The organism is Mesorhizobium sp. Root695, assembly GCF_001428185.1.
GTDB lineage: Bacteria > Pseudomonadota > Alphaproteobacteria > Rhizobiales > Rhizobiaceae > Mesorhizobium.
Genome location: NZ_LMHO01000022.1, coordinates 1 through 53,969, shown reverse-complemented (window position 1 = coordinate 53,969; position 53,969 = coordinate 1). Strand labels below are relative to the sequence as shown.

Below are 53,969 nucleotides of genomic sequence, written 5' to 3'. Positions count from 1 at the left end.
AAATCCTTCGCCCTGGCGCCGGTTTCGAACACGGCGCTGGTTCCAGGCAGCGGCGCGAACGACCAGTTGTCGTCGGCGGACGGGTTGATCGTGCCCTCGCTCACGATGTAGCGAACGATGACGTCGCGATTGGTGTCCGGCGCTTCGTAGATGATCTTCGAGGCATTGATGTCGGGGAAATTGCCACCGCCACCGGCACGATAGTTGTTGGTCGCGACGACAAATGTCTGTTTGGGATCCACTGGTTTTCCGTCGAACATCAGGTCGACGATGCGGTTGGCGTCGGCATTCGCCAGCCCGCCCTTGGCATCGTATTTCGGCGGTTGCGACAGGTCGATCTTGTAGCTGACGCCGTCGATGACGTCGAAATTATAGGATGGGAAGTCGGTGTTGATGAGGTTCTGGTCGGCCTTCCCTGGCTCGATCCGGTTGAAGATGCCGGCTGACATTTCCAGCCATTCCTTGACCTGCGCACCGGTGATTTCCACCGCCCGCACCGTGTTCGGGTAGAGGTAAAGATCGGCAACATTCTTGATGGCGATGTCGCCGGCCGGCACGTCGGTATAGTAGTCGGCGCCGTTGCGCCCGCCGGCCTTGAACGGAGCGGCCGCCGACAGCAGCGGCACATCCTTCCATTGCGTGTTCTTGAGAATATTCCTGAGGTACCAGGTCTGCGCCTGGCTGACGACCTGCACCGACGGGTCGTCCGCGACCAGCGCGAAATAGGAATAGAGCGGCGCGGAGGTCTTGCCGACCGGGCGGCGCACATAGGCCAGTGTCGCCTGGTGATCCTGTGCGAGGGCAGCGATGATGCGCTTGTCGTCGGGGACAGTCGGCTTGTTCTTGTTGTCGACGCGCTCGAAGATCGGCCGCGCTTCGGAAGTGGCTGAAACGACCTTCCATTTCGACCCGTCGCGCTCCAGCATCAGGTCGATCAGCCCCATATGCGAGCCCCAGAAGCCACCCATGACGGCGGGTTTGCCCTGCAGCGAGCCTCTCTGCGTGTCGACACCTTCGAGCGACTGGAAATCCTTCTTGCCGGGGAACACCAGATGCTGGTGACCGGTGAACACCGCGTCGATTCCATCGACGCCGGCGACGAAGAACGATGCGTTCTCCATCATGTCACCCTGCTTCACGTCGATGCCGGAATGCGAGAGCGCAATGACGATGTCGGCGCCCTCCTCCTTCATCTGCGGCACCCAGGCCTTGGCCGCCTCGACAATGTCGCGCGTCTTGACGTTGCCTTCGAGGTTCTTGAGATCCCAGACCATGATCTGCGGCGGCACGAAGCCGATGATGCCGACCCTGATCGGCTGCTCGGCGCCCGAACCGTCCTTGATCTTCTTGTCGAGGATGACATAGGGCTTGAGATAGAGCTTGTCGTCGCGCGGGTTCGAGGCCAACTCGGTGCCGCGGATCAGATTGGCGCAGACGAAGGGGAAATTGGCGCCGGCCAGCACCTTGTCCAGGAATGACAGGCCGTAGTTGAACTCGTGGTTGCCCAGCGTAGAGCACTCGTAGCCGAGCAGGTTCATGCCCTTCATGATTGGATGCAGGTCGCCGTCCTTCAGGCCCTTCTCATAGGCGATGTAGTCGCCCATCGGGTTGCCCTGCAGCAGGTCGCCATTGTCGATCAGCATCGAATTGACGGCTTCCTTGCGTACCGCGTCGATCAGGGAAGCCGTGCGCGACAGGCCCATCGTGTCGTTCGCTTTGTCGGCGTAGTAGTCGTAGGGCAGCACGTTCACATGGATGTCGGTGGTTTCCATGATCCGGAGATGCGCCTGGTTACCCTGCGCGCGGGCGGAGAACGGATGCAGCATGATCAGTGCCCCTGCGGCGGCGGCGCCCGCAAGGAGATCGCGGCGGGATACGGGATGGAGCAGTTGCGACATGTTTTCTCCTTCGACGACGTAACAGGCCCTGCCCCAAAGCGAATTTCGCTCTGAAACTCATCCAAGTCCATTCGAGAAGTTGCGCGCGCCAAACATCAGTCGATCAGCAACAGATGACGCGCGGATGAACATACGCAGCCGGAGAAGATCAGCCCTTGTCGTCGTCGCCCTGGGTGATCAATCGCGCGCTGCGTTGGCCCGTCGAGTAGATCCATAGCCAGCTCAACGAAACCGCAAGCCGGTTGCGAAAGCCGATCAGGAAATAGATGTGAGCAATCCCCCACAGCCACCAGGCCGCCCAACCGGTCAGCTTGATCCAGCCGAAATCGATCACCGCGGCGCGCTTGCCGATCGTGGCGAGATCGCCGTCATGCCGGTAGCGGAACGGCCGCGAGATGGTGTCGCCGGCAAGCCGCGCCTTCAGCGTGGCGGCAACATGCCGGCCCTGCTGCTTGGCGGCCGGTGCCACGCCGGGAACGGGGCGGCCGTCCGGCCGCAGGACATGCGCGGCATCGCCGATGACGAAAATCTCGGGGCTGCCCGGCACGGTCAGGTCAGGCTCGACGAGCACCCTGCCCGCCCGGTCCGCGGCCGCGCCGAGCCATTCGGCAACGGGCGAAGCGGCAACGCCTGCCGCCCACAGAATCGTTCGGGCCGCCAGTTGCCTGTCGCCAAAAACGACGCCCTCGGCATCGCAGCGCGTGACAGCCCGTCCGAGCTCGACCGTCACACCGAGCCGCTCGAGTGCCTTGCTGGCATAGTCGGAGATTTTTGGCGCGAAATTGGCAAGGATGCGTTCGCCGGCCTCGATCAGTACCACGCGCGTTTGCCGCGTATCGATGTTGCGGAACTCGCCGCGCAGTGTGTCGTGCGCCAGCTCGACGATGGTGCCGGCCAGTTCCACGCCGGTCGGGCCACCGCCGACGATTGCAATGGTCAGCAGCGCTTGGCGTTTGGCGGGATCGGTCTCCCGCTCTGCCTGCTCGAAGGCCAAGAGAATGCGCCGCCGAATGGTGGTGGCGTCTTCCAGCGTCTTCAGGCCTGGCGCGAAAGGCTCCCACTCGTCGTGACCGAAATAGGCGTGGCGAGCGCCGGTGGCCAGCACCAGCGTGTCGTAGGCGACGGCGCTGCCGTCATCGAGCAACACGCGTTTGCCGGCGCGGTCGACGCCGGTGACGTTGGCCAGCAACGTCGTCACGTCCTTGCGCTTGCGCAGGAGATGGCGGATCGGCCAGGCAACCTCGGAGGTTGCCAGCGCCGTCGTTGCCACCTGATAGAGCAGCGGCTGGAAAAGATGATGGTTGCGCTTGTCGATCATGGTCATGCGCACTGGTGCGCCGCCAAGCGCGCGGGTGAATTCGAGGCCACCGAAACCCGCGCCGACAACGACCACATGATGGCTAGCTTCGCTCATCTCAATTCACCCTAGCGAGCAAAATTGACTGCCCCAGATGTAGGTACTTTTGTGCAATGCAGCAACAGACCGCCGGTGCCCGAGACTCGTCGTTCCATGTCGTGAATGCACATGTTGTATCGTATCGCGAGGTATAGCGTCATCGAACACGCGATGAGGTGAGGCATGGCCGACGATCATGACGATGAGGCTCCGGCGCAGTATTCTTCGCCGCCCTGTTTCATGCATGAACTCGATCCGGAATTCCGTGCGCCTCTGAGCGACTGGACCGATGTGCGACGCTGGCGCAAGGCCGAGCGCGAACGCCTGATCGCCGCGCGTCTTGCCGTCTCCGCCGACGCGCGAACGGCGATGTCACAGCGTATTGCGGAAGGCCTCGACGGGATCGTCGGCGAGATCGCCGGCCGCATGGTCAGCCTTTACTGGCCGTTTCGCGGCGAGCCGGACCTGCGGCCATGGATGGCGTCCATCAATGAACGCGGCGGCCGCACCGCCCTGCCCATCGTCATCGAGAAAGGACAGCCGCTGATCTTTCGCGCCTATGCGCCGGGCGACCGGTTGGAAAAAGGCGTCTGGAACATCCCGATCCCGGCCGAGGGCGATCCGGTGCTGCCGGACATCGTCATCTCGCCGATCGTCGGCATCGATCCCCAAAACTTCCGCCTGGGCTATGGCGGCGGCTTTTTCGACCGCACGCTGGCGGCAATGCCGTTCAAGCCGCTGGTCATCGGCGTCGGCTACGAACTGCAGCGCATCGCCACCATCTACCCGCAGCCGCACGACATCCCAATGGATCGGCTTGTGACGGAAGCCAGCTAAGCCATCTCCGGCTTCATGCCCATGGCCGTGCGGTCTACGATTTCGCGTAGTGCAAAAGACGAATTGATCTTGGTCACATGTGGCATCGCCGACAGCCATTCCTTGTGGATGCGCTCATAGTCGACGAGATCCTTCGCCGCGATCCTCAGGATGTAGTCGTACTCACCCGACATCAGATGGCAGGACAGAACGTTCGGGCAGCGCTTGATCGCCGCCTCGAAATCCGACAGCGTCTTCTCGAACTGTCCCGACAACGATATGTGCACGATCGCCGTCATCTGGTGCCCAAGTGCGGCATTGGAAAGCCGGGCATGGTAGCCGCGGATGGTTCCGGATTTCTCCAGATTGTCGAGCCGGCGTGAACAGGCCGACTGCGACAGGCCAACCCTCTCGGCCAGTGCTGCATTGGGTATCCTGCCATCCTTCTGCAAAGTCTCGAGAATGGCGATATCAATCCTATCGAGCGGCATTTTTCGTGAATCCTGCGAATATATAGCTATTTTTCGCAACGATTACCGAAACCTGCCCGTTGGCGCAAGCGCATTCGCAAACACCTGCGCAACGATTCGTGGTTCACTTCATCCATACAGGGAACGAGCCCAAAAGGGCCGGATCAGGAGAAGAAAATGCGCGTCGGCTGCCCCAAGGAAATCAAGAACCACGAATATCGCGTCGGCCTCACCCCCGGCTCGGTCCGCGAGTATGTTGCCCACGGCCACGAAGTGCTGGTCGAGACCGGCGCCGGGGCCGGCATCGGCGCAGATGACAACGCCTACCGCGCCGCCGGCGCCACCATCGCCAAGACGGCTGCCGACGTGTTTGCCAAGTCGGACATGATCGTCAAGGTCAAGGAGCCGCAGCCCAACGAATGGGCGCAGCTGCGCGAAGGCCAGATTCTGTACACCTATCTTCATCTTGCCCCGGATCCGGAGCAGACCAAGGGCCTGCTCGCGTCCGGCGTGACGGCAATCGCCTACGAGACCGTGACCGACGATCGTGGCGGCCTGCCGCTGCTGGCGCCGATGTCGGAAGTTGCCGGACGCCTGTCGATCCAGGCCGGCGCCACGGCGCTGCAGAAGGCCAATGGTGGCCGCGGCGTGCTGCTGGGCGGAGTGCCCGGCGTGCTGCCGGGCAAGGTCACCGTGCTCGGCGGCGGCGTCGTCGGCCTGCATGCTGCCAGGATGGCGGCGGGCCTTGGCGCCGACGTCACCATCATCGACCGCTCGATCCCGAGATTGCGCCAGTTGGATGATCTCTTCGCCGGCCGCGTCCACACCCGTTACTCGACTGTCGAAGCGCTGGAAGAAGAGTGCTTTTCGGCCGACATCGTCGTCGGCGCCGTGCTGATCCCGGGTGCTGCGGCGCCCAAGCTGGTTTCGCGCGAAATGCTGTCGGGCATGAAGAAAGGCTCGGTGCTGGTCGACGTCGCCATCGACCAGGGCGGCTGCTTCGAGACCTCGCATGCCACCACCCATGCCGATCCTACCTACGAGGTCGACGGCGTCATCCACTATTGCGTCGCCAACATGCCGGGCGCGGTGCCGGTCACGTCAGCCCATGCGCTCAACAACGCGACGCTTCACTATGGCCTGCAGCTTGCCGACAAGGGCCTGAAGGCGCTGGTCGACGACCACCATTTGCGCAACGGCCTCAATGTCCACAAGGGCAAGATCACCAACCGGGCTGTCGCCGAGGCGCTCGGCTACGAACTGGTCGAGCCGAAAGCGGTTCTCGCGGCCTGAATCCTCACATAGGAACATTTTCTCCCGTCGGCCCGCCGGTTTACACCGGCGGGCTTTTCTTCGAGAAATCAAGGATGTCGGTGCCTTTTTTCCAGGCAATTCAGGATCAAAAACATGTGCCGTAACGGCACTTCGCCTACCATTGTTGCATTTTTATCATACCTAAATCAGCCGACTCCCTGCTAGAGATACTGCGGGGTTGTTCATAAGGGGTTTGGGCTATGTTCATTCGCGTTTCTGCGAAATCTTTTCTTCTCGGTGCTGTTTCGGCTGTGGCTTTGATGTCTGCTGCTCACGCGGCCGACGTTGTACAGCCGGTTGAGGCCAGCGGCTTCAACTGGAGCGGCGCTTACGTCGGCATTGGCGGCGGCTTTGGCGCTAGCGTGCATAAGTTCAGCGTGCCGGGCCTGGGCTTCAATGGCCTTGGTGGAAATGGCGTATTTGGTGAATTGACCGCAGGCTACGACTACATGGTTTCGGAGCGTTTCCTGCTCGGCGGTTTCATCGACGCGAATTTGAGCAATATCGGTCCCTCGTTGAGCATTGCCGGTGGCGATGTCGATCTGACAAACTCCTATGGCTTCGATGTTGGCCTGCGCGCCGGCTACCTGCTCAATCAGAATACGCTGGGCTATGTGCTCGGTGGCTATACCTGGCAGCATTTCAAGCTTGATGGCTCGGGCGCAGCGGACGGCTTGGAATTTTCGCAGGACCGCAGTGGCTATGTTCTCGGCGTTGGCATGGAAACCGTGCTGCGTGGCAACTGGACGCTGAAGACTGAATATCGCTATGCAGACTACGGCGACAAGTCGGTCCTCGATCTTGGCGGCGCCTCTCTAAATGTCGAGCCGTCCACCCACACCTTCCATATCGCTGCCAACTATCGCTTCGGCGCGCAGAACGGTGGCGGCACTTCGTTTGCTAGCCCAGCCTACAACTGGAGCGGGTTCTATGTTGGAGGTGCGCTCGGTGCCGGCACGATGGTGCATGACCTGACGCTCCTAGGTGCCGTTGAGTTGGACGGCATCGGCGGCGAAGGCGTGTTCGGCGAGGCCAGCGTCGGTTATGATCATGATTTCGGCAGCTGGGTCGCAGGCGTTCAGTTGGACGCCCGTTATTCTGGCATCCAGTCCAAGCTTGATATTGGCGGCGGCTCAATCAAGGGCGACGCCGACTATGGCTTCGATGCCCTCGCTCGAATTGGTGCCAAGGTCAACGAATCAACCTTGGCCTATGTGCTCGGCGGTTACAGCTGGCAGCATTTTGATCTGCATGCAGAAGCACCGGGTGGCGGCAGCGCCGACATCTACGATTGGGGCTCCAGCGGCTTCTCGATCGGTGGCGGCCTGGAAACAGCCGTTTCCAGCAATATGACCGTCGGTCTCGAGTATCGCTATTCGCAGTATCAGAAGGAAGACTTCGGCTCGGGCGGGTTCCTTGAGGACACCTCGTCGTTCCAGACCGTGCGCCTCGGCGCGAAGTACAAGTTCAACTAAAAGGCCCTCCAGCCAAACAGTTGCAGTCCGTCGGCTTCGCCGGCGGGCTTTTTTCGTTGCGCGGACAATTCTTGCGAAAACGCAGGCAACAAAAAAGCGGAGCCAAAGCCCCGCTTTCCTCGATATCGAGATTTGCCGCCGGTTCATCCGCGGTCGGCAAATCCATCGACAATGGCCTTCTACTGCGATTATGCGACGGGAGTACGACAGCATCTCCCGTGGGCAATCTCAGCACCTCAAGCGCGCTCGATGCGGCATTGGTAGCAATTGTTGCGCGCCGAACGGACATGGACGTAGGCGATATCGTCGCGTTCGAACAAGGATGCGGCCCGAGCGGTGATGTCTCCGGTCGGGATGACGCCGCCACTGCCATAGACGATACGATCGTCCCTGCCATAGCCGCGCACGATATAGTCGGGGCTTTCGAGGATCTCGGGAAGTGCTTCGCTCCCGACGGCACGGTCGCATTCCTCGGCATGCAGGAAGATTGGCCCGGTTTCGGCATAGGGCTGAAGCTCCGGGAATGGCCGGTAAGCTAAAATGAGGTAAGCGTCGCCGGCGGCAATGTTCTTCAGGCAGTGCCGGCATGGCATGCCGTCACCGTCCGAAATCTTGCGCTCGGGCGTTTGGCCATAGGCATCGGCGCCGCCGCGCTGCAGCGCCCTGACATCTTCGGTCGGCAAGGCTTTGAACTGGATTGTCATGTGAAATCTCCGGTGCGTTGGCCGGAAATTATATGCCCGCACCGCCGCTTCCCACCCGATTCCTGCCAAAGTTGAGGGATCGACGACTGGCGGTCCCTCAACGACTCCTGTTAAGCCGGATAATGATAATCCTAGGAGCTCGCGAATTAGCGTATGAAATCGTCGAAGCGGCGCAGCGTCACGCGGCGATTCTGCCAGTTTTCGTTCTGCGTCTGCACGAGCAGGAACTCTTCGCCGTAGCCGACGGTATCGAGTGCATAGCCGGGCACGCCGAATTCGCGCACCAGCGTACGCTTCAGCGAGGCAGCGCGCTGTTCGGACAGAGCCCGGTTCGACTGGAAGGAGCCGACGGCATCGGTATGGCCCTCGATCAGCACGCGGGCGCCGGGGTCGCGGCGCAGGATGCGCCGCAGCGCATCGGCGATGTTCTCGATCTTGCCGTATTGCGAGTTGGAAATGGCAGCCGAGCCGAAGGCGAAGTTGATCGACTGGATATCGATCGAGCGGGCCATGCGGCGCAAATCCGGACGCCGCTTGAATTCGCGGATGGTGACGCGCTCGTTCGGCCGCAGCTTCACGCGCGGTGCCGCCTCGAGCTTCCGCTCGATCGTTGCGGCCGAAGGCGTGGTGGCCTGGGCGGCGGCAAGGCTCGGCATGGCAATGGCCGCGATCAGCGCGGCGGCAAGTGTACGGCGGGTCAGCATGTCTTGTCTCCTTCGGCCTCGGCCGCATTAATGGTGCGGGCAACATGCCAAAGGCAGTCTGAAGCGCCGATGAACGGCGAGTTCAGATTCCGGCTGGTGTCAGACTCCGGCTGATGTCACGGCCGCATGACGCTGGCCGAGCGCTCGGTGAAGGGCAGCGGATGCACGATTTCCTTCTTCTGCGCCACCGGTGCAAAACCGAGCTTCTGGTAGAGCGGCAGAGCGGCCGGATGATCGAGCGTGCAGGTCTGCACCGTCACCCGTTTGGGACCGTACGACCATGCGGCGGCGATCGCGGAGCCCAGGAACCAGCGACCGATGCCTTGCCCGGTCGCATGTTCCATCATGCCGAAATAGGCGAGTTCGACTTCTTCCGGCAGATGCGGCTTGAGATCGAAGAAGCCGGCCGGCGCGCCGTCGAGATAGAGCACCCTGATGTCGCGGTCCTCGCGGTGGATGCCGGCCGAAAGCTCGTCATCATCCAGCCGCAGCACATTGACCCAGTGCCATTTGCGCCCCACCCGGTCCATCAGATAGCGATAGAAATGCAGCGGAATGTCCTTGGTCTTCAGCAGCGCGACCTGGCGGTTATAGGGCACGGGCGGCGAATAGGCCGGCGGCACATGCATCTCGAGAAACGTCACCGTGACTTCGATGTCTTCCAGCGCACCGTTTTCCATCGTCTTCATTCCTTGCCGGTCACCACAGGCGTGTCGGAAAGCCCGCCCCACTCCGTCCATGAGCCGTCGTAAAGCCTGTTGTCGGTGTGGCCAAGCGTTTCCAGCGCAAGGGTCACCACCGCCGCGGTAACACCGGAACCACATGAGGTGATGACGGGTTTCGACAGATCGATGCCGGCCTCCTCGATCACCTCGCGCAGGCGGTCCTTCGACAACAGCTCACCATTTTCCGACAGCGCCGAATAAGGCAGATTGCGCGCGCCAGGCATATGGCCGGAGCGAACGCCAGCACGAGGCTCCGCTTCCGCACCGGTAAACCGGCCCGGTCCGCGCGCGTCAGCGATCTGGCTTTCCCTGGTGTCGACCACCCGGCGCATGTCAGCGAGGCTGGCGACGCGACCGGCGTCGAAATCGGCATGAAACACGCTTGGCGCGATCTTCGTCGGTTCGGCCGTTACCGGCCGGCCGGCGGCTTTCCAGCCATCGAAGCCGCCATCCAGAATATAGGTCTGGAACACGCCCATGACCCGGAACATCCACCATGCCCGAGGCGCAGAGAAGAAACCCGGACCGTCATAGACGACGATGGTGTCATCGGCTGAAACGCCCATGGCGCCCACATACTGTGCAAAATGCTGCGGCGACGGCAATGTATGCGGCAGCGGCGAATCGGGATCCGAAACCGCATCCTGATCCAGGAACCGGGCGCCCGGAATGTGCGCCGCCTCGTATTCGCCGCGCGCATCGCGCTTCTGCGCCGGGAGATACCAGGACGCGTCGACAATCGTCAGGCCCGGCTCGCCGAGATGCTGCTGCAGCCAGTCCGCGTCGACGGTGAAAGGACTGTCCTCGGCCATCTTGTTCTCCTGCTCGCCTTCTGGCGATCATTGTCTGTTCAGTTTGCCGGCATCGGGCCGAAGCGGATGCGGAAGCGCCGGTTCTCGCGGCCCTTCTTCTCGATCTTGCCGATGTGGATTTCACCGACTTCGCCGGTGCTTTTGACATGGGTGCCGCCGCACGGCTGGCTGTCGACGGAGGCGTTGTCGCCGATGCAGACCAGGCGGATCCTGCCGGTGCCGACCGGCGGCCGGACGTTCTTGGATTTCACCAAGCTAGGGTTGGCGGCCAGTTCCTCGTCGCTGATCAGCCTGGTGAAGATCGGATGGTCGGCCCGCACCAGGTCCATCAGGCTCGCCGTCACTTCTTCCTTGGAGAAGCTGGCATCCGGCATGTCGAAGTCGACACGGCTGTCATCCTCGGAGACCGCGGCACCCGTGATCGGGAACGGACAGACGACGGTGAGCAGATGGCAGGCGGCATGCATGCGCATCAAAAGATGCCGCCGCTCCCAGTCGATCGCCAGCCTCACCTTCTCGCCGACCTGTGGCACCGCTTGCTCGGGCGCCGGCACATGGATGATCTCGTCCTTGGTCTCGCCGGTAATGGTGGCGGCAATGGCGATGCGGCTGCCGTCGGCGCGTTCGAGATACCCGGCATCGCCCGGTTGGCCGCCCGACGTGGCGTAGAAGATCGTCCGGTCGAGGATGATGCCGCCGCGGTCGTTGACGGCAACGACTGTCGCGTCCGCCGTGCGCAGATAGGCGTCGTCACGAAACAGGGCATCCGTCCTGTACGCCATCAGGCGACTTTCTCGAACGGCACCGAAATTGTGCTGCGCTGTTCCATCCATCCAGGCACCGGCAGCTGCTTCTCGCGCAGGAATTCCGGGTTGAACAGCTTCGACTGATAGCGTGTGCCGTAGTCGCAAAGAATCGTCACGATGGTGTGGCCGGGGCCTAATTCCCTGGCCAGACGGATCGCGCCGGCAATGTTGATGCCGGTCGAGCCGCCGACGCAAAGGCCTTCTTCCTGGATCAGGTCGAAGACGATCGGCAGCGCATCCTTGTCCGGAATCTGAAATGAAAAATCCGGCGTGAATCCTTCGAGATTGGCGGTGATACGCCCCTGCCCGATGCCTTCGGTGATCGAGCTGCCTTCGGACTTCAGTTCGCCGCTGGTGTAGAATGAGTAGAGCGCGGCCCCCAGTGGATCGGCGAGCGCGATCTTCACATCCTTGCTTTTCGCCTTCAGCCCGAAGGCGACGCCGGCCAGCGTTCCGCCCGAACCGACCGCCGAGACAAAGCCGTCGACCTTGCCGCCGGTCTGGTTCCAGATTTCCTCAGCCGTGGTGCGGATATGGCCGTCACGGTTGGCGACATTGTCGAACTGGTTGGCCCAGATGGCGCCTTTCGGCTCGGACCTTGCCAGCTGCTCGGCCAGCCGCCCCGACAGTTTCACGTAATTGTTGGGGTTCTTGTAGGGCACGGCAGGCACTTCGATCAGCTCGGCGCCGAGCAGTTTGATCGTGTCCTTCTTTTCCTGGCTCTGCGTGTCGGGAATGACGATGACGGTGCGATAGCCGAGCGCCTTGGCGACCAGCGTCAACCCGATGCCTGTGTTGCCCGCCGTCCCCTCGACGATGACGCCGCCGGGCTTCAGCAGCCCGCGCTGCTCGGCGTCGCGGATGATGAACAGACCAGCGCGATCCTTGACCGACTGGCCCGGATTCATGAATTCGGCCTTGCCCAGGATCTCGCAGCCGGTTTGCTCAGAAGCTTTGTTGAGACGAATCAGAGGCGTGTTGCCGATCACGTCGATCACAGAACGGGGCATTCAAGATTCCTTGTGTAGGTGCGCCGAAACCCTAGAAACCCGAAGCTTCGGTTTCAAGGCAAGAATTTGCCTGGTCCAGTCGCATTTGCGGTACTGTTGTTGCGTTCAACGCTTTGCGACACCGACCTCTTGCGCAACTGTTCATTTCCGGCTGACGTTGAAAAGCAGCTTTTCATTCGATTTCTTCAACGCTAGAGCAAAGCACCAACAAGTCGACAGGGCGCAGCATGACACTCTATCGGGCCAACCCGAAGCACGGCGTCGCCTGGATCACGGGCGGCAGCAGCGGTATCGGCCGTTCGCTGGCCAGGGATCTTGCGTCCCAGGGCTATGCCGTGGCCGTGACAGCGCTGGACGACGATCCGATCGACACGCTTGTCGTCGAGACCGCGCAGATGCCGGGCAGCGTCACGGCCTTTCCTTGCGACGTCACCGACGAGCCACGCATGGCAAGAACCGTCGCCGCGATCGAGAAGGAACTCGGGCCCATCGTGCTCGCCGTCTTCAATGCCGGAAACTACATTTCGACGCCGGGTGAAAATCTTGTCGTCAACGACTTTCGCCGGACCTTCGAGGTCAACTATTTCGGCATCATCAATGGCCTGGTGCCGGTCATCGAACGCATGCGTGTGCGAGCGCGCGGCCATGTCGTGCTGGTCGGCTCTGTCACGTCCTATTTCGGCTGGCCGACAACGGCCGCCTATGGCGGCACCAAGGCGGCCATCAACATTCTGGCCGAGTCGCTGAAGTATGATTTCGACAAAATGAACGTGCGCATCCAGGTGTTCAATCCCGGCTTCATCGACACCCCGCTGACCGAGAAGAACATGCTGCCGATGCCGGGGCTGATGCCGGTCAGCCGCGCATCGCGGCGCATGGCGCGGGGCATCAAGTCCGGCGGCTTCGAAGTCACCTTCCCGCGCCGGACAAGCTGGCCTCTGAAACTGCTCAGCCTGTTGCCGAGGCCGCTTTGCAGAGGGTTTATCAGCCTGATGACCAGCTGGAAGGCGCGGCCGCTGCATTACGACCGCAAGCCGCCAGTCGAATAAGCATGTTCACGAAGTTGGCCGGCGCGCCTGCTTCGGGCCGCCGTTTGCCCTGTTGGTGGCCGCTGCCATAAGTTGAGCTAGTGTTGCGTGGAGTCTGCGATGGGGCGACGGATCGTGCTTGCTGTGCTGGGCCTTGTCGCCATCCTCACACTGGCCTTCGTGCTCGGCCCACGCGTTCCCGTCGACACCACGATTCGTTTCGATCCCTTGGTGATCGGCGACGACCCGCAGGCCTATGTGGCAAAGGTGGAAGCCGCTGTACCCGGAATCCGCGACGGGCTGGAGAAGGAGATCGTCTGGGCCAATCCGATGGTGCATGCGAGGACGCCGCTGTCGATCGTCTATATCCACGGCTTTTCCGCATCGAAGGGCGAGGTCCGCCCGCTGCCCGACGACGTGGCCGACCAGCTCGACGCCAACCTCTTCTACACCCGCCTTACCGGTCACGGGCAGGACGGTGCGGCGATGACGCAAGGCAGCATCGATGCCTGGATCAACGACTACGAGGAAGCGCTCGCCATCGGCCGGGCGATCGGCGACAAGGTGATCGTCATCTGCACCTCGACCGGCGGCTCGCTGGCGGTATGGGCCGCGACGCAGCCGGGCGCTTCGGACGGCGTCGCGGCGATTGCATTTATCTCGCCGAATTTCGGCGTGAAGGCGTCCGGCGCCGAGATCCTGACCATGCCATGGGGCAATCAGATCGCCAGGCTGGTCGCCGGCAAGGAACACAGCTTCGTGCCGCGCAACGCGCTGCATGAAAAATTCTGGACCACCCGCTATCCGATCGAGGCGACCTTGCCGATGCAGGCGCTGACCGAGCTTGCCTATGGCGCGCCGGTGGAGAAGGCGACCATCCCTGCCCTCTTCCTCTTCTCGGATTCCGACAGTGTGGTGCGGCCCGATCGCACCCGCGAAATTGCCGGGCGCTGGGGCGCGCCGCATGAACTCGTTCCGGTCGACGACACCGGCGACCCGGACAACCACGTCATTGCCGGCGACGCGCTGTCGCCGTCGACCACGGCCTTTCTCGCGCAAAGGATTGCCGTCTGGGTCGAGGCGGTGGTGAAGTAGGCAGACGAAAAAGGGCGACCGAAGCATCGCTTCAGCCGCCCCTTCCTTGGTCGGTCCCGGCAATCAGCCAGCCTGAGCCTGACTGATTACAACGCGGTCTGGCTTACGCAGCCCGCGCAGCCGGACGCTTGCCGCCGAAGCGGCGCTTGTTGTTGCCCTTGAAGGCCGGCTTGGCGCCTTCCGGCTTGCGCTCGCCAGCGAAAGCCGGCTTGTCGCCGAAGCGCTTCTTGCCGAAGCCGTTGCCTTTGTTCTCGCCACCGGGCCGCCTGCCGTCGCGACGACCATTACGGTCGTTGCGATCATTGGCCGGCTCGAAGCGCTCGTTCTTCTCAGCCGGATTGCGCTGCGGATCGGGGCTGCCGAGATGGTCGGCAACGATCGGCAGCTTGGTGCGGATGATGCGCTCGACCTGGCGCAGCTTGCTGTTCTCGGAAGGATCGCAAAGCGTGATCGCGATGCCGTCCATGCCGTTGCGGCCGGTGCGGCCGATGCGGTGAACGTAGCTCTCCGCTTCGTCAGGCAGATCGAAATTCACGACATGGCTGATGCCGGGCACGTCGATGCCCCGCGCCGCAATGTCGGTCGCCACCAGAATGCGCACCGAACCCTCGCGGAAATCGTTCAGCGCCTTCTGACGGGCGTTCTGCGACTTGTTGCCGTGGATGACAGCAGCCTTGAAGCCGTCGCGCTCAAGGTCCTTGGTCACCCTGTCGGCACCATGCTTGGTGCGCGAAAAGATGATGACGGACTTCATCGCCTCGTCGGCAAGCATCGTCGACAGCACCTGGCGCTTCTGCTTGGTGCGGGCAAAAACGACGCCTTGCACGATCTCGGCCGCTGCTGTGCTCTGCGGCGCAACTTCGACGCGGATCGGGTTCTTCAACAGGCCCTTGGCCAGTTCGGCGATTTCGTTGGGCATGGTCGCCGAGAACAGCACCGTCTGACGATCGGGCGCGGTCGCCTTGGCGATGCGCTTGACGTCGTTGATGAAGCCCATGTCGAGCATGCGGTCGCCTTCGTCCAGCACCAGCCATTTGGTGTCGGCAAGCACGAGGTCGCCTTCACGCACCAGATCGGTCAACCGGCCGGGCGTTGCGATCAGGATGTCGACGCCGGGAGCAACCTTCTTCACCTGGCTGAAGCGGGAGACGCCGCCGAGCACGAGCGCGGTCGAAACATGCGCGCCCTTGGCGAGGATCTTGATCGTGTCCTCGATCTGCACGGCGAGTTCGCGCGTCGGCGCCAGAATCAGCGCACGCGCCGTCTTCGGCCGGCGCTTGGTGCCGAGTGCAATGATCTTCGACAGGATCGGCAGCGCGAAGGCCGCGGTCTTGCCCGAGCCGGTCTGGGCAATGCCGAAAATGTCACGGCCTTCCATCTGCGGCGGGATCGCCTGTGCCTGGATAGGCTTCGGTTCGGTGAAGCCGGCGGCATGGGTGGCCTTGAGCAGCGCACCCGTAATACCCAGTGCCGCGAAACCGGTGAGTTCCGCAGTGTTGCTACTGGGCAAAGTGTTTTCGTTGGTCAAAATAATCTTCTTTCACGCGGCTTCTGGCCGCAAACATCGATGGCGGCAGGGCGCAACCTGCCGTCGAAAAAATTGATATGGAACGACAAGGCGGGCGGACGCTAACGTCCACTCGGCTGCGCTGTCGTGCCCGCCGGCATCATGCCACGGGGCTTTTTCGCCGCTTTGTGATGTACCGGAAAGAGGGGCCGATATACCGGAAAGAGGGAAAACAGACGCAACCAGTCTCATTCGTCGAGAAGGCCGGATTCGTTCCCGGCCCAAGCGCCTATGGGCTGCATATGGCTGAGTTCGCCCCCAATTGCAAGGGGCTTCATGCTGCAGCGCAGCAAAACCCTTGGCGCAAGCGGCGCTTGCGCTCGCTTGCCGGCACGATTACCACGAAATGCCGCTGGCTTGGGAGGTAATCGATGAAAGACGTGCTGAAGGAACTCGAGCGCCGCCGCGAGATCGCCCGCATGGGTGGCGGCCAGGCTCGCATCGACGCCCAGCACAAGAAAGGCAAGCTCACCGCGCGCGAACGCATCGAGGTGTTTCTCGACGAGGGCTCGTTCGAGGAATTCGACATGTATGTCGAGCACCGCTCGACCGATTTCGGCATGGAAAAGACCAAGATCGCCGGCGACGGCGTCGTCACCGGCTGGGGCACCGTCAACGGCCGCCCGGTCTACCTCTTTGCCAAGGACTTTACCGTTTTCGGCGGTTCGCTGTCGGAAGCGCATGCCGAGAAGGTCATCAAGGTGCAGGAGATGGCGCTGCGCAATCGAGCGCCGATCATCGGCCTCTATGATGCCGGCGGCGCACGCATCCAGGAGGGTGTCGCCGCACTCGGCGGCTATGCCGAGATTTTCCAACGCAACGTGCTCGCCTCCGGCGTCATTCCGCAGATCTCGGTGATCATGGGGCCTTGCGCCGGCGGCGACGTCTATTCGCCTGCCATGACCGACTTCATTTTCATGGTGCGCGACACCTCCTACATGTTCGTCACCGGACCGGATGTGGTGAAGACCGTGACCAACGAGACGGTGACCGCCGAGAGCCTCGGCGGTGCCTCGGTCCACACGACGAAATCCTCGATTGCCGACGGCGCCTACGACAATGACGTCGAGGCGCTGCTGCAGATGCGCCGGCTGGTCGACCTGCTGCCGGCCTCCAACACATCGGAGCTTCCCGAGATCGAATGCTACCAGTCGGTCACCAACCATGACCTGTCGCTCGATCGGCTGATTCCCGACAACGCCAACAAGCCCTACGACATCAAAGAACTGATCATGAAGGTCGCCGATGAAGGCGACTTCTTCGAAATCCAGCAGAATTTTGCCAAGAACATCGTCACCGGCTTCGGACGCGTCGAGGGCCGCACGGTCGGCTTCGTCGCCAACCAGCCGATGGTTCTGGCCGGCGTGCTCGATTCGGACGCCAGCCGCAAGGCAGCGCGCTTCGTGCGCTTTTGCGACTGTTTTTCGATCCCGATCGTCACCTTCGTCGATGTTCCGGGCTTCCTGCCCGGCACCGCGCAGGAATATGGCGGGTTGATCAAGCACGGTGCGAAACTCCTGTTCGCCTATGCCGAGGCCACCGTGCCGAAGATCACCGTCATCACCAGAAAAGCCTATGGCGGAGCCTATGACGTGATGGCCTCAAAACATCTGCGCGGCGACATGAACTATGCCTGGCCGACGGCGCAGATCGCGGTGATGGGCGCCAGGGGCGCGGTCGAGATCATCTATCGCAAGGACATCGGCGATGCGGAAAAGATCGCAGCCCATACAAAGGCTTACGAGGATCGCTTCCTGTCGCCCTTCGTCGCCGCCGAACGCGGCTATGTCGATGAGGTGATCATGCCGCACTCGACCCGCCGCCGCATCGCACGAGCGCTGCGCATGCTGCGCAACAAGGATATGCAGAACCCCTGGAAGAAGCACGACAACATTCCGCTGTGAGGCGTCGGCAGCTCACTCCTCTTCCGCCGCGCCAAATCCCGCTCCCATGGTGGCGCGGACAGGGCTGGCCCATGGCGTTGCGTGGTTGTCGATGCGCATCTGGAAGATGAAGTAGGTCGGCGAGCAGAAGCCGATGCCTTTCACTTTTGAAATGCCCGGCGTGTCCGGCGGCAGCGACTGGCACATATAGTCCTCGCGGCAGAAATGATCGGCTGAACAGGCCGGCCGGTTGCCGCGATTGACGGCGCCGCCGAGGCATTGGTCGAAATTGTTGGTGGCCACGCAGATGTCGAATTTCTTGCCGCCGACCAGCCCGCAAATCTCGTTCGGCATCGGCTTGCCGGCTTTGAAGGCGGCAAATGTACGGTCCTTGTCGTCGCAGCCGCGATAGGCGATGCCGCCAGGCACGCCGATCTTCGGCGGACGGCAGGTGTAAGCGGTGCGCGAAACGTCAGGCGCGAAGGCCGCGAACTGGCCCGATATGCTGTAGCGGTCGTTGAAAGGCTGCGCCGCATTGCTGGCGATCGAGCCGGTCAGACAAGGATGCCCGGAAAACATGTCAGCGCTATCCTTGGGGAGCAGGCATTGCGCCAGTTTGGTGCGCACGCCTGAAGCGGTGGCCAGCGGCGTGCAGACGGTGCCGCTGCCGCATTGCCAGCTCGCACCGAAGCGTGCGGCATCTTCCGGCATCAGGCACGGCATTGCCATCTCTGCCGGCGCGTACTCGACCTCGATATCCGTCCAGGCCGCCGGCGGCGCAAAGGAGAGCGGCCGGAAGCGGTTTGGCTCGTTGCCTTCGGCGGTGGCGCGAAGCCAGGCCTGGCGGCGCGGAATCTCGGCATGAAGATGCGGCGAGATGCCGACCTCGATGCGATTGAGCGGCGACGTCGTCTTGTCGTCGAGGCCGATGAAATGGAACCCGGCGGTGGAACCGGCCTGATGGCAACCCTGGCAGGCGCCATTGTCCAGCCGCTCGACCAGCGCTTCCGGCGTGCGCACCAGTTTCAGCGTGGAATAATCGAGCGCTACGAATTCCTTGAGTTGGAATAGTTGCGTAAACGGATGATTGGCCTGCCGCGCACTGCCGAAGGTCGACCATGAGATAATTTTTCTGGCCAGGAACTCGTCGGGGATTTGATAGACGCCTTCGTCGACCGCGGGCAGATTGGCGCCGACATAGGCGGCGAGCCGTGCCTTCAATGCCGCATTCTGCGAGAGCCGTGTGGTGTCGGGCGTGTTTTCCAGCGGCTTCTCGCTGATATCAGCGCCATCGATGCCGAATATCCGCATGAGATAGGCCGCCTGCCCGCCGAACTCGGTTTCCTGGCCGGAGGGAAGGCGCACCACCTGTGCGTTGAGCTCCAGCTGCTTTAAGGTCAGCCCGGTCCTCTCCAGCGGTCCACCGGTCAGCCAGCCGGCATCGACGCTCTCGTCAAGCTGTGGCGTCCAGCGTCCGGCAGTGCCGATGCAGCCGCCATCGGCATCGGGTGCCGCGCTGTAGATGGCATTGAAATTGAACGGCAGGCGTGACGCCAGCAGCTTGCCGTTCTTCCGAAAGCTGTAGGCCAGGCGGTAGATCAAGCGCACCTCGCCGCAGCTCTTGTCGCCCTGCAGCACTGCGAAGTCGCGACGGTCGAGCCGGTTGACGACACCGACCAGCCGGAAACGCGCGGCATCGGTCTTCAGCCAGCGCATGTCCATGATGCGGCCGACATTACCGTCGGTGACCTCGTAAAGCGGCCGCCCGCCGGCCTTCATGTCGGCGCGCAGCGCCGCAACATCGGAGGCTACCGTCTCGACGATGGCGTGATAGGCCGGCGCCTCGTCGTAGAGCGTCTTCAGACCATCCTCGCCGTCGACCCCGAAAACGGCGGCGAAGCCGAAACCCTTGGCATCGAGCGCGGCGAGCACCGTCGGGTTGTCGACGACGGTCACAGGGCCTTCGGCGCGCGCCGTCGACGCCATGAAGGCGCCAAAGAGAGTTGCGAGCAACAGAGCCAGAGCGCGGCTCATTGGGCGGCCGTGCGCGCGTCGAAGAGTTGGCGCAACACCGGCACCAGCGCCAGGGGCAGATCCTCGGCGATCAGACCGGGGCCGAACCGGCTGCCGGCTTCGGCATGCAACCACACCGCCGCACAGGTGCCTTCGAAGGGTGGCATGCCCTGTGCGAGCAGACCGGCAATGATGCCTGACAACACGTCACCTGACCCGGCAGTGGCCAGCCATGCCGCGCCATTGGAATTGATCGCCGCCTTGCCATCAGGCGCAGCGATCACCGTGTCGGCGCCTTTGTAGACGATGACGGCATTGGCCCGCGCTGCGGCCGCACGCGCCTTGTCCAGTTTCGACAAGGTGTTGTCGCCAGCGATATCGGGGAACAACCGGCCGAATTCACCGTCATGCGGTGTCATCACCAGAGTCGGTGCGTTGGGCTGATTGGCGGCTTGGAACAAGACGTCGGGAGCCTCGCGAAACGAAGTGATTGTGTCGGCGTCGAACACAAGGCCTTCGACCGCCGCGGAGGCGTCCTGCGGCCGGCGAGAGCCGAGAAGCGCAAGCGCGAAGGCCTGAGTTCTTTCACCAACACCAAAGCCGGGTCCAAGAACAAAAGCCGACGGCCGACGTTCGCCGACAAACGCCTTGATGTCCTCGACGTCGTCGGTCCTGCGCAGCATGATCGAGGTCAGGTGTGTCGCGTTCACCTGCATGGCATTGGCTGGCGACAGCACGGTGACCGCCCCTGCCCCGCTTCTCGCCGCGGCCATCGCCGACAGCCGCGCCGCACCGGTCGCGCTGGGGCCGCCGGAAAAGACGCCGACATTGCCACGCTTGTATTTGTGCGCGTCAACCGCCGGCACGGGAAATTCCCGCAGCCACAGGTCCGGCACATTCTCGAAGGTCGATACAGCGAGCTGGGCAATGATGCTGTCGCCGATGCCGATATCGGCGAGCACGATTTCACCGCATTGCCCGCGTCCCGGCAGCAGCAGGTGGCCAGGCTTTTTCCGTGCGAAGGTGACGGTGACCTCGGCGCGAAACGCCCTACCCAATATTTCGCCGCTGGCACCCGAGACGCCCGACGGCAGGTCGACCGCGACCACAGGCAGGCGCAGGGCTGTCACGGTATCGACGGCTTTCGCGGCATCGCCGGACAGCGGCTTGGACAGCCCTGCCCCATAGAGCGCGTCGACCACGATCGAGCCGGACCCGGCGTCGAAACCAGACAGCGGCCGGGGCTTGATCGGGCATTCCGAGGCGGCGAGCGCCGCATCGCTTTCCGACCTCGGCGCTCCGGATGCCCAGATCGTTGTGCCGACGCCGCTGACGGCCAGGATGCGGGCGACGACATAGCCATCGCCGCCATTGTTGCCGGGGCCGCACAGCACATGGACGTGCGTCGCCGGGGGATAACGCTTGAGTACCTCAGCCGCGACCGCTTCACCCGCGCGCCGCATCAGGGCGATGCCGTCGGCCGGACCGGCGGCGATCGTCAACCGATCCGCCTCGCTCATTTCGGCGGGAGAAAGAAGTTCGCTGCTCATGGATTGCCGATCCGCATGCGATCAAGCATTGTCCAATTTTCGATCCGAAGCAAACAAAGGGGAGTTGCCGCGATCTGCAGCCATATCGTCAGCATGAGGACATTGCAGGCATGAGATTGCCTGAGGGATAGGCGATATGCCTAATTTTTGTGCGGACGCTGGTTCCGGCGCTATGTAAGCTCCGGCAGCCCGTGCCGCTTCCGGTGCAGCGAATGACGCGAATTTGCATCCCGGCGCGGCGCGGCTTTGAAATCGTATGAGACCGCTTCGAATCCGTCCAATTGGCACAGTTCGTGCTAGATGGAGGCGCAAGCGGGGGCTCACAACCCGTTTTTTTGGCAGTGGAGGCCACTTTTTACATGAAAAAGATCGAAGCGATCATCAAGCCATTCAAGCTGGACGAAGTGAAGGAAGCGCTTCAGGAGGCCGGACTGCAGGGCATCACTGTCACCGAGGCAAAAGGCTTCGGTCGCCAGAAGGGCCATACCGAACTCTACCGCGGCGCCGAATATGTCGTCGATTTCCTGCCCAAGGTGAAGATCGAGGTCGTGCTTGGCGACGACGCGGTCGAAGGTGCGATCGAGGCCATCCGCAAGGCGGCCCAGACCGGCCGCATCGGCGACGGCAAAATCTTCGTTTCCAATATCGAGGAAGTCGTGCGAATCCGCACCGGCGAAACGGGCATGGACGCGGTCTGACCTGACCCGGCCATCCTCCTGAAAACGTCATCATCAAAAAACGTCATCACACAGGGATACATGACATGACGACAGCCAAAGACATCATGAAGCAGATCAAGGACAACGACGTGAAATTCGTCGACCTGCGCTTCACAGACCCGAAGGGCAAGCTGCAGCACGTGACGATGGATGTCATCGAGGTCGAGGAAGACATGTTCGCCGATGGCGTGATGTTCGACGGCTCGTCGATTGCCGGCTGGAAGGCCATCAACGAGTCCGACATGGTGCTGATGCCCGATCCTGAAACGGTCCACATGGACCCGTTCTTCGCGCAGTCGACCATGGTCATCCTGTGCGACATCCTCGATCCGGTTTCGGGTGAATCCTACAACCGCGATCCGCGCGGTACGGCCAAGAAGGCCGAGGCCTATATGAAGGCGGAAGGCATCGGCGACACCATCTTTGTCGGCCCGGAAGCCGAATTCTTCGTGTTCGACGACGTGAAGTACAAGGCCGACCCCTACAACACCGGCTTCAAGCTCGACTCGACCGAGCTGCCGTCGAACGACGACACCGACTATGAGACCGGCAATCTCGGTCACCGTCCGCGCGTCAAGGGCGGCTATTTCCCCGTGCCGCCGATCGACAGCGCGCAGGACATGCGCTCGGAAATGCTGACCGTGCTCGCCGAAATGGGCGTGCGCGTCGAAAAGCACCACCACGAGGTGGCAGCCGCCCAGCACGAACTCGGCATCAAGTTCGACGCGCTGGTGCGCAATGCCGACAAGATGCTGATCTACAAGTACGTCGTGCACCAGGTTGCCAACGCCTACGGCAAGACAGCGACCTTCATGCCAAAACCGATCTTCGGCGACAACGGCTCGGGCATGCACGTCCACATGTCGATCTGGAAGAACGGCAAGCCGACCTTCGCCGGCAATGAATATGCCGGCCTGTCGGAAAGCTGCCTGTTCTACATCGGCGGCATCATCAAGCACGCCAAGGCGATCAACGCCTTCACCAATCCGCTGACCAACTCCTACAAGCGTCTGGTGCCGGGTTACGAAGCGCCGGTGCTGCTCGCCTATTCGGCGCGCAACCGCTCGGCCTCCTGCCGCATCCCGTTCGGCTCGTCGCCGAAGGCCAAGCGCGTCGAGATCCGATTCCCCGATCCGGGCGCGAACCCCTATCTCGGCTTCGCTGCGCTGCTGATGGCCGGCCTTGACGGCATCAAGAACAAGATCCATCCCGGCCAACCGATGGACAAGGACCTCTACGACCTGCCGCCGAAGGAATTGAAGAAGATCCCGACCGTCTGCGGCTCGCTGCGCGAAGCCCTCCAGAGCCTCGACAAGGACCGAGGTTTCCTGAAGGCCGGTGGCGTGTTCGACGACGACCAGATCGACAGCTATATCGAGCTGAAGATGGCCGAGGTGATGCGCTTCGAAATGACCCCGCACCCAGTCGAGTACGACATGTACTATTCCGTCTGAGATCCATCTCAGACTAAGGTTCAATCCAATATTCAAGCCCTTGAAAGATTTCCCTCTTTCAAGGGCTTTTTGCTGCGCACCGATAGGGCGTGCCTGCTGATCGAGCCCGATTTCGCGCGCGCCGACTGGACATGAGCAGCGTATCTGCGTTGAGTTTTCGACGCTCGCGCGTATGTCTGGGTTCATGAGCGCGCGGTCCATCGGCAGGCACGACACATCGATCCGGTGACGTCAGTCCCGGGTTCAGCAAAGTCAGATGAATGGAAAGCGGATCACAATTCGATCGCGAACATGAAGCCAGGAGCGAGCGGAGCACTGTCTCAGGCTACAGTGACCGCTCGTCCGGCGCCCCCGCCAATGCCGCCGTTCAAGAAAACCCCGCCCGTTCGAACAGCATTGCGTGACGTAACCCCAAGGCCTGCGAATACGCATGCCGCGCTGCGACCTGTCAACGCCGCCAACCGGGCTGTGGATGGCCGATTTCGTTGCATGAACAGATGCTTATGGAAGGGCAGTAACCACAAACAGGGGCTGGAAAAGGCGGTTTTCCGGGCTTTTCCGAAAAGTGATAGCTGGAACCGCCTACGGCCACGGCCGGGAATCCAGCGGGATTCCGACCGCCTGAATTGCCTGACTTTTTCTGGGTATGTTCTGTCCGGGACGCGATCCGCCGGACAACGGCAAAAAAGGAACCCCGGCCTTCGCCGGACACTTGGCTATTTTCATCAGCTCACAAGCAAGAAGCCCCGGCGTTCTCTCGCCGGGGCTTCTTGTCATCTATACCGAAATGCTTATGCGGCAGCGGAAACCTGGGCGCTTGCCGGCACCGAAGCGATCGTCTTCAGGATCTGCGAGGCGATCTGGTAGGGGTCACCCTGCGAGTTCGGCCGGCGGTCTTCCAGGTAGCCCTTGTAGTCGCTCTTGATGAAGGAATGCGGCACGCGGATCGAGGCGCCGCGGTCGGCGATGCCATAGCTGAACCGGTTCCACGGTGCGGTCTCGTGCTTACCGGTCAAGCGCTTGTCGTTGTCCGGACCGTAGACGGCGATGTGATCCATCAGGTTCTTGTCGAAAGCCGCCATCAGCGCTTCGAAATAGGCCTTGCCGCCGACTTCGCGTATATAGGCGGTCGAGAAGTTGGCGTGCATACCCGAACCGTTCCAGTCGGTGTCGCCGAGCGGCTTGCAGTGGTATTCGATGTCGATGCCGTATTTCTCGGTCAGGCGCTGCATCAGGTAGCGGGCCATCCACATCTGGTCGGCGGCCTTCTTGGAGCCCTTGCCGAAAATCTGGAATTCCCACTGGCCCTTGGCCACTTCGGCATTGATGCCTTCGTGGTTGATGCCGGCGGCGAGACAGAGGTCGAGATGCTCCTCGACGATCTGGCGCGCGACCGAGCCGACATTGGAATATCCGACGCCGGTGTAGTACGGACCCTGCGGTGCGGGATAGCCGCTCTCGGGGAAGCCGAGCGGGCGGCCATCCTTGTAGAAGAAATATTCCTGCTCGAAGCCGAACCAGGCGCCCTCGTCATCGAGGATGGTGGCGCGCTTGTTGGAGGCATGCGGCGTGACACCATCTGGCATCATGACTTCGCACATGACCAGCACGCCGTTGGTGCGGGCGGGATCCGGATAAACGGCAACCGGCTTCAGCACGCAGTCGGAGCTGTGCCCCTCGGCCTGCTGGGTCGAGGAACCATCGAAGCCCCACAGCGGCAGCTGCTCGAGCGTCGGGAATTCGGCGAATTCCTTGATCTGCGTCTTGCCGCGAAGGTTGGGGACCGGGGTGTATCCATCGAGCCAAATGTACTCGAGCTTGTATTTCGTCATTCTAGCCTCTCGTTGCTTGATCACCGAACACTGAACGGCGTCGACATGCGTCTGCCATCAGCAGCCGGCCCTGCCGGATCCTTAAAACGCAATTCGTGTGCCACTCTTGGCCTGGAGGGTGCGGCAAAATTGACGCGGCATTCCATTGAAGTTGGCGCGCCGCCTAAGCAATGCGTCCGCATCAATCACAGCCGCAATACGCACAAATAATAGGCAAATACTGATCTTTTCGTAGGCATATTGCCTATCTTGGTTGCAGACCTTATCTTCAGATCAAGTTGAATCGACAAGGTTCGGCAGAAGAAAGGAGCTCGACAATGGAAATCATTTCCACGCGACCGTCGGCCAAAATTCTGATGTTCCCGGCGGCAACGCGGGCCTCTGCCTCAAATTTGAGCAGCAAGGCTAAGTTTGCGGCAGAGCTTGCCTCGCTGCGTGGTGTATGGACGGATTTCGGCGATGGCTGGTATCACGAGGCGGCCATCGAGGACGAGAAGCAGGAACGGCAAAGTTAACCCCTGCCCCCATCACCAGTCTGACACGTATTGAAAAACCCGGCGCGATCGCTCGCGCCGGGTTTTCTGTTGGTTCCTGAGTAGTCCGTTACTGCTTGGTGTTCAGATCGGTTCCCAGCGTGTCCTTGACGAAGATCATGCCGATGACCAGCGTCATCGCGGCGATGATCACCGGATACCAAAGGCCGTAGTAGATGTCGCCTTTGTAGGCACTGAGCGCAAACACGGTGGCCGGCAGCAGACCGCCGAACCAGCCATTGCCAATGTGATAGGGCAGCGACATGCCAGTGTAGCGAATGCGGGTCGGGAACATCTCGACCAGGATCGCCGCGATCGGCCCGTAGACCATGGTCACGAACAGGATCAGGATGAACAGTATGCCGATCGTCATTGGCCAGTTCACGGCCGCCGGATCGGCGAACATGGCGAACGCGCCGCCGCCCGGAATATTGTAGACGGTGACTTCAGGTGCGCCAGCCGCCTCATCGGTGGTCAGCAGCTTGTCCTTGACCGCCTGGTCGATCGGCACCGTCGCCTTCTCACCGGCGCGGATGGCGGCGGCGTCCAGCTTCAGTTCCGGGTTGGCGGCGACAAACGCGTCGAGTTTCTGGTCCGCAACCTTGATTGCCGCGCGCTTCAGCGGATAGCCGCCGTCCCGCAACGACATGTTGACGGCTTTCACGAAGGCTGCGTCCTTGGCCTTGGCCTGATCGCCAGCGGCGATAGCGTCATAGGAATCCACCGTCTCGTTGCCGATCTTGACCGATGCGGGTGTTCCGGCCGCGGCCGTCGACTCCACATCATAGGGAACCGAGTTTTTGGTCAGGAACGAAGTCGCGATGTCGCAGGATGTCGTGAACTTCGCCGTGCCGACCGGATTGAACTGGAACTTGCAGTCGCCAGGTGCAGCCGTCACCGTCGCCCGCGTGTTCTGCTGGGCCGTGGCAAGCGCCGGATTGGCAGCCCAGGTCAGTGCCTTGAACAGCGGGAAGGTGCAGACAATCGCCAGGGCAAGGCCCGCCATAATAATCGGCTTGCGGCCGATCTTGTCAGAGAGCCAGCCGAAGACGACGAAGAAGATCGAGCCGATCGCCAGCGCGATGGCGATCATGATGTTGACAGACTGCGCGTCGACCTTGAGCACGCTGGTCAGGAAGAACAGCGCATAGAACTGGCCGTTGTACCACACCACGGCCTGGCCGGCGGTGAGGCCGAGCAGCGCCAGGATGGCGATCTTGGCATTCTTCCACTGGCCAAAGGCTTCCGAAAGCGGCGCCTTGGAGCCTTTCCCTTCGTCCTTCATCTTCTGGAAGGTCGGAGATTCGGAGAGAGACAGCCGGATCCAGATTGAAACGGCGAGCAACAGGAAGGAGACGATGAAAGGAATGCGCCAACCCCAGGCGGCGTAGCTTTCCTTGCTCAGTGACGCCTGCACGATCAGGATGACGATCAGTGACAGGAAGAGGCCGAGCGTCGCCGTCGTCTGGATCCATGATGTGTAGAAGCCGCGGCGGTCATCAGGCGCATGCTCGGCGACATAGGTGGCCGCGCCACCATATTCACCACCGAGCGCCAGGCCCTGTAGCATGCGCAAGATGATCAGGATCACGGGAGCCGCGATGCCCAAGGTCGCATAGCCAGGGAGCAAGCCGACCAGGAAGGTCGACAGGCCCATGATCGTCATGGTGACGAGGAAAGTATATTTACGGCCGACAAGGTCGCCGATGCGGCCGAAGAGCAATGCGCCGAACGGGCGTACCAGGAAGCCGGCGGCGAAAGCCAGCAGCGCGAAGATGTTGCGCGTCGCTTCCGGAATGGCTGGACTGAAAAAGGTCGAACCAATGAACACGGCCAGCGAGCCGTAGAGATAGAAATCATACCATTCGAAAACGGTACCGAGCGAGGAAGCGAAGATGACCTTCTTCTCCTCTCGCGTCATGCCGCGGCTTGCTCCGGCGGTTGATGCCATTGCCATTGAGTTGTCCTCCCGTGAGACCCTTGTCCTCGATGCTGCACAGCATTTGTCCGTGTTCTCCTCCGAACGCGGACTCATGACAGCCATCCCGGAAGAAATGACAGAAAGCAGCCGCCAAAGGCAGCGCGTCTTTGGGATTATGACTTTGGTATTAGGTGCGCTGCGGGATGAAGTGGAGCGAGCGGCGAAGCCCGTCAGCCCTTGAGCGCTTCGAGCAGGCCGATAGCGGCCATCATGTCGCGCTTGCGGCCCGAGCGGCGTGCGACCGCTTCGGCGTCCTGCCCCCAATGCTCGATTTGCCAGTCCTCGTCGACATGGCCGGCAGCCCAGGCAGCCTCGGCGTCGAGCTCGCCGAGATCGACAGCCAGCGCCAGCAGCGCCGAGCCGGTCAGCGAGGTCATCACATGGATGGCGGCGAGCCGCAGCGGGTCGGCGCGCTGGGCAAGATGGCTGCCCAGCACGGCGATGGTCTCACGCGGCTGCTCGACATGGATGATCCCCTCGGCGAGATTAAAGCGAGCCCCGAGCGTCGCCCTCGCCCAGTCGATCACCGGGTCCCAGTGCTGGTTCTGCCAATCCACCAGCCCCTGCGGCGCGTCGGCGCGATAGCAGAGCAGATCGGATGAGGCGAAGCGCAGAATGTCTTCCAGCACCGCCTGCGGGTCGGTGGCGACGCCATCGATGGCGGTGTTCACAAGGCGCATCACCGGCATGGTCACCGGATCGATGGTCTCGCCCTGTGCGGCGAACTCGTCGGCGACGAGCGCCGCCGCCGCCTCGGTCGGCAGTGCCAGCAGCGCCTTGGCCGGCGTGCGCACCGGCTTGCCGTCGAGATGCACGGCAAAGCCATTGTCCACAGGCGCGACCGAGACGGTCTTGTAGAAGCGCTTCGGCAGATGCGTCTTCATCTGGATCTGAGCGCGGCGCACCGGATCTGGGTCGGAAAGATGTTTGCCCGCTTCGAGATCGTTGAGGATATCACGCATGGAAGTCTCTCTCACACCAGCGTCAGCTTGCGCACCGGCCGGTTGACGATGATCAGGCCGGCGGCGATCAGGCCAAGTGCCAGGAAAATGCGCATGGTCAGCGGCTCATTCAAGAACATGGCGCCGCACAGCACGCCGAAAACCGGCGACAGGAAGGTGAAACTCGACAGGCCTGACGCCGGATAGCGCCGCAGCAGCCAGAACCACAGCACATAGGTGAAGGCGACGATGTAGACCGCCTGGAAAAGCAGAGCCAAAGTCGGCAGCACGGTCGGGTCGCGAACGGCCGGACCGGCGAGAGGCAACACCAACATGCCGACGATTGCCGCGCCGGCGAGCTGATAGAGCAGAAGCTTTTCAGCACTCGCCTCGACCAGCTTCGACCGCTTGATGAGAATGTTGGTCAAGGCCCAGAAAAATCCGGAGCCGAGGCTCAGGAGATCGCCGAACAGCATGTCCCCGCCGCCGCCGAGCTTGTCGGAAAACACCGCGGCAAGGCCAGCAAAGGCCAGCAGCAGACCAAGCAACTTGCGCAAGGTGATCTGCTCACCGAGCAGGAAATGGCCGCCGAGCAGCATCCAGAACGGCATTGTGTTGACCAGCAGCGTGTTGCGGGCAACGGTGGTGTGCTCCAGACCAACATAAAGGCAAAGGAACTCGATGCCGAAAAGCGCGCCAACCGCGATGCCGGCGAGCAATGTTCCATCACGGGTGAAAAGCGCTATGCCGCGCCACCGGCACCAGGCGAACACACACAAGCCGCCGATGATCGAGCGCGCAATCGACAGGAAGACGGGGTCGTAGCCGGCGTAGGAGATCTTGGCGGCGACATAGTTCAGCCCCCAGGAAAAGGTCAGGCCGACCATGATGGCGGCAGCGGCCATGTCGACCGTGTCGCGCCGGTCGAGCGCGTCGGTGGCGCCGCTCACAATCAGTCCTCCGCGCTGGCGTCGTCGAAGCCGATCAGGTTCCAGCTCTGGCGCATATGCGGCGGCATCGGCGCGGTGACATCGATGACGCCCTTGTCCGGGTGCGGAATGATGATGCGGCGCGCATGCAGGTGCAGGCGGTTTTGAATGCCGCCGGGAAAGTCCCAGTTGGTATCGGCCTCGAAATATTTCGGATCGCCCAGGATCGGGCAGCCGATGTAAGCGGCATGGACGCGAAGCTGGTGCGTGCGACCCGTGTAGGGCTCCATTTCCAGCCAAGTCATCGTCTGCGCCGCCTGCTCGATGATACGGTAGTAGGTTACGGCGTGGTCGGCGCCCTTTTCGCCATGCGCTGCGACACGCACGCGGTCACCGTCCGGCGTCGGCTCCTTGATCAGCCAGGTCGAGATCTTGTCCTCGCGCTTGGGCGGCACGCCCTTGACCAGCGCCCAATAGGTCTTCTTGGTCTCGCGGGCGCGAAACGCTTCCGAGAGCTTCATGGCGGCAAGGCGGGTGCGGGCGACGACCAGCACGCCCGAGGTGTCGCGATCGAGCCGATGCACCAGCCGCGGCTTCTCGCCCTTCTGGTTGCGCCAAGCCTCCAGCATGTCGTCGACATTGCGGGTGACGCCCGAGCCGCCCTGCACGGCAAGGCCCGCCGGTTTGTTGAAGACAAAAACCTTGGGATCCTCGTGGATCAGCATTTTCGCCAGGACGTCGGCATCGCCCTGGTTGCGGATCGAGTGACCGGTCAGCGCGCTCTCGCCCTTCTTGTCGACCTCGAGCGGCGGAACGCGGACCATCTGGCCGGGTTCGACGCGGGTGTCGGCCTTGACCCGGCCGCCGTCGACGCGGATCTGGCCGGAGCGCAGCAGCTTTTGCAGATGGCCAAAACCAAGGCCCGGGAAGTGGGTCTTGAACCAGCGATCGAGCCGCATGCCCGCCTCGCCGGCCTCCACCGTAATCTGTTCAACGCCTGCCATATCTTTTCGCTTATCCGTTTCCCGAGCAGAGCTCGGCCTGCCCTCGGCGCGGCAATAGCATTATGAAACGGTTCTTGCGAGCCAAAGTCCCAGAAACAGGGCGATAATGGCGCCAATGACGCTGGCAAGGGCATATCCAAACGCCGGCAGCGTGGCTCCCCGCTCCCAAAGCGTCGCGAAATCGAGCGAGAACGCGGAAAAAGTGGTGAAGCCGCCGAGAATGCCGGTGGCGACGAACAGTCTGAGCTCGTTCGATCCGCCGCGGCGCGCGAGGATGGCGATGAACAGGCCCATGGCGAAGGAACCGACGATGTTGATGGCCATCGTGCCCCAGGGATAGTTGGGGCCGACAAGGCGCAGAGCGCCCATGCTGGTGAGATGACGAATGCCGGCGCCGATGCCGCCGCCGACCACAACGAGAAGCAGATTGAACATAACCGTTTCTGCCCCCGCCGGGGCGGCGAGGTCAATCCCCTGTGCGCGTAGGCGCTGGCACCGGGCAAACAGTTGAACGCGTCAGGAACCGCCTCTCACGCCCGTTGTCGAGCGAGAACATGCCGCCCCTGCCTGGCACGACGTCGATGATGAGATCGGTGTGTTTCCACACCTCATATTGCGAAGCGCTGATGTAGACCGGCGTCTCGCCGATCCCACCCAGCAGGAGATCATTGTCGCCGACGATGAAATCCCCCTGAGGATAGCACATGGGCGACGACCCGTCACAGCAGCCGCCAGACTGGTGAAACAGCACCGGACCGTGATCGGCGATGATTTCGGCCAGAAAAACCTTGGCTGCGGGCGTCGCGGAAACCTTTCCCATGGACACCTTATCGAGCCTGACAATCCTCCCAAAGGCCAATGCGGCGGCGCGGCCTGTTGGCCGCGCCGCCTGAGATACCGCCTTTGCGGGCGATCAGAAGAAGCCGAGTTTCTTCGGGCTGTAGCTGACCAGCATGTTCTTGGTCTGCTGATAGTGGTCGAGCATCATCTTGTGGTTCTCGCGGCCGATGCCGGACTGTTTGTAGCCGCCGAACGCCGCATGCGCGGGATAGGCATGGTAGCAGTTGGTCCAGACGCGTCCCGCCTGGATAGCGCGGCCGAACCGGTAGCAGCGGTTCGCGTCGCGGCTCCAGATGCCGGCGCCGAGGCCGTAGAGCGTGTCATTGGCGATCGACAGCGCTTCGTCATCATCCTTGAAGGTGGTGACGGAAACCACCGGCCCGAAGATCTCCTCCTGGAAGACGCGCATCTTGTTGTGACCCCTGAACACGGTCGGCTTGACATAGTAGCCGCCCGCCAGATCGCCCGGCAGATGGTTCTGTTCGCCACCGATCAGCACTTCGGCGCCCTCCTGCCGGCCGATGTCGAAATAGCTCAGGATCTTTTCCAGCTGTTCGCCCGACGCCTGCGCGCCAATCATCGTTGCCGGATCGAGCGGATCGCCCTGGACGATCGCCTCGACCCGCTTCAGAGCCTTTTCCATGAACTTGTCGTAGATCTTCTCATGCACCAGCGCCCGGCTCGGGCAGGTGCAGACCTCGCCCTGATTGAGCGCGAACATGACGAAGCCTTCGATCGCCTTGTCGAAAAAGTCGTCATCCTCCGATGTCACGTCCTGGAAGAAGATGTTGGGCGACTTGCCGCCGAGTTCGAGCGTCACCGGGATGAGGTTCTGGCTCGCATATTGCGAGATCAGCCGGCCGGTCGTCGTCTCGCCGGTGAAGGCGATCTTGGCGATGCGGTTCGACGAAGCGAGCGGCTTGCCGGCCTCGAGGCCAAAGCCGTTGACGATGTTGAGCACGCCGTCGGGCAAGAGGTCGCCGACAAGGTCGGCCCAAAGCATGATGGTGGCGGGCGTCTGTTCGGCCGGCTTCAGCACGACGCAGTTGCCTGCGGCAAGTGCGGGCGCCAGCTTCCACACCGCCATCAGCAGGGGGAAGTTCCAGGGAATGATCTGACCGACGACGCCAAGCGGCTCATGAAAATGATAGGCGACGGTGTCGTGATCGATCTCGGAGATGCCGCCTTCCTGGCTACGCACGGCGCTGGCGAAATAGCGGAAATGGTCGATCGCCAGCGGCAGATCGGCGGCGGTCGTTTCGCGGATCGGCTTGCCGTTGTCCCAGGTCTCGGCGAGGGCCAGCAGGTCGAGATTGTCCTCCATGCGGTCGGCGATGCGGTTGAGGATCAACGCGCGGGCGGCGGCGCTTGTCCTGCCCCAGGCATCCTTGGCCTTGTGCGCGGCGTCGAGCGCTGCCTCGATGTCCCGGGCGTCGGACCGAGCGACCTCGCCCAGCGGCCGGCCGTTTACCGGCGAGATGTTCTCGAAATATTTTCCAGACAGCGGTGCCACCCATTTGCCGCCGATAAAGTTCTCATAGCGCTTGGCGAAGGGAACCTTGGCCGTGCGGGAAAATTCCACCTTGTTCATTGTCTTCCTCCCAATATGCAGCGCCACGGGATGTGACGTGTCACTGGGAAGAGTTGCGGATGGGGTTGGACTTGTCAGCCCATGCCCAGCATTCGACCGGTACCGAGTGTCGCATATCTGCGACAGCTCTGCCCCTCAAAGCTCAGTGCGGACGGCGGATGCCGAGGCGGGCGAGCTTGCGATGCAAAGTGGCGCGTGAAATTCCAAGATTGTTGGCGGCGGCCGAAACATTGCCTTCTGCGCGCGCGATGGCGCGCTGCACCACGCCGCGCTCCGCTTCGTCCAAGCCTTCAGCGGCCCCGGCCGAGCCGGCAAGAATGTCGGCGGCCGGCAACCCCTTGGCCAAGATCTGTTGGGTGATGCCGAGAGCCTGGCGCCCCAAGCGCGTCGCACCCACCACCAGATCGTCGGCATCGACGGCAATCAGCGCGCCGGCGCTGCGCTCGGCGACCGGCGCCAGCAAGATGCGGGCGTTGGAAAACGCCAGGCGGAAATTCTCGGTCTCGATGCGGCGCGCGGCATCGCCGACCGCGATGGCGATCAGGTTGACGAACCCTTCGGTCAGGTCCGACCGGCACGACGAGACATCGAGCGCCGCCGCCAGATTGCCTTCGTGATCGAAGATCGGCGCGGTGGTGCAACTGAGCAATGTGTTGCGCGCGAAGAAATGCTGGTCGCGATGAATGGTGAGCGCGCGCTGATCGGCAAGGCATGTGCCAATGCCGTTGGTGCCCTCGGAGTCCTCACTCCAGACGGTGCCCGTCCACAGTCCCCACTCGTCGAACGTGTCGTCGTCGGCGACTGCGCCGCGGCGGTCGACCGGGATGCCTTCACTGTCGGCAAGCAGCACGCAGCAACCAACCCCGCCGACAGCCATGTATAGCCGGTCGAGGCTGGCATCGGCGGCACGGCGCAACGGTTCCATACGCTGCCGGGCTTGCCTCAGCTCGCCTTCAGTCAAGCGTCGTGGCGCCTGGCGCTCGGCCGGATCGAGACCGTGCAATGTCAGCGAACGCCGCCATGAGGCGACCAACGCCGAGCGCGCCGCATCGTTGCTGGCGATTGATGCCTGGATAAAATCCGAATGATGACCAGTCGGCTGCCGTCCGCTCACCTTATCCTCCCAAGGCGACTGTCACTTCCAACTCAACAGCAGCGTTATATCCTCCCAGATATATCCGCTGCATCAAGTTGTAGGGGAACAAGGCTCGACGACGCTATAGGACGTTGGTTGTAACAACAGCCTGTTAGAGGGACCGGCTGGGTCCTGACTCGGCAGCGCTGACCTTAAAGCTCAGGTCGTCCCGGCCTTCTTCGGCTTGGTCGAACCGATCATCTTCCAATTCTTGTAGAACATGGAATTGATGCGCTCGACGCTCACCGAGACGATGGCGAGCATGCCCGCGATCAGCCTCGGAACCGGGGATGGCCTGATAATGTCCATGAACACACAGTAGCGGCGTCCGTCATACTCGTTGACCGAGCGATGCAGCAGCGTGTCGTCGAAGATGAACAGCGGATTGTCGTACCAGTAGTTCTTGACGTTGCCGCACTCGACGAAAATCTCCGATTTCACCGGGATCAGATTGTAGAGAATGCGCAGGCTGAGCCGCAGCGGGCCGAAGTGCCAGGACGTCGATTCGCGCTTGCTGAACACGGAAACGGCGATGGTCTTGATGTATTTGAAATCCTTGTTGAACTCGGCGACATTGTCGATCTTGTGCTTGCCGTACCACTGGTAGACATACATGCCGCGCCGACCGGCGCCGAAATTGGCGTCGATGTCGGCGATGATCTCGTCCTTGCGCGCCTTGAAGATGTCCAGAACTTCATTGACCTCGCGCTGATAGTCGGCGGGAAACTGCTCCAGCTTCCACACGCCAGGATTTCTGTAGCACAGCAGGTCGACCAGCAGATTGAACGGCGAAAGCAACCAGGTGAACAGGCCGTTGCCGAGGAAATACCCGCTGAACAGTGACAAATCCTTCCTGTCGTTGCGCAGCACGTCGATCAGGCCGCAGACGATGAAGATCATGGTCAGGATGGGGATGAAATAGAAGCCAAGGGCAAGAAGCGGGATGGCAATGGCGAATTTGCGAAGGGATTTGCGAAGGGTTTTTGTCATTTTTCCACGCGCGAAGCGCGATCCTGTTGCGAATGAGGTGCCCAAATCACGGCAACGACCACCGCCCGGTCGTGCGCCTTGATAAGGTTTTTTGGGTGACCACACAACGGCCGTGGTATCGTGGCCGGCTGGCTGCCTGATGAAGCCCGCCGGTATCAGGTCAATGCACCGCCGGCAGGCCAAGCTCGTCCCATTTTTCCCTGGGGATCAGATCGCCAACCAGGAATTCGAAGCCGACGACGCTTTCGCCGTCGCCAGCCAGTTGGCATCTGAACTTCAGACCATACCAGTTTCTGCGACTGCGGAAAGCCGCACCATTCGCGGCGATCATGGTTCCGTCGATTTTCTCCTCCGCCGTTGCGTAGGGCACCACCCGCTCCGGCTGATAATCCGTGCGCCATCGGCGGATCTGATCCATCGCTTCGAGATTGCACAATTGCACCATGCGTTCGTCGGACGCGAAGGTGGCGAAATCGGCGCGCGCCTGCCGGCTGCCCGGATCGGCCAGTGTCTTGGCCGACAGCATTTCGGTCGGCCGGATCATGGCCGGCGCGGCGGGCGGTTGGGATACGGCCGGGCTCGCAGCGCGCGGTGGCACCGCCGCCGGCATCTCAGGCGCCGCCGGCATTGGTGGCGGCCTGGTTGAGGCCTCGAACCGTTGCTGCGTCAGGATGTCAACCGACACCCGCTCCTCCTCCAGCCGTTTCGGCGGTTTCGGCAACGGCATCAAGGCCAGCATCGCAGCGAGCAGCGCGTGGAGTGCGACCGCGGCGGAAATGCCCCAAGGCGAAGCCTCGTTTCGAAGCGTGACGACGACCGGGCCACGCAAGCCCGCTATTCCCGCTCTTTGCGCAGCTTCGCCCAATAATCGAGCCGCTTCCTGATGTCGCGCTCAAAGCCGCGCTCGGGCGGATCATAGAAGGTCTGGCGGCCCATCTTCTCGGGAAAATAATCCTGGCCCGAAAAAGCATCCGGCTCGTCATGGTCGTAACGATAGCCGGCGCCGTAATCCTCCTCTTTCATCAGCTTGGTCGGCGCGTTGAGGATGTGCTTGGGTGGCAGCAGCGAGCCGTGTTCTTTCGCGGCCCGCGTAGCCGCCTTGAAGGCGTTGTAGACGGCGTTGGATTTGGGTGCGGTGGCGAGATAGACGGTGGCCTCGGCAAAGGCGAGTTCGCCCTCGGGTGAGCCAAGATAGTCGTAGGCATCCTTGGCGGCGTTGGCGACGACCAGCGCCTGCGGGTCGGCAAGGCCGATGTCCTCCATCGCCATGCGCACCAGCCGGCGGCCGAGATAGAGCGGATCCTCGCCGGCATCGAACATGCGCGCGAGATAGTAGAGTGCGGCGTCGGGATCCGAGCCGCGCACCGATTTGTGCAGCGCCGAGATCAGGTTGTAGTGGCCGTCCTGGCCCTTGTCGTAGATCGGTGCGCGGCGCTGGACGATGCGCTGCAGTCCCTCCGGATTGAAGACCTCGCCGGGCTTTGCTGCCCGCCAGACTTCCTCCGCGAGGGTAAGCGAGGCGCGGCCGTCGCCATCGCTCATGCGGATCAGCATGGCCCGCGCCTCGTCGTCGAGCGGCAGCGCCCTGCCCTCGGTCTCCTCCGCGCGCGCCATGAGCTTGGCGATGCTCTCCTCGCCCAACGAATGGAAGACCAGAACGCGCGCGCGCGACAGCAGAGCGGCATTGAGTTCGAAGGACGGATTTTCGGTCGTGGCGCCAACCAGCACGACGGTCCCGTCCTCCATGACGGGGAGAAAACTGTCCTGTTGAGCGCGGTTGAAGCGATGGATCTCGTCGACGAACAGCAAGGTCTGGCGGCCATTGGCGCGGCGCAGCTTGGCTGCTTCGAATACCTTTTTCAGGTCGGCGACGCCAGAAAAGACAGCCGATATCTGCTCGAAGGCCAGGCTGGTTTCCCCGGCCAGCAGCCGCGCCACCGTCGTCTTGCCGGTGCCGGGCGGCCCCCAGAAGATCATCGAGCCGAGCGAACCCGAACCGATCAGCCGGGTCAGCGCGCCGTCAGGGCCGGTCAGATGCTCCTGGCCGACGACCTCGCCAAGATTCTTCGGCCGCAGCCTGTCGGCCAGTGGCCGCCCGGGCGGCGTCTTTTCCGGTTCATCGACGCTGAACAGATCGGCCATGCACTTCTTTTTCGTTGGAGCATGAGCCCGAATGCACGGGCTGTACCCTAATAACGCAACACCTGGCGCAGTATCTGCCCGCCGCGCTCGACGGTAAAGCGCCACCAGCGCGTATCCGTCTTGGCCGCCTGCTCCAGGGTTGCGGCGGTATCGATGGTGGTGCCGTTCACCTCGCGCACGATGTCGCCCGGCTGGAAGCCGAAATCGGCGGCGGGCGAATCGCGGTTGATGTCGACCACCGTGACACCCTTGATATCGGTGCGCAGACCAAGCCGTTGCGCGAGCCGGGGCGACAGCTCCGCCACCTTGGCGCCTGAGAACGGGCTGCGGCCATGCAGCGTCACTTCAGCAGCCTTCATGCCTTCCGGAGCGCGCTCCAGCGCGATGTCCATCGCCGCTTGCTGGCCTTTGGTCAGAACCGCGAAATTCGCGGTGGTGCCGATCGACAGCGTCGCCATCCGGTAGTCCAGAGCTTCGATGCTCTCGACCGGCTTGCCGTTGAGCTGCAGCACGACGTCGCCGGGCTTGAGCCCTGCCTTGGCGGCCGGTCCGGTCGCCTCGACCGACGAGACCAGCGCACCGGTCGGCTTCTCCATGCCGAGCGACTCGGCGATCTGAGGCGTCACCGCTTCGAACTCGGCGCCGATATAGGGCCGCTCAAAGAAGTCGAGGCCGGCCTTGGCCGCGTCGGCAAAGGCGCGAACCATGTTCGAGGGAATGGCAAAACCGATGCCGATCGAGCCGCCGCTGCGGCTGTAGATGGCGGTGTTGATGCCGACCAGTTGGCCGCCCATGTTGATCAGCGCGCCGCCGGAATTGCCGGGGTTGATGGCGGCGTCGGTCTGGATGAAGAAGCTCGAATCCGACACGCCGATATGGCTGCGGGCAAGTGCCGAGACGATGCCGCTGGTGGTGGTCTGGCCGACGCCGAAGGGGTTGCCGATGGCCAGCAGCAGGTCACCGACCTCAAGCGCGTCGGAATCGCCGATGGCGATGACCGGAAACGGCTTGTCCGAGGTGATCTTGAGCACGGCAAGGTCGAGCGTCTCGTCCTTGAGCAGCACCTTGCTGTCGAACTCACGCCCATCCGCGGTCGCCACCTTGACCTGATCGGCATCCTTAATGACGTGGTAATTGGTGACAACGACGCCGGTCGGGTCGACCAGCACTCCAGAGCCGAGTGAGGACTGCGCCCGCGGCTGCGAACGGCCGAAGAATTCCTCGAAGAAGGGATCGCCGTCGAAAGGCGACGTCACCTTGGCGGTCTGCGAGGCATAGACGTTGACCACGGCCGGCGCCGTCTGCTTGACCAGCGGCGCGAACGATAGCTGCACCTCCTCGCGACCGAACGGCACGCGCTTGTCGGGACCGGAAGTAGCATTCTCGCCTTCGACGCCATGCAGCAGGTCGGTCAGCACATCGGACAGGCCGGGATCGGTCTTGGTCTCCTCGGCCAATGCCTGCCTGACCACCGGTGCGGCCGCAAACGCCATCATGGCGAAGAGCAGAACAAGGGACAGTCGGTTGGCGCGCATTCGCGAATCCTCCAAGGCAAGTTCGGGGGCATTGTCCCGACGATTGTGCAAAATGAAAGGCTAAGCCGCTGAAATCCGATTATTTTGGGCAAACACCCTTGGTTCTGGTCAGAAGATCGGCTTTGGCCGCAATTTACTACTTCCAGAAACAAAAAGGGGCCCGCAGAGGCCCCTTTGAATTCAATCCGGAAAAACCGAGCCTTATGCGGCTGCGGCGTCCGCGTCGGTGCCTTCGGCTTCGATGCGAGCGCGGTCGCCGGCGCCCTTGGCCGAGGTATCGCGATCGACGAACTCGATGACGGCCATCGCGGCGTTGTCACCATGGCGGAAGCCCGCCTTCATGATGCGCAGATAGCCGCCGTTGCGGGTGGCGTAGCGCGGGGCGATGGTGTCGAACAGGCGCTTGACGACGCCTTCGTTGCCGATCTGCGCGATCACCTGGCGGCGGGCGTGCAGGTCGCCGCGCTTGCCGAGCGTCACCAGCTTCTCGACGATCGGACGCAGGTCCTTCGCCTTCGGCAGGGTGGTGACGATCTGCTCATGCTCGAGCAGCGACACGGCGAGGTTGGCGAACATCGACTTGCGATGGCTAATGCTTCGGGCGAAGCGGCGGCCTTTGAAACCGTGGCGCATGGCTCTTTTCCTTCTTCAGTTGTTCAAGAGGCCATGGCCTCTGATGGTTTTCCGCATGACCGTCGGATCGAGCGGCTACGCCGCCGATCCTTGGAATTCATGCTCAATATTGGTCTTCGTAACGCTTGGCGAGATCTTCGATGTTTTCCGGCGGCCAGTCCGGCACTTCCATGCCGAGGTGCAGGCCCATCGCCGCCAGGACTTCCTTGATCTCGTTCAGCGACTTGCGGCCGAAGTTCGGGGTGCGCAGCATCTCGGCTTCGGTCTTCTGGATCAGGTCGCCGATATAGACGATGTTGTCGTTCTTCAGGCAGTTGGCCGAACGCACCGAAAGCTCGAGTTCGTCGACCTTCTTGAGCAGCGCGGGGTTGAAGGCGAGCTCGGTGACGGCCTCGGCGGCGACTTCCTTCTGCGGCTCGTCGAAATTGACGAACAGGCCGAGCTGGTCCTGCAGGATGCGGGCGGCGAAAGCCACCGCGTCCTCGCCGGTGATCGAACCGTCGGTCTCGATGGTCATGGTCAGCTTGTCATAGTCGAGAACCTGGCCCTCGCGGGTGTTCTCGACCTTGTAGGAGACCTTCTTGACCGGCGAATAGAGGCTGTCGACCGGGATGAGGCCGATCGGCGCGTCTTCGGCGCGGTTGCGGTCCGCCGGCACGTAACCCTTGCCGGTGTCGACGGTGAATTCCATGCGGATTTCAGCGCCTTCGTCCAGCGTGCAGATGACGTGGTCGGGGTTGAGGATCTCGACGTCGCCAACCGTCTGGATGTCGCCGGCGAGAACCGCACCCGGTCCCTGCTTGCGAACGACCATGCGCTTGGGGCCATCGCCTTCCATGCGGATGGCGATTTCCTTGATATTCAGGACGATGTCGGTCACGTCCTCGCGCACACCGGCGATGGACGAGAATTCATGCAGAACGCCGTCGATCTGCACGGCGGTAACAGCCGCACCGCGCAGCGAAGACAGAAGCACGCGGCGCAGCGCGTTGCCCAGCGTCAGGCCAAAGCCACGCTCGAGCGGCTCGGCGACCAGCGTGGTCAGCGTCTTCTTCTTCGACGAGAACTCGATCTTGTTCGGCTTGATCAGTTCCTGCCAATTTTTCTGGATCATGATGCTTTCCTTCCGTTGACCCGCCACCATCCAATCGTGGCGGGCGACCTGGAATGCCGTGGAGGAGCGCGCCCTAAGGGCGCTCGCGCGACGTTCGGTAAATTGCTTAGACGCGACGCTTCTTGCGCGGGCGGCAGCCATTGTGCGGGATCGGCGTCACATCACGGATCGAAGTGATGGTGAAGCCGGCCGCCTGCAGGGCGCGCAGTGCCGATTCACGACCGGAGCCAGGTCCGCAGACCTCGACTTCCAGCATGCGCATGCCATGTTCCTGGGCCTTCTTGGCAACATCCTCGGCAGCCATCTGGGCAGCGAATGGGGTCGACTTGCGCGAACCCTTGAAGCCCTGGGCACCGGCCGACGACCAGGCAATCGAATTGCCCTGCGCGTCGGTGATGGTGATCATCGTGTTGTTGAAGGTCGAATTAACGTGGGCAACGCCCGACGAGATGTTCTTGCGTTCGCGACGGCGAACACGAGCGGCTTCCTTGGCCATGATAGTCCTTTCAGTTGATCTCTACACCGCCGTAATGCCAGCGGCTCCACCTAGGAAAGCGAGTGGTGAGTAGGGAATAGCGAATAGGGCCCCCTACTCGCTATTGGCTACTCGCTATTCGCTGACTTACTTCTTCTTGCCGGCGATCGACTTGGCCGGGCCCTTGCGGGTGCGCGCATTGGTATGCGTGCGCTGGCCGCGAACCGGCAGCGAGCGGCGGTGACGCAGGCCGCGGTAGCAGCCAAGGTCCATGAGCCGCTTGATGTTCATCGAGACTTCGCGGCGCAGGTCGCCTTCGACCTGGTAGTCGCGGTCGATGGTTTCGCGGATCTGCAGCACTTCCGCGTCGGTCAGCTGGTTGACGCGACGCTCGGCCGGGATGCCGACCTTGTCGACGATCTCCTGGGCGAACTTCTTGCCAATGCCGTGAATGTACTGAAGCGCAATGACAACGCGCTTGTTGGTAGGAATGTTGACGCCGGCTATACGAGCCATGTTCTTCTCTTCTCCATGTGGGCCGGACGAACCGGCGCTATCTTAAGTTGCCCCGCGTCCGGTGGAGGCCGGCCCATGCGGGAGTTTCCAGTTCAAAGCGGCTGCCTTGCCCTTGCGGACAAGCAAAGCCCATGCCTGATAGGAAGACGGGCCGCCATACCGCAGCGAACCGCTTCCGTCAAGTGCAATCGTTAATTTCCCCGCGTTGCGTCCTTGAGCACCGCTTCGATCTGTTCCGTCACAGCATCGATATCGGCCATACCGTCGACACTCCGGAGCTTGCCCTTGGCATAGTAGTAGCCAATCAGCGGCGACGTCTTCTTGTAGTATTCCCTCAGACGCTCCTCGAACACGGTCGGATTGTCGTCCTTGCGAACGGGCAGACCGGCGGCCTGTGCCTCGTTGGCGCGCTTGACTATACGACCAACCAGCGCCTTGTCGTCGACGACAAGTTCAACGACGGCGTCGAGGCCCTGGGAGCGATCCGAAAGCATCTGCTCGACCGCGTCCGCCTGCACCAGGGTGCGCGGATAGCCGTCGAGGATGAACCCCTTGGCACAATCTGCCTGATCGATGCGCTCGGCGACGATCGCATTGACGATGGCGTCGGACACCAGCTCACCGGCATCCATCACCGCCTTGGCGCGCTTGCCGACTTCGGTGCCTGCCTGGACGGCAGCACGCAGCATGTCGCCCGTCGAAAGCTGGGGTATGCCGTGTTTTTCTACCAGTCTTTGTGCTTGTGTCCCCTTGCCCGCTCCTGGCGGCCCAAGCAATATCAACCTCATCTGGCTTTCTTCCCCCCGCGCAGCTTCGACTTCTTGATCAGGCCTTCATACTGGTGCGCAATCAGGTGGCCCTGAATCTGCGCAACCGTATCGAGCGTGACACTGACCACGATCAGAAGCGATGTGCCACCAAGGTAGAATGGTACGCCAGTCGCCGAGATCAGGAACTCCGGCAGCAGGCACACCAGCACCAGATAGATGGCGCCGACGACGGTGATGCGGGTGAGAACGTAATCGATGTAATCGGCGGTGCGCTCGCCCGGACGATAGCCCGGGATGAAGCCCGAATGCTTCTTGAGCTGGTCGGCGGTGTCCTTCGGGTTGAAGACAATCGCAGTGTAGAAGAAGGCGAAGAACACGATCATCGCCGCATAAAACAGCATGTAGAGCGGCTGGCCGTGGCCGAGCGAGGCGAGCACGGTGCTAGCCCAGGCCGGCATGTTGGTCGTCTGCGAGAAGCCGGCGACGGTGGCCGGCAGCAACAGCAGCGACGAGGCGAAGATCGGCGGAATGACGCCCGACGTGTTGAGCTTCAGCGGCAAATGCGAGGTATCGCCCTGGAACATGCGGTTGCCGACCTGACGCTTCGGATACTGGATCAGCAAGCGGCGCTGGGCGCGCTCGAAGAACACGATCAGCGCAATGACGACGATGGCCAGCACGATGATCGCCAGGATCAGGCCGGTCGACAGCGCGCCGGTGCGGCCAAGCTCCAGCGTGCCAGAGATGGCGTGCGGCAGGCCGGCGACGATGCCGGAGAAGATGATCAGCGAGATGCCGTTGCCGATGCCGCGAGCGGTGATCTGCTCGCCGAGCCACATCAGGAACATGGTGCCACCGACAAGCGTGACGACGGTCGAGATACGGAAGAACATGCCGGGATCGCTGACGATACCGTTGCCGCCTTCCAGACCGACCGAAATGCCATAGGCCTGAACCAGCGCCAAAAGCACGGTGCCGTAGCGCGTGTACTGGTTGATGACCTTGCGGCCCTGTTCGCCTTCCTTCTTCAGCGCTTCCAGCGACGGGATGACCGAGGTCATCAGCTGCATGATGATGGAGGCGGAGATGTAAGGCATGATGCCGAGCGCGAAGATCGCCATGCGCTGCACGGCGCCGCCGGCGAACATGTTGAACATGCCGAGCACGCCCTTGCTCTGCGAGGAGAAGGCCTGGGCGAAGGCGTCGGGATTGATACCGGGAAGCGGGATGTAGGTGCCGAGGCGGTAGACGAGCAGCGCGCCGATCGTGAACCAGATGCGTTTCTTCAGGTCCTCCGCCTTGGCGAAGGCCGAGAAATTCAGATTCGAGGCTAATTGTTCAGCAGCCGAAGCCATGCCTGATTCTCCGCTTGGTAACGCTTGATGGCCCTGAGGTCAGGCGGCGCGTTTCACCGAAGCTCACGAGATAAGCTCCGGGCTCTAAACATGCAAGCGGCCGCGTTGACGCGGCCGCCTTGTTGAGCAGATCAAAGCGCAATCGTGAGCAAAAACGGATCCCGTTCTTGCCGATCGCGCTTCAAATTGCCGTTACTCGGCAGCTGCCTTTTCCGGCAGCTTGACCGAACCGCCGGCCTTTTCGATCTTCTCGATCGCGGCCTTGGAGGCGCCGGCAACGTCAAAGGCAAGCTTCGCCTTGATCTCGCCGTCCGAGAGGATGCGCACACCGTCCTTGACGCGGCGGATGACGCCGGCGGCAACCAGCGATTCAGCCGTCACGGTCGCCTTGGCATCGAGCTTCTTGGCATCGATGGCCACCTGGATGCGGGCCAACGAGACGACGGTGAAGCTCTTAGCGAAGATGTTGTTGAAGCCACGCTTCGGCAGGCGCCGGTAGAGCGGCATCTGGCCACCCTCGAAGCCGTTGATGGCGACGCCGGAGCGCGCCTTCTGGCCCTTGACGCCGCGACCGCCGGTCTTGCCGGAGCCGGAGCCGATACCACGGCCGAGACGCTTCTTGGAGTGCGTCGCGCCGTCCTTGTCACGCAGATCGTTGAGTTTCATCTGAGTTCTCCTGCGCTCTGGCTCAGCCCTCGTCCACGACGCGGACGAGATGCTGGACGGCAGCGATCATGCCGCGCACGGAGGGCGTATCTTCCAGCGTGCGCTGCTTGTGCATCTTGTTGAGGCCGAGGCCTACCAGCGTCGCGCGCTGCTCCTTCGGGCGGCGGATCGGCGAACCGATCTGCTCAACGGTGATGGTCTTGGTTGCTTTCTTGGCCATGGTCAAAATCCCTGGTCAGATCGACTATTCTTCAGCCGCAACGGCGGTGCCGCGGCGGGCCTGAAGGGTCGAATACTTGATGCCGCGAGCAGCAGCCACATCCTTGGGATGCATCTGGCTCTTCAGCGCGTCGAAGGTGGCGCGAACCATGTTGTAGGGGTTCGACGAACCCATCGACTTGGCAACCACGTCATGCATGCCGAGCGTCTCGAACACAGCGCGCATCGGGCCACCGGCGATGATGCCGGTACCTTGCTTGGCAGCGCGCAGCAGCACGCGTCCCGCGCCCCAGCGTCCTTCGACGTCGTGATGCAGCGTACGACCCGAGCGCAGCGGCACGAAGATCATGTCGCGCTTGGCCGATTCAGTTGCCTTGCGGATGGCTTCCGGCACTTCGCGCGCCTTGCCGTGACCAAAGCCGACGCGGCCCTTCTGGTCGCCGACGACGACGAGTGCTGCAAAACCGAAGCGACGGCCGCCCTTGACGACCTTGGCGACGCGGTTGATGTGGACGAGCTTGTCCACCATGCCGTCATCGCGTTCTTCACGATCGCGGCCGCGGCCGCCATCCCTACGTTCCTGTGCCATATCCTGTTCCTTGTTTTTTTCCGGAAGCACGGTTGCTGATAAGATCCGGCGCCTCTGTGGGTCACCGGGGGCGAAAGCTATTTTTTCCTCGCATAATCTTTATCCGAAAAGTCTGCAACTTTTTGCTGCGCTGACCTTCGGTTCGGGATCATGCTTAGAAGCTCAAGCCACCTTCGCGGGCAGCTTCGGCGAGCGCCTTGACGCGGCCGTGATAGATGTAGGCGCCGCGGTCGAAGACGACTTCCTTGACGCCGGCCTTGGTGGCGCGCTCGGCGATCAGCTTGCCGATCGCGGCGGCGGCGGCGGTGTCGGCGCCGGTCTTGAGCGAACCCTTGAGGTCCTTCTCAAGCGTCGAAGCGGCAGCGATGGTATGGCCCTTGGCGTCGTCGATGACCTGCACGTAGATGTTCTTCGACGTGCGGTGGACCGACAGACGCGGACGCTCGCCGGCGACCTTCTTGATCTGGCGACGAACGCGCTGCGCGCGGCGCTGCGTGGATTCCTTGGTACCCATGATGGTCTTCCTTGCCTTCAAAAAACGGGGGCCGCCATATGCGGTAGGCGAAAGCGCCTCCCGCGACCGCTCCCCGCGGCGTTACACTTCTTTAGCTTGGTCCTTTCCGAAAAGTCTTCAACTTTTCGGGGCCAAGCCCACTACTTCTTCTTGCCTTCCTTGCGGACGATCTTCTCGCCAGCATAGCGGACGCCCTTGCCCTTGTAGGGCTCGGGACCACGGTACTCGCGGATCTCGGCCGCAACCTGGCCGACCTGCTGCTTGTCGATGCCGGCCACGGTGATTTCGGTCGGCTTCGGCACCGTGATGGTGATGCCCTGCGGCGTCTCGTAGACGACGTCATGGCTGAAGCCAAGTGCCAGCTGCAGGTTCTTGCCCTGAAGTGCCGCACGATAGCCGACGCCGGTGATCTCGAGCTTCTTTTCGAAACCGTCCTTTACGCCCTGCAGGATGTTGACGATCTGCGTGCGCGACATGCCCCACTTGGAGCGGGCGGTCTTGGTCTGGTCGCGCGGCTGGACAGCGATCTCGCTGCCTTCCATCTTGACCAGGACTTCGTCGTTCACCACGAACTTCAGCTCACCCTTGGGGCCCTTCGCCGTCACGGTCTGGCCGTTGACGGTCGCGGTCACGCCCTGCGGCAGCGAAACTGGTTTCTTTCCAATACGAGACATTTGTTGTCCTCGTCACTTCTCTTGTTTCAGGTCTCTGTCTTCGGGCATGATCCCGAAGACCGGATTCCAATTTTCACGGTCACACGCCAGATCAGAAGATCTGGCAGAGGATTTCACCGCCGACGTTCTGCTCACGTGCTTCGTGGTCGGCCATCACGCCCTTCGGTGTCGAAAGGATGGCGATGCCGAGGCCGTTGGCGACCTGCGGAATCGACTTGGCCGAAACGTAGACGCGACGGCCTGGCTTCGAGACGCGGGCGATTTCGCGCACGACCGGCGCGCCGTCGAAATACTTCAGCTCGATCTCGATTTCGGACTTGCCGTTGTCGAAGTCGGTCTGGCTGTAATCGCGGATATAGCCTTCAGCCTTTAGCACGTCGAGGACGCGGGTGCGCAGACGCGAAGCCGGCGTCGAAACGCTCGACTTCTTGCGGCCATACGCGTTGCGGATGCGGGTCAGCATATCGCCGAGAGGATCGCTCAATGACATGTTATGTCCTCCTTACCAGCTCGACTTGACCAAGCCCGGGATCTGGCCGTTGTTGCCGAGATCACGAAGCGCGATGCGCGATACTTTGAGCTTGCGATAGTAGGCGCGCGGACGGCCAGTGACTTCGCAGCGGTTGCGGATGCGGATCTTGGCCGAGTTGCGCGGCAGGGCAGCCAGCTTCAGCTGAGCGCGGAAGCGCTCCTCCATCGGCTTGGACTGATCCATGATGATCGCCTTGAGGGCAGCGCGCTTGGGACCGTACTGGTCGGCAAGCTTGCGGCGCCTGTTGTTCTTCTCGACTGAGCTGGTCTTTGCCATGTCAGATTTTTCCTTTTCTCGCTGCCGTTACTGGCGGAAGGGGAAGTTGAAGGCCTTGAGCAATGCCCTGGCTTCGTCGTCCGTCTTCGCAGTCGTACAAACGATGACGTCCATGCCCCAGACCTGATCAACCTTGTCGTAGTTGATCTCCGGGAACACGATGTGTTCCTTGATGCCCATGGCATAGTTGCCACGGCCATCGAAGCTCTTCGGATTCAGTCCGCGAAAGTCGCGGACGCGCGGCAGTGCGATGTTCACGAGGCGGTCGAGGAACTCGTACATGCGTTCCTTGCGCAACGTGACCTTGGCGCCGATCGGCATCTTCTCGCGGACCTTGAAGCCGGCGATCGAGTTGCGGGCGCGGGTGACGACGGCCTTCTGGCCGGCGATCATCGCGAGGTCTTCGGCCGCGATCGAAGGCTTCTTCGAATCGGCGGTCGCTTCGCCAACGCCCATGTTCAGCACGATCTTGTCGATGCGCGGAACCTGCATCTCGTTGTCGTAGCCAAACTGTTCCTGCAGCGCCTTGCGGATGGTCTCGTTGTAGACCTGCTTGAGGCGCGGCGTGTTCTGAGCCTTGGACTGTTTGCTTTCAGCCTTGGGCTTCGTGGTTTGAGCCTTAGCCATTGATGACTTCTCCCGAGCGCTTGGCGACGCGCACCTTCTTGCCGTCCTTCTGGAAGATGAAACCGACGCGGGTCGGCTTGCCATCCTTGGGGTCGGCCAGCGCGATGTTCGACAGCTGGATCGGCGCTTCCTTGGTGATGATCCCGCCCTCTTGGGACTGGGACTGCTTCTGGTGACGACGGATCATGTTGACGCCGCGCACCAGCGCGGTGTCTTCCTTCGGCTGTACCGAGAGGACTTCGCCCGAACGGCCCTTGTCCTTGCCGGCCAGCACGACGACCTTGTCGCCTTTTCTAATCTTTTGCATTGGTCCGGCTCCTTACAGCACTTCAGGCGCGAGCGAGATGATCTTCATGTGGTTCTTGGCGCGGAGTTCGCGCGGAACCGGTCCGAAGATACGCGTGCCGATCGGCTCTTTCTTGTTGTCGACGAGAACGGCCGCGTTCTTGTCGAAACGGATCACGCTGCCGTCCGGGCGGCGGATGTCCTTGGCCGTGCGAACCACGACCGCCTTCATCACATCGCCCTTCTTCACGCGGCCGCGCGGAATGGCTTCCTTGATCGACACCACGATGATGTCGCCCACGGAAGCGTATTTCCGCTTCGAGCCGCCCAGCACCTTGATGCACATGACACGACGGGCGCCGGAATTATCCGCGACGTCGAGGTTTGTTTGCATCTGAATCATGACTGGCCGCCTTCTTCTTTTCTAACGGGATGGGCTCAAAGCCCCTCCCCGGTCTGTCCAAAATTCGTTGTTTACGCCTGGTCCGAAGACACGACGATCCAGCGCTTATCCTTGGAAATCGGCTTCGATTCCTGGATGAACACCTGATCGCCTACCTTGTGGGCGTTGTTCTCGTCGTGCGCCTTGTACTTCTTGGTCATGCGCACGGTCTTCTTCATCACGGGATGCGTGAAGCGCCGTTCGACCTTGACGACAACCGTCTTCTCGTTCTTGTCGCTGACGACGGTGCCCTGCAGAATGCGCTTTGGCATGGTTTTCGTCCTTAAGCCTTCTTAGCCGCGGACTTTTCCGCAGCGATGGTCTTGATACGCGCAATGTCCTTACGGACCTGTCTCACGCGCGCGGTCTTCTCGAGCTGGCCGGTGGCCTTCTGGAAGCGCAGGTTGAACTGCTCCTTCTTCAGGCTGGCCAGGTCGTCGGTCAGCTGGTCCTGGGTCTTGGTCCGGATGTCTTCGGCTTTCATGATCAGCCCGTCCTTATTCTGCGATGCGCTGCACGAAGCGCGTCTTGACCGAGAGCTTGGCCGCGCCGAGACGCAGTGCCTCACGGGCGGTTTCTTCATTGACGCCGTCGATCTCGAACATGATGCGGCCCGGCTTGACGCGCGCCGCCCAGTAATCGACCGCGCCCTTGCCCTTACCCATGCGGACTTCGGTCGGCTTCGAAGTGACCGGCACGTCCGGGAAAATACGGATCCAGACGCGACCAGCGCGCTTCATTTCACGCGTGATCGCGCGGCGGGCCGCCTCGATCTCACGTGCGGTGACGCGGTTCGGCTCAAGCGCCTTCAGCCCGAAACCACCGAAATCCAGGTTGGTGCCGCCCTTTGCGGTACCATGGATACGGCCCTTGAACTGCTTGCGGAACTTTGTGCGCTTTGGCTGCAGCATCGTTCTAACTCCAAATTCCTAAATGTCTCAGGCGTTTTCGCGACGACGACCGCGTTCGCGATCACCACCACCGCCATGCGCTGCATCGCTTTCGCTGGCCCGACGCTCCGAAGCCATCGGGTCATGCTCAAGGATCTCGCCCTTGAACACCCAGACCTTGACGCCGCAGATGCCGTAAGCGGTGTGCGCTTCGGCCGTGCCGTAGTCGACGTCCGCACGCAGCGTATGCAGCGGCACTCGGCCTTCGCGATACCATTCCATGCGCGCAATCTCGGCGCCGCCGAGACGGCCGGCGCAGTTGATGCGGATGCCTTCGGCACCGAGGCGCATCGCCGACTGAACGGCCCGCTTCATGGCGCGGCGGAACGCGATACGACGCTCGAGCTGCTGGGCGATCGACTGGGCGACCAGGGTCGCGTCGATTTCCGGCTTGCGCACTTCAACGATGTTGAGGTGCGTCTCGGACTTCGTCATCTCCATCAGCTTCTTGCGAAGCTTCTCGATGTCGGCGCCCTTCTTGCCGATGATCAGACCCGGGCGCGCGGCGTGGATGGTGACGCGGCACTTCTTGTGCGGACGCTCGATGACGACCTTCGAGATGGCAGCCTGCTTGAGCTCCTTCTCGAGATACTTGCGGATCTTGATGTCCTCATGCAGCAGCTTGCCGTACTCGCCGGTGTTCGCGAACCAGCGCGAATCCCAGGTGCGGTTGATGCCGAGGCGAAGACCGATCGGATTGACTTTCTGGCCCATTATGCGGCCTCCCCTTTTTCTTCGACTTCACGAACAACGATCGTGAGGTGCGAGAACGGCTTCTCGATACGGCTGGCGCGGCCACGGCCACGGGCATGGAACCGCTTCATGACGATCGACTTGCCGACATAGGCTTCCGCCACGATCAGTGCATCGACATCCAGGTCGTGGTTGTTTTCCGCGTTGGCGATTGCCGATTCCAGCGTCTTCTTGACCGTGCCGGAAATCCGCTTGGCCGAGAATTCGAGATCGGAAAGCGCTGTCGCGACCTTCTTGCCGCGGATCAGCGCGGCAACCAGGTTGAGCTTCTGCGGGCTGATACGGATCGTGCGCAATACGGCGCGCGCTTCGTTATCAGCAAGCCTGCGCGGAGCTTTGGCCTTGCCCATGATTATTTCCTCTTCGCCTTCTTATCCGCGCCGTGACCGTAATAGGTCCGGGTCGGAGCGAATTCACCGAACTTGTGACCGACCATGTCCTCGTTCACCGAGACGGGAACATGCTTCTGGCCGTTGTAGACACCGAAGGTGAAGCCGACGAACTGCGGCAGGATGGTGGAGCGACGGCTCCACATCTTGATCACCTCATTGCGACCACCTTCACGAACCTTGTCCACCTTCTTGAGAAGGTAGCCGTCAATGAAGGGGCCTTTCCAAATCGAACGAGTCACTTGGCGTTACCTCTTCTTAGCTCTTGCGCTGATGGCGCGAGCGCAGGATGAACTTGTCGGTCGCCTTGTTGGACCGCGTCTTCTTGCCCTTGGTCGGCTTGCCCCAGGGCGAAACCGGATGGCGGCCACCCGAGGTGCGGCCTTCGCCGCCGCCGTGCGGATGGTCAACCGGGTTCATGGTCACGCCGCGATTGTGCGGGCGCTTGCCACGCCAAACCGTGCGACCGGCCTTGCCGTCATTGATGTTGCCGTGGTCCGGATTGGACACGGCGCCGACAGTGGCCATGCAGGAGCCGTGAACGACACGCTGCTCGCCCGAATTGAGGCGCAGGATCGCCATGCCCTGGTCACGACCGACCAGCTGACCGTAACCACCTGCCGAACGGGCGACCTGAGCGCCCTTGCCCGGCTTCAGCTCGATGTTGTGGACGATGGTGCCGACCGGCATCGAAGCCAGCGGCATCGCATTGCCCGGCTTCACGTCGACCGATTCACCGGACACGACCTTGTCGCCGGGAGCCAGACGCTGCGGAGCGATGATGTAGGACAACTCGCCATCGTCATACTTGATCAGCGCGATGAAGGCGGTGCGGTTCGGATCGTATTCAATGCGCTCGACCGTGCCGACAACGTCGAACTTGCGGCGCTTGAAGTCGATGATGCGGTACGAACGCTTGTGACCACCGCCGATGAAGCGGGCGGTGATGCGGCCGTGATTGTTGCGGCCGCCCGACTTGGTCAGGCCTTCGGTCAGACCCTTGACGGGCTTGCCCTTGTAGAGGCCCGAGCGGTCGACGATGACCAGCTGACGGGTGCTGGGCGTTACCGGGTTGAATTTTTTCAGTGCCATGTTTCTGTCCTCGCGGCCTTGCTCAGAGACCCGTCGCGACGTCGATCGACTGGCCATCTGCCAGCGTCACAATCGCCTTCTTGACGTCGCTCTGGCGGCCAACCGTGCCACGGAAGCGCTTGATCTTGCCCTTGCGGACAAGCGTGTTCACGGCCATCACCTTGACGCCGAACAGCGCTTCGACGGCGGCCTTGATTTCCGGCTTCGACGCCTTCTTGGCGACGTTGAAGACGACCTGGTTCTGCTCGGAGGCCATGGTCGACTTTTCGGTGATCGCCGGCGAGACGATCACGTCGTAGTGACGAAGGTCGGTCATTTAAAGCGCTCCTCGAGAGCCTCGACGGCGGCCTTCGAAAGGACCAGCGTGCCGCGGCGCAGAATGTCGTAGACGTTGATGCCCTGAATGGGCAGCACGTCGATGTTGGGGATGTTCGTCGCCGCCAGCTTGAAGTTCTTGTCAAGCTCGGCGCCGCCGATCAGCAAAGCATTGGTCAGGCCCAGCGTCGCGAAATTCGCGATCAGCGCCTTCGTCTTCGCCTCGGTCAGCTTCAGCTCGTCGATGATGATGATCGACGCGCTCTTGGCCTTGGCCGAAAGAGCATGCTTGAGGCCGAGCGCGCGAACCTTCTTCGGCAGTTCGTGCTCGTGGCTGCGAACGACCGGGCCGTGGGCCTTGCCGCCGCCGCGGAACTGCGGAGCACGTGCCGAATGGTGACGGGCGCGGCCCGTACCCTTCTGCTTGTACATCTTGGCGCCGGTGCGCGCGATCTCGGCGCGGCCCTTGGCCTTGTGCGTGCCCTGCTGCTTCTTGGCGAGCTGCCAGCGCACGACGCGCTGCAGGATGTCTTCGCGCGGATCAAGGCCGAAAATCTCGTCGGAGAGTTCCACCTTGCCGGCGTCCTTGCCGCCCAGCGTTGTGATCTTGAGATCCATTATTCCGCTCCCTCTGTGGCCGGAGCCTCGTTCTTGGCGCCACTTTCGGCAGCAACGGCGCGGATCGCGGCAGGCTTCGGCGCATTGGCCGGCAGTGCCACCTTGGCCGCATCGCGGACCAGGATCCAGGCGCCCTTCGATCCGGGAACCGCACCGCGGATCAGGATCAGGCCGCGGTCGGCGTCGGTCGATACGATCTCGACATTCTGCGTGGTGACGCGGGTGTCGCCCATGTGGCCAGCCATATGCTTGCCCTTGAACACCTTGCCCGGGTCCTGGCGCTGGCCTGTCGAACCGTGCGTACGGTGCGAAACCGAGTTACCGTGCGTTGCACGGCCACCGCCCATGTGGTGGCGCTTGATGACGCCCTGAAAACCCTTGCCGATCGTCGTGCCCGTCACATCGACCTTCTGGCCGGGGACGAAGTGCTCGACGGTGATCTCGGCGCCGACATCGATCATGTTGTCGGCGGAGACGCGGAACTCTGCGACCTTCGCCTTCGGCTCAACGGAAGCGGTCGCGAAATGGCCGCGCATCGCCTTCGACGTATTCTTCACCTTGGCAAGGCCAACGCCGAGCTGAACGGCGGTGTAGCCATTCTTCTCTTGCGTACGCTGGGCCACGACCTGGCAGTTCTCCATCAGGAGAACGGTGACGGGAACATGTTCCCCGGCATCGTTGTAGATGCGGGTCATTCCCACCTTCTTTGCAATCACACCTGAACGCATCGGTTCAATTCCTTTAGAGTTCCGGGCCAGGGGCACCGCCCCTTACCGCGCTCTCATTCCCTTAGAGCTTGATCTCGACGTCGACGCCGGCGGCCAGATCGAGCTTCATCAAAGCATCGACCGTCTGCGGGGTCGGATCGACGATGTCGAGCAGACGCTTGTGCGTGCGCATCTCGAACTGCTCGCGGCTCTTCTTGTCGACGTGAGGCGACCGGTTGACCGTAAACTTTTCGATCCGCGTCGGCAGCGGAATGGGGCCGCGGACGTTGGCACCGGTACGCTTGGCCGTCGACACGATTTCCTTCGTCGAGGCGTCGAGCACGCGGTGGTCAAACGCCTTCAGGCGGATGCGGATATTCTGTCCGTTCATGCGTCACTTCCTTGTTCTGGCGCGGCGCGGGCAGCTCCCGCGCCCGCGACAGATCGGTTTAAGTCCAAATTACTCTTTGATGGTGACGACGATGCCGGCACCGACGGTGCGGCCGCCTTCACGGATAGCGAAGCGCAGCTTCTCTTCCATGGCGATCGGCACGATCAGCTCGACA

Annotated in this window: 62 protein-coding genes and 1 pseudogene (1 of these 63 running past the window's edge); 10 read left to right on the top strand and 53 right to left on the bottom strand. The window is 62.1% G+C overall.

The window, feature by feature from the left end; genetic code table 11:
- Together ASD99_RS18950 and ASD99_RS18945 are read right to left on the bottom strand one after the other, a co-directional pair.
- A protein-coding gene (locus ASD99_RS18950; RefSeq protein ID WP_057144573.1) for a bifunctional 2',3'-cyclic-nucleotide 2'-phosphodiesterase/3'-nucleotidase crosses the window boundary here: on the bottom strand, positions 1-1,898 show its 5' portion. It extends 82 nt beyond the left edge of the window; 1,898 of the gene's 1,980 nt are visible here — the first part of the coding sequence; its start codon is at positions 1,896-1,898; its stop codon lies beyond the left edge, outside the window.
- A 148-nt stretch (positions 1,899-2,046) separates the two neighbouring features.
- Positions 2,047-3,312, bottom strand: coding sequence for an NAD(P)/FAD-dependent oxidoreductase (locus ASD99_RS18945; RefSeq protein ID WP_057144572.1), 1,266 nt, complete (start codon positions 3,310-3,312; stop codon positions 2,047-2,049).
- A 165-nt stretch (positions 3,313-3,477) separates the two neighbouring features.
- Between ASD99_RS18945 and ASD99_RS18940 the strand changes: the two genes are divergently transcribed.
- Positions 3,478-4,131 (top strand): 5-formyltetrahydrofolate cyclo-ligase, encoded by a 654-nt coding sequence (locus ASD99_RS18940; RefSeq protein ID WP_082525504.1) that lies wholly within the window; start codon positions 3,478-3,480, stop codon positions 4,129-4,131.
- On the opposite strand, the gene ASD99_RS18935 is transcribed toward ASD99_RS18940, so the two are convergent.
- Positions 4,128-4,601 (bottom strand): Lrp/AsnC family transcriptional regulator, encoded by a 474-nt coding sequence (locus ASD99_RS18935; protein WP_056588675.1) that lies wholly within the window; start codon positions 4,599-4,601, stop codon positions 4,128-4,130. The two genes, ASD99_RS18940 and ASD99_RS18935, sit on opposite strands and share 4 nt — an antisense overlap.
- Before the next feature lie 156 nt (positions 4,602-4,757).
- On the opposite strand from ASD99_RS18935, the gene ald reads away from it, so the two are divergent.
- Complete coding sequence (gene ald / locus ASD99_RS18930; RefSeq protein WP_056588673.1) at positions 4,758-5,873, top strand: alanine dehydrogenase; 1,116 nt, start codon at positions 4,758-4,760, stop codon at positions 5,871-5,873.
- Positions 5,874-6,094: 221 nt separating this feature from the next.
- Positions 6,095-7,369, top strand: a complete 1,275-nt coding sequence (locus ASD99_RS18925; protein ID WP_057144571.1) for an outer membrane protein — start codon at positions 6,095-6,097, stop codon at positions 7,367-7,369.
- Positions 7,370-7,605: 236 nt separating this feature from the next.
- On the opposite strand, the gene ASD99_RS18920 is transcribed toward ASD99_RS18925, so the two are convergent.
- The 6 genes from ASD99_RS18920 to ASD99_RS18895 form a co-directional block, all read right to left on the bottom strand.
- Positions 7,606-8,073 carry a DUF1203 domain-containing protein gene (locus tag ASD99_RS18920; protein ID WP_056588669.1) on the bottom strand — a complete coding sequence of 156 codons (468 nt, stop codon included), beginning with the start codon at positions 8,071-8,073 and terminating at the stop codon, positions 7,606-7,608.
- Between the two features lie 146 nt (positions 8,074-8,219).
- The gene (locus tag ASD99_RS18915; protein WP_056588659.1) at positions 8,220-8,777 is read right to left on the bottom strand and encodes an OmpA family protein; all 558 of its coding nucleotides are present in this window, start codon (positions 8,775-8,777) and stop codon (positions 8,220-8,222) included.
- A 116-nt stretch (positions 8,778-8,893) separates the two neighbouring features.
- Positions 8,894-9,457, bottom strand: a complete 564-nt coding sequence (locus ASD99_RS18910; RefSeq protein ID WP_056588808.1) for a GNAT family N-acetyltransferase — start codon at positions 9,455-9,457, stop codon at positions 8,894-8,896.
- A gap of 5 nt (positions 9,458-9,462) precedes the next feature.
- The gene (gene sseA, locus ASD99_RS18905; RefSeq protein ID WP_056588658.1) at positions 9,463-10,314 is read right to left on the bottom strand and encodes a 3-mercaptopyruvate sulfurtransferase; all 852 of its coding nucleotides are present in this window, start codon (positions 10,312-10,314) and stop codon (positions 9,463-9,465) included.
- Positions 10,315-10,352: 38 nt separating this feature from the next.
- Complete coding sequence (locus ASD99_RS18900) at positions 10,353-11,096, bottom strand: alanyl-tRNA editing protein (protein WP_056588656.1); 744 nt, start codon at positions 11,094-11,096, stop codon at positions 10,353-10,355.
- On the bottom strand, positions 11,096-12,130 hold the full coding sequence (locus ASD99_RS18895; protein ID WP_056588654.1) for a cysteine synthase A: 1,035 nt from the start codon (positions 12,128-12,130) through the stop codon (positions 11,096-11,098). The genes ASD99_RS18900 and ASD99_RS18895 overlap by 1 nt, the downstream gene beginning before the upstream one ends.
- A 227-nt stretch (positions 12,131-12,357) precedes the next feature.
- Between ASD99_RS18895 and ASD99_RS18890 the strand changes: the two genes are divergently transcribed.
- Both ASD99_RS18890 and ASD99_RS18885 read left to right on the top strand, forming a co-directional pair.
- Positions 12,358-13,179, top strand: a complete 822-nt coding sequence (locus ASD99_RS18890; RefSeq protein WP_056588652.1) for an SDR family oxidoreductase — start codon at positions 12,358-12,360, stop codon at positions 13,177-13,179.
- 99 nt (positions 13,180-13,278) lie between these two features.
- The gene (locus tag ASD99_RS18885; protein ID WP_057144570.1) at positions 13,279-14,253 is read left to right on the top strand and encodes an alpha/beta hydrolase; all 975 of its coding nucleotides are present in this window, start codon (positions 13,279-13,281) and stop codon (positions 14,251-14,253) included.
- 103 nt (positions 14,254-14,356) lie between these two features.
- Here the strand turns inward: ASD99_RS18885 and ASD99_RS18880 are convergent, their stop codons facing one another.
- The gene (locus ASD99_RS18880; protein ID WP_056588648.1) at positions 14,357-15,781 is read right to left on the bottom strand and encodes a DEAD/DEAH box helicase; all 1,425 of its coding nucleotides are present in this window, start codon (positions 15,779-15,781) and stop codon (positions 14,357-14,359) included.
- A 410-nt stretch (positions 15,782-16,191) separates the two neighbouring features.
- Here ASD99_RS18880 and ASD99_RS18870 point away from each other — a divergent pair, with 410 nt between their 5' ends.
- Positions 16,192-17,724: an acyl-CoA carboxylase subunit beta gene (locus ASD99_RS18870; RefSeq protein ID WP_057144568.1), complete on the top strand. Its 1,533-nt coding sequence runs from the start codon at positions 16,192-16,194 to the stop codon at positions 17,722-17,724.
- A gap of 12 nt (positions 17,725-17,736) precedes the next feature.
- On the opposite strand, the gene ASD99_RS18865 is transcribed toward ASD99_RS18870, so the two are convergent.
- Positions 17,737-19,737 carry a hypothetical protein gene (locus tag ASD99_RS18865; RefSeq protein WP_057144567.1) on the bottom strand — a complete coding sequence of 667 codons (2,001 nt, stop codon included), beginning with the start codon at positions 19,735-19,737 and terminating at the stop codon, positions 17,737-17,739.
- Positions 19,734-21,266 carry an NAD(P)H-hydrate dehydratase gene (locus tag ASD99_RS18860; RefSeq protein ID WP_057144566.1) on the bottom strand — a complete coding sequence of 511 codons (1,533 nt, stop codon included), beginning with the start codon at positions 21,264-21,266 and terminating at the stop codon, positions 19,734-19,736. Before ASD99_RS18860 ends, ASD99_RS18865 begins: the two co-directional genes overlap by 4 nt.
- A gap of 359 nt (positions 21,267-21,625) precedes the next feature.
- Here ASD99_RS18860 and ASD99_RS18855 point away from each other — a divergent pair, with 359 nt between their 5' ends.
- Positions 21,626-21,964 (top strand): P-II family nitrogen regulator, encoded by a 339-nt coding sequence (locus ASD99_RS18855; protein WP_006205430.1) that lies wholly within the window; start codon positions 21,626-21,628, stop codon positions 21,962-21,964.
- Between the two features lie 65 nt (positions 21,965-22,029).
- Positions 22,030-23,439: a type I glutamate--ammonia ligase gene (glnA, locus tag ASD99_RS18850; RefSeq protein WP_056588641.1), complete on the top strand. Its 1,410-nt coding sequence runs from the start codon at positions 22,030-22,032 to the stop codon at positions 23,437-23,439.
- Positions 23,440-24,230: 791 nt separating this feature from the next.
- Here the strand turns inward: glnA and ASD99_RS18845 are convergent.
- Positions 24,231-25,271: a glutamine synthetase beta-grasp domain-containing protein gene (locus ASD99_RS18845; RefSeq protein WP_057144565.1), complete on the bottom strand. Its 1,041-nt coding sequence runs from the start codon at positions 25,269-25,271 to the stop codon at positions 24,231-24,233.
- Positions 25,272-25,588: 317 nt separating this feature from the next.
- Here ASD99_RS18845 and ASD99_RS18840 point away from each other — a divergent pair, with 317 nt between their 5' ends.
- The gene (locus ASD99_RS18840) at positions 25,589-25,786 is read left to right on the top strand and encodes a DUF2735 domain-containing protein (RefSeq protein WP_056588636.1); all 198 of its coding nucleotides are present in this window, start codon (positions 25,589-25,591) and stop codon (positions 25,784-25,786) included.
- A gap of 88 nt (positions 25,787-25,874) precedes the next feature.
- Here ASD99_RS18840 and ASD99_RS18835 read toward each other — a convergent pair whose 3' ends face one another.
- On the bottom strand, positions 25,875-27,761 hold the full coding sequence (locus ASD99_RS18835) for an MFS transporter (protein ID WP_056588634.1): 1,887 nt from the start codon (positions 27,759-27,761) through the stop codon (positions 25,875-25,877).
- Here ASD99_RS18835 and ASD99_RS33930 point away from each other — a divergent pair.
- Entirely contained in the window at positions 27,700-27,966 is a 267-nt protein-coding gene (locus ASD99_RS33930; RefSeq protein ID WP_162252258.1) for a hypothetical protein, read from the top strand. The two genes, ASD99_RS18835 and ASD99_RS33930, sit on opposite strands and share 62 nt — an antisense overlap.
- On the opposite strand, the gene ASD99_RS18830 is transcribed toward ASD99_RS33930, so the two are convergent.
- The 39 genes and pseudogenes from ASD99_RS18830 to ASD99_RS32505 all read right to left on the bottom strand — a co-directional run.
- Positions 27,956-28,747 carry an ATP12 family chaperone protein gene (locus tag ASD99_RS18830; RefSeq protein WP_057144564.1) on the bottom strand — a complete coding sequence of 264 codons (792 nt, stop codon included), beginning with the start codon at positions 28,745-28,747 and terminating at the stop codon, positions 27,956-27,958. The genes ASD99_RS33930 and ASD99_RS18830 overlap by 11 nt on opposite strands.
- 11 nt (positions 28,748-28,758) lie before the next feature.
- Positions 28,759-29,631: a DMT family transporter gene (locus ASD99_RS18825; RefSeq protein WP_057144578.1), complete on the bottom strand. Its 873-nt coding sequence runs from the start codon at positions 29,629-29,631 to the stop codon at positions 28,759-28,761.
- A 47-nt stretch (positions 29,632-29,678) separates the two neighbouring features.
- On the bottom strand, positions 29,679-30,659 hold the full coding sequence (locus ASD99_RS18820) for an RluA family pseudouridine synthase (protein ID WP_056588630.1): 981 nt from the start codon (positions 30,657-30,659) through the stop codon (positions 29,679-29,681).
- Positions 30,660-30,719: 60 nt separating this feature from the next.
- Positions 30,720-31,094, bottom strand: a complete 375-nt coding sequence (gene crcB / locus ASD99_RS18815; protein WP_057144563.1) for a fluoride efflux transporter CrcB — start codon at positions 31,092-31,094, stop codon at positions 30,720-30,722.
- Between the two features lie 31 nt (positions 31,095-31,125).
- On the bottom strand, positions 31,126-31,479 hold the full coding sequence (locus tag ASD99_RS18810) for a DUF779 domain-containing protein (RefSeq protein ID WP_057144562.1): 354 nt from the start codon (positions 31,477-31,479) through the stop codon (positions 31,126-31,128).
- A gap of 93 nt (positions 31,480-31,572) precedes the next feature.
- Positions 31,573-33,090 carry an aldehyde dehydrogenase gene (gene adh, locus ASD99_RS18805; protein ID WP_056588624.1) on the bottom strand — a complete coding sequence of 506 codons (1,518 nt, stop codon included), beginning with the start codon at positions 33,088-33,090 and terminating at the stop codon, positions 31,573-31,575.
- A 142-nt stretch (positions 33,091-33,232) separates the two neighbouring features.
- On the bottom strand, positions 33,233-34,204 hold the full coding sequence (locus ASD99_RS18800; protein ID WP_057144561.1) for a GAF domain-containing protein: 972 nt from the start codon (positions 34,202-34,204) through the stop codon (positions 33,233-33,235).
- Positions 34,205-34,384: 180 nt separating this feature from the next.
- A complete protein-coding gene (locus ASD99_RS18795; RefSeq protein WP_057144560.1) occupies positions 34,385-35,215 on the bottom strand; it encodes an aspartyl/asparaginyl beta-hydroxylase domain-containing protein in 831 nt (276 codons plus the stop codon).
- A gap of 160 nt (positions 35,216-35,375) precedes the next feature.
- Positions 35,376-36,044, bottom strand: coding sequence for a DUF930 domain-containing protein (locus ASD99_RS34830; RefSeq protein ID WP_244497814.1), 669 nt, complete (start codon positions 36,042-36,044; stop codon positions 35,376-35,378).
- Positions 36,045-36,049: 5 nt separating this feature from the next.
- A complete protein-coding gene (locus ASD99_RS18785) occupies positions 36,050-37,357 on the bottom strand; it encodes a replication-associated recombination protein A (protein WP_056588617.1) in 1,308 nt (435 codons plus the stop codon).
- 47 nt (positions 37,358-37,404) lie between these two features.
- A complete protein-coding gene (locus tag ASD99_RS18780) occupies positions 37,405-38,892 on the bottom strand; it encodes a DegQ family serine endoprotease (RefSeq protein WP_056588616.1) in 1,488 nt (495 codons plus the stop codon).
- Between the two features lie 201 nt (positions 38,893-39,093).
- Positions 39,094-39,525, bottom strand: coding sequence for a 50S ribosomal protein L17 (rplQ, locus tag ASD99_RS18775; RefSeq protein ID WP_056588614.1), 432 nt, complete (start codon positions 39,523-39,525; stop codon positions 39,094-39,096).
- Between the two features lie 103 nt (positions 39,526-39,628).
- Positions 39,629-40,639, bottom strand: coding sequence for a DNA-directed RNA polymerase subunit alpha (locus ASD99_RS18770; protein ID WP_013531438.1), 1,011 nt, complete (start codon positions 40,637-40,639; stop codon positions 39,629-39,631).
- Between the two features lie 106 nt (positions 40,640-40,745).
- On the bottom strand, positions 40,746-41,135 hold the full coding sequence (gene rpsK, locus ASD99_RS18765) for a 30S ribosomal protein S11 (protein WP_006205444.1): 390 nt from the start codon (positions 41,133-41,135) through the stop codon (positions 40,746-40,748).
- A 126-nt stretch (positions 41,136-41,261) separates the two neighbouring features.
- Positions 41,262-41,630 (bottom strand): 30S ribosomal protein S13, encoded by a 369-nt coding sequence (rpsM, locus tag ASD99_RS18760; protein WP_006205445.1) that lies wholly within the window; start codon positions 41,628-41,630, stop codon positions 41,262-41,264.
- 191 nt (positions 41,631-41,821) lie between these two features.
- Positions 41,822-42,418, bottom strand: coding sequence for an adenylate kinase (locus tag ASD99_RS18755; RefSeq protein ID WP_056588612.1), 597 nt, complete (start codon positions 42,416-42,418; stop codon positions 41,822-41,824).
- Complete coding sequence (gene secY, locus ASD99_RS18750; protein ID WP_056588610.1) at positions 42,415-43,755, bottom strand: preprotein translocase subunit SecY; 1,341 nt, start codon at positions 43,753-43,755, stop codon at positions 42,415-42,417. Before secY ends, ASD99_RS18755 begins: the two co-directional genes overlap by 4 nt.
- A 192-nt stretch (positions 43,756-43,947) precedes the next feature.
- Entirely contained in the window at positions 43,948-44,421 is a 474-nt protein-coding gene (rplO, locus tag ASD99_RS18745; RefSeq protein WP_027028844.1) for a 50S ribosomal protein L15, read from the bottom strand.
- 22 nt (positions 44,422-44,443) lie between these two features.
- The gene (gene rpmD, locus ASD99_RS18740) at positions 44,444-44,641 is read right to left on the bottom strand and encodes a 50S ribosomal protein L30 (protein ID WP_006205449.1); all 198 of its coding nucleotides are present in this window, start codon (positions 44,639-44,641) and stop codon (positions 44,444-44,446) included.
- Between the two features lie 24 nt (positions 44,642-44,665).
- Positions 44,666-45,229 (bottom strand): 30S ribosomal protein S5, encoded by a 564-nt coding sequence (gene rpsE, locus ASD99_RS18735; protein WP_006333394.1) that lies wholly within the window; start codon positions 45,227-45,229, stop codon positions 44,666-44,668.
- A gap of 154 nt (positions 45,230-45,383) precedes the next feature.
- Positions 45,384-45,743, bottom strand: coding sequence for a 50S ribosomal protein L18 (gene rplR, locus ASD99_RS18730; protein WP_027038735.1), 360 nt, complete (start codon positions 45,741-45,743; stop codon positions 45,384-45,386).
- Positions 45,744-45,883: 140 nt separating this feature from the next.
- Positions 45,884-46,417, bottom strand: a complete 534-nt coding sequence (rplF, locus tag ASD99_RS18725) for a 50S ribosomal protein L6 (RefSeq protein ID WP_013531432.1) — start codon at positions 46,415-46,417, stop codon at positions 45,884-45,886.
- Positions 46,418-46,508: 91 nt separating this feature from the next.
- On the bottom strand, positions 46,509-46,907 hold the full coding sequence (rpsH, locus tag ASD99_RS18720; RefSeq protein ID WP_013531431.1) for a 30S ribosomal protein S8: 399 nt from the start codon (positions 46,905-46,907) through the stop codon (positions 46,509-46,511).
- 12 nt (positions 46,908-46,919) lie between these two features.
- Positions 46,920-47,225, bottom strand: coding sequence for a 30S ribosomal protein S14 (rpsN, locus tag ASD99_RS18715; protein WP_010909282.1), 306 nt, complete (start codon positions 47,223-47,225; stop codon positions 46,920-46,922).
- Positions 47,226-47,252: 27 nt separating this feature from the next.
- A complete protein-coding gene (gene rplE, locus ASD99_RS18710) occupies positions 47,253-47,852 on the bottom strand; it encodes a 50S ribosomal protein L5 (protein ID WP_082525502.1) in 600 nt (199 codons plus the stop codon).
- A complete protein-coding gene (rplX, locus tag ASD99_RS18705; RefSeq protein ID WP_013531428.1) occupies positions 47,845-48,159 on the bottom strand; it encodes a 50S ribosomal protein L24 in 315 nt (104 codons plus the stop codon). Before rplX ends, rplE begins: the two co-directional genes overlap by 8 nt.
- 12 nt (positions 48,160-48,171) lie before the next feature.
- Positions 48,172-48,540 carry a 50S ribosomal protein L14 gene (rplN, locus tag ASD99_RS18700; RefSeq protein WP_006205457.1) on the bottom strand — a complete coding sequence of 123 codons (369 nt, stop codon included), beginning with the start codon at positions 48,538-48,540 and terminating at the stop codon, positions 48,172-48,174.
- 71 nt (positions 48,541-48,611) lie between these two features.
- Positions 48,612-48,851, bottom strand: coding sequence for a 30S ribosomal protein S17 (gene rpsQ, locus ASD99_RS18695; protein ID WP_010909280.1), 240 nt, complete (start codon positions 48,849-48,851; stop codon positions 48,612-48,614).
- 11 nt (positions 48,852-48,862) lie between these two features.
- On the bottom strand, positions 48,863-49,063 hold the full coding sequence (rpmC, locus tag ASD99_RS18690) for a 50S ribosomal protein L29 (RefSeq protein ID WP_006205459.1): 201 nt from the start codon (positions 49,061-49,063) through the stop codon (positions 48,863-48,865).
- A 13-nt stretch (positions 49,064-49,076) separates the two neighbouring features.
- Entirely contained in the window at positions 49,077-49,490 is a 414-nt protein-coding gene (gene rplP / locus ASD99_RS18685; protein ID WP_013531427.1) for a 50S ribosomal protein L16, read from the bottom strand.
- A 27-nt stretch (positions 49,491-49,517) separates the two neighbouring features.
- Entirely contained in the window at positions 49,518-50,243 is a 726-nt protein-coding gene (gene rpsC, locus ASD99_RS18680) for a 30S ribosomal protein S3 (RefSeq protein ID WP_013531426.1), read from the bottom strand.
- Positions 50,243-50,632, bottom strand: coding sequence for a 50S ribosomal protein L22 (rplV, locus tag ASD99_RS18675; protein ID WP_006205462.1), 390 nt, complete (start codon positions 50,630-50,632; stop codon positions 50,243-50,245). Before rplV ends, rpsC begins: the two co-directional genes overlap by 1 nt.
- Positions 50,633-50,634: 2 nt before the next feature.
- The gene (rpsS, locus tag ASD99_RS18670; protein ID WP_006205463.1) at positions 50,635-50,913 is read right to left on the bottom strand and encodes a 30S ribosomal protein S19; all 279 of its coding nucleotides are present in this window, start codon (positions 50,911-50,913) and stop codon (positions 50,635-50,637) included.
- Between the two features lie 16 nt (positions 50,914-50,929).
- A complete protein-coding gene (gene rplB, locus ASD99_RS18665; protein ID WP_056588604.1) occupies positions 50,930-51,763 on the bottom strand; it encodes a 50S ribosomal protein L2 in 834 nt (277 codons plus the stop codon).
- A 22-nt stretch (positions 51,764-51,785) separates the two neighbouring features.
- Positions 51,786-52,079 (bottom strand): 50S ribosomal protein L23, encoded by a 294-nt coding sequence (locus ASD99_RS18660; protein WP_023757976.1) that lies wholly within the window; start codon positions 52,077-52,079, stop codon positions 51,786-51,788.
- Complete coding sequence (gene rplD / locus ASD99_RS18655; protein ID WP_056588603.1) at positions 52,076-52,696, bottom strand: 50S ribosomal protein L4; 621 nt, start codon at positions 52,694-52,696, stop codon at positions 52,076-52,078. The genes ASD99_RS18660 and rplD overlap by 4 nt, the downstream gene beginning before the upstream one ends.
- Positions 52,696-53,424: a 50S ribosomal protein L3 gene (gene rplC, locus ASD99_RS18650; protein WP_056588601.1), complete on the bottom strand. Its 729-nt coding sequence runs from the start codon at positions 53,422-53,424 to the stop codon at positions 52,696-52,698. The genes rplD and rplC overlap by 1 nt, the downstream gene beginning before the upstream one ends.
- Before the next feature lie 61 nt (positions 53,425-53,485).
- The gene (gene rpsJ, locus ASD99_RS18645; protein ID WP_010909272.1) at positions 53,486-53,794 is read right to left on the bottom strand and encodes a 30S ribosomal protein S10; all 309 of its coding nucleotides are present in this window, start codon (positions 53,792-53,794) and stop codon (positions 53,486-53,488) included.
- A 69-nt stretch (positions 53,795-53,863) separates the two neighbouring features.
- A pseudogene (locus tag ASD99_RS32505) lies at positions 53,864-53,969 on the bottom strand (elongation factor Tu); the annotation flags it as partial.

Excerpts from the sequence above, each read along its gene's own strand:
- ASD99_RS18945 (WP_057144572.1), bottom strand. The coding sequence starts at position 3,312 with ATGAGCGAAGCTAGCCATCATGTGGTCGTTGTCGGCGCGGGTTTCGGT.
- ASD99_RS18940 (WP_082525504.1), top strand. The coding sequence starts at position 3,478 with ATGGCCGACGATCATGACGATGAGGCTCCGGCGCAGTATTCTTCGCCG.
- ASD99_RS18935 (WP_056588675.1), bottom strand. The coding sequence starts at position 4,601 with ATGCCGCTCGATAGGATTGATATCGCCATTCTCGAGACTTTGCAGAAG.
- ald (WP_056588673.1), top strand. The coding sequence starts at position 4,758 with ATGCGCGTCGGCTGCCCCAAGGAAATCAAGAACCACGAATATCGCGTC.
- ASD99_RS18925 (WP_057144571.1), top strand. The coding sequence starts at position 6,095 with ATGTTCATTCGCGTTTCTGCGAAATCTTTTCTTCTCGGTGCTGTTTCG.
- ASD99_RS18920 (WP_056588669.1), bottom strand. The coding sequence starts at position 8,073 with ATGACAATCCAGTTCAAAGCCTTGCCGACCGAAGATGTCAGGGCGCTG.
- ASD99_RS18915 (WP_056588659.1), bottom strand. The coding sequence starts at position 8,777 with ATGCTGACCCGCCGTACACTTGCCGCCGCGCTGATCGCGGCCATTGCC.
- ASD99_RS18910 (WP_056588808.1), bottom strand. The coding sequence starts at position 9,457 with ATGGAAAACGGTGCGCTGGAAGACATCGAAGTCACGGTGACGTTTCTC.
- sseA (WP_056588658.1), bottom strand. The coding sequence starts at position 10,314 with ATGGCCGAGGACAGTCCTTTCACCGTCGACGCGGACTGGCTGCAGCAG.
- ASD99_RS18900 (WP_056588656.1), bottom strand. The coding sequence starts at position 11,096 with ATGGCGTACAGGACGGATGCCCTGTTTCGTGACGACGCCTATCTGCGC.
- ASD99_RS18895 (WP_056588654.1), bottom strand. The coding sequence starts at position 12,130 with ATGCCCCGTTCTGTGATCGACGTGATCGGCAACACGCCTCTGATTCGT.
- ASD99_RS18890 (WP_056588652.1), top strand. The coding sequence starts at position 12,358 with ATGACACTCTATCGGGCCAACCCGAAGCACGGCGTCGCCTGGATCACG.
- ASD99_RS18885 (WP_057144570.1), top strand. The coding sequence starts at position 13,279 with ATGGGGCGACGGATCGTGCTTGCTGTGCTGGGCCTTGTCGCCATCCTC.
- ASD99_RS18870 (WP_057144568.1), top strand. The coding sequence starts at position 16,192 with ATGAAAGACGTGCTGAAGGAACTCGAGCGCCGCCGCGAGATCGCCCGC.
- ASD99_RS18865 (WP_057144567.1), bottom strand. The coding sequence starts at position 19,737 with ATGAGCCGCGCTCTGGCTCTGTTGCTCGCAACTCTCTTTGGCGCCTTC.
- ASD99_RS18860 (WP_057144566.1), bottom strand. The coding sequence starts at position 21,266 with ATGAGCAGCGAACTTCTTTCTCCCGCCGAAATGAGCGAGGCGGATCGG.
- ASD99_RS18855 (WP_006205430.1), top strand. The coding sequence starts at position 21,626 with ATGAAAAAGATCGAAGCGATCATCAAGCCATTCAAGCTGGACGAAGTG.
- glnA (WP_056588641.1), top strand. The coding sequence starts at position 22,030 with ATGACGACAGCCAAAGACATCATGAAGCAGATCAAGGACAACGACGTG.
- ASD99_RS18845 (WP_057144565.1), bottom strand. The coding sequence starts at position 25,271 with ATGACGAAATACAAGCTCGAGTACATTTGGCTCGATGGATACACCCCG.
- ASD99_RS18840 (WP_056588636.1), top strand. The coding sequence starts at position 25,589 with ATGGAAATCATTTCCACGCGACCGTCGGCCAAAATTCTGATGTTCCCG.
- ASD99_RS33930 (WP_162252258.1), top strand. The coding sequence starts at position 27,700 with ATGACCTTCTTCTCCTCTCGCGTCATGCCGCGGCTTGCTCCGGCGGTT.
- ASD99_RS18835 (WP_056588634.1), bottom strand. The coding sequence starts at position 27,761 with ATGGCAATGGCATCAACCGCCGGAGCAAGCCGCGGCATGACGCGAGAG.
- ASD99_RS18830 (WP_057144564.1), bottom strand. The coding sequence starts at position 28,747 with ATGCGTGATATCCTCAACGATCTCGAAGCGGGCAAACATCTTTCCGAC.
- ASD99_RS18825 (WP_057144578.1), bottom strand. The coding sequence starts at position 29,631 with ATGGCCGCTGCCGCCATCATGGTCGGCCTGACCTTTTCCTGGGGGCTG.
- ASD99_RS18820 (WP_056588630.1), bottom strand. The coding sequence starts at position 30,659 with ATGGCAGGCGTTGAACAGATTACGGTGGAGGCCGGCGAGGCGGGCATG.
- crcB (WP_057144563.1), bottom strand. The coding sequence starts at position 31,094 with ATGTTCAATCTGCTTCTCGTTGTGGTCGGCGGCGGCATCGGCGCCGGC.
- ASD99_RS18810 (WP_057144562.1), bottom strand. The coding sequence starts at position 31,479 with ATGGGAAAGGTTTCCGCGACGCCCGCAGCCAAGGTTTTTCTGGCCGAA.
- adh (WP_056588624.1), bottom strand. The coding sequence starts at position 33,090 with ATGAACAAGGTGGAATTTTCCCGCACGGCCAAGGTTCCCTTCGCCAAG.
- ASD99_RS18795 (WP_057144560.1), bottom strand. The coding sequence starts at position 35,215 with ATGACAAAAACCCTTCGCAAATCCCTTCGCAAATTCGCCATTGCCATC.
- ASD99_RS18785 (WP_056588617.1), bottom strand. The coding sequence starts at position 37,357 with ATGGCCGATCTGTTCAGCGTCGATGAACCGGAAAAGACGCCGCCCGGG.
- ASD99_RS18780 (WP_056588616.1), bottom strand. The coding sequence starts at position 38,892 with ATGCGCGCCAACCGACTGTCCCTTGTTCTGCTCTTCGCCATGATGGCG.
- rplQ (WP_056588614.1), bottom strand. The coding sequence starts at position 39,525 with ATGCGCCACGGTTTCAAAGGCCGCCGCTTCGCCCGAAGCATTAGCCAT.
- ASD99_RS18770 (WP_013531438.1), bottom strand. The coding sequence starts at position 40,639 with ATGATCCAGAAAAATTGGCAGGAACTGATCAAGCCGAACAAGATCGAG.
- rpsK (WP_006205444.1), bottom strand. The coding sequence starts at position 41,135 with ATGGCCAAGGAAGCCGCTCGTGTTCGCCGTCGCGAACGCAAGAACATC.
- rpsM (WP_006205445.1), bottom strand. The coding sequence starts at position 41,630 with ATGGCTCGTATAGCCGGCGTCAACATTCCTACCAACAAGCGCGTTGTC.
- ASD99_RS18755 (WP_056588612.1), bottom strand. The coding sequence starts at position 42,418 with ATGAGGTTGATATTGCTTGGGCCGCCAGGAGCGGGCAAGGGGACACAA.
- secY (WP_056588610.1), bottom strand. The coding sequence starts at position 43,755 with ATGGCTTCGGCTGCTGAACAATTAGCCTCGAATCTGAATTTCTCGGCC.
- rplO (WP_027028844.1), bottom strand. The coding sequence starts at position 44,421 with ATGAAACTCAACGATCTGCGTGACAAGGACGGCGCGACGCACTCCAAG.
- rpmD (WP_006205449.1), bottom strand. The coding sequence starts at position 44,641 with ATGGCCAAGAAAGCAACCAAGACCATCACCGTTGAGCAGATCGGTTCG.
- rpsE (WP_006333394.1), bottom strand. The coding sequence starts at position 45,229 with ATGGCACAGGAACGTAGGGATGGCGGCCGCGGCCGCGATCGTGAAGAA.
- rplR (WP_027038735.1), bottom strand. The coding sequence starts at position 45,743 with ATGGGTACCAAGGAATCCACGCAGCGCCGCGCGCAGCGCGTTCGTCGC.
- rplF (WP_013531432.1), bottom strand. The coding sequence starts at position 46,417 with ATGTCTCGTATTGGAAAGAAACCAGTTTCGCTGCCGCAGGGCGTGACC.
- rpsH (WP_013531431.1), bottom strand. The coding sequence starts at position 46,907 with ATGTCATTGAGCGATCCTCTCGGCGATATGCTGACCCGCATCCGCAAC.
- rpsN (WP_010909282.1), bottom strand. The coding sequence starts at position 47,225 with ATGGCAAAGACCAGCTCAGTCGAGAAGAACAACAGGCGCCGCAAGCTT.
- rplE (WP_082525502.1), bottom strand. The coding sequence starts at position 47,852 with ATGGCTAAGGCTCAAACCACGAAGCCCAAGGCTGAAAGCAAACAGTCC.
- rplX (WP_013531428.1), bottom strand. The coding sequence starts at position 48,159 with ATGCAAAAGATTAGAAAAGGCGACAAGGTCGTCGTGCTGGCCGGCAAG.
- rplN (WP_006205457.1), bottom strand. The coding sequence starts at position 48,540 with ATGATTCAGATGCAAACAAACCTCGACGTCGCGGATAATTCCGGCGCC.
- rpsQ (WP_010909280.1), bottom strand. The coding sequence starts at position 48,851 with ATGCCAAAGCGCATTCTGCAGGGCACCGTCGTCAGCGACAAGAACGAG.
- rpmC (WP_006205459.1), bottom strand. The coding sequence starts at position 49,063 with ATGAAAGCCGAAGACATCCGGACCAAGACCCAGGACCAGCTGACCGAC.
- rplP (WP_013531427.1), bottom strand. The coding sequence starts at position 49,490 with ATGCTGCAGCCAAAGCGCACAAAGTTCCGCAAGCAGTTCAAGGGCCGT.
- rpsC (WP_013531426.1), bottom strand. The coding sequence starts at position 50,243 with ATGGGCCAGAAAGTCAATCCGATCGGTCTTCGCCTCGGCATCAACCGC.
- rplV (WP_006205462.1), bottom strand. The coding sequence starts at position 50,632 with ATGGGCAAGGCCAAAGCTCCGCGCAGGCTTGCTGATAACGAAGCGCGC.
- rplB (WP_056588604.1), bottom strand. The coding sequence starts at position 51,763 with ATGGCACTGAAAAAATTCAACCCGGTAACGCCCAGCACCCGTCAGCTG.
- ASD99_RS18660 (WP_023757976.1), bottom strand. The coding sequence starts at position 52,079 with ATGACCGACCTTCGTCACTACGACGTGATCGTCTCGCCGGCGATCACC.
- rplD (WP_056588603.1), bottom strand. The coding sequence starts at position 52,696 with ATGGATCTCAAGATCACAACGCTGGGCGGCAAGGACGCCGGCAAGGTG.
- rplC (WP_056588601.1), bottom strand. The coding sequence starts at position 53,424 with ATGCGTTCAGGTGTGATTGCAAAGAAGGTGGGAATGACCCGCATCTAC.
- rpsJ (WP_010909272.1), bottom strand. The coding sequence starts at position 53,794 with ATGAACGGACAGAATATCCGCATCCGCCTGAAGGCGTTTGACCACCGC.